This window comes from Nocardioides sp. GY 10127 (assembly GCF_004919085.1).
In the GTDB taxonomy this organism is placed as follows: Bacteria; Actinomycetota; Actinomycetes; order Propionibacteriales; family Nocardioidaceae; genus Nocardioides.
On record NZ_STGL01000001.1, the window covers coordinates 345,815 to 402,210 of the forward strand.

The 56,396-nt window shown below is 72.9% G+C and carries 54 protein-coding genes (2 of these 54 running past the window's edge); 24 read left to right on the forward strand and 30 right to left on the reverse strand.

Annotation, left to right across the window (positions count from 1 at the left end):
- Nucleotides 1-715, forward strand: partial view of a thiolase family protein gene (locus tag E8D37_RS01525; RefSeq protein WP_136567971.1) — the 3' portion only. The gene continues 503 nt to the left of window position 1, outside the view; the window shows 715 of its 1,218 coding nt (coding positions 504-1,218); the start codon falls outside the window, past its left edge; the stop codon is at nt 713-715.
- On the forward strand, nt 715-2,787 hold the full coding sequence (locus E8D37_RS01530; protein WP_136567972.1) for a 3-hydroxyacyl-CoA dehydrogenase NAD-binding domain-containing protein: 2,073 nt from the start codon (nt 715-717) through the stop codon (nt 2,785-2,787). The genes E8D37_RS01525 and E8D37_RS01530 overlap by 1 nt, the downstream gene beginning before the upstream one ends.
- Before the next feature lie 151 nt (nt 2,788-2,938).
- Here the strand turns inward: E8D37_RS01530 and dxs are convergent, their stop codons facing one another.
- Together dxs and E8D37_RS01540 are read right to left on the reverse strand one after the other, a co-directional pair.
- On the reverse strand, nt 2,939-4,876 hold the full coding sequence (gene dxs / locus E8D37_RS01535; protein WP_136567973.1) for a 1-deoxy-D-xylulose-5-phosphate synthase: 1,938 nt from the start codon (nt 4,874-4,876) through the stop codon (nt 2,939-2,941).
- A 141-nt stretch (nt 4,877-5,017) separates the two neighbouring features.
- The gene (locus tag E8D37_RS01540) at nt 5,018-5,458 is read right to left on the reverse strand and encodes an NUDIX domain-containing protein (protein WP_136567974.1); all 441 of its coding nucleotides are present in this window, start codon (nt 5,456-5,458) and stop codon (nt 5,018-5,020) included.
- 103 nt (nt 5,459-5,561) lie between these two features.
- Between E8D37_RS01540 and E8D37_RS01545 the strand changes: the two genes are divergently transcribed.
- Nucleotides 5,562-6,632 (forward strand): glycosyl hydrolase family 18 protein, encoded by a 1,071-nt coding sequence (locus E8D37_RS01545; protein ID WP_168929565.1) that lies wholly within the window; start codon nt 5,562-5,564, stop codon nt 6,630-6,632.
- 3 nt (nt 6,633-6,635) lie between these two features.
- On the opposite strand, the gene E8D37_RS01550 is transcribed toward E8D37_RS01545, so the two are convergent.
- The 3 genes from E8D37_RS01550 to E8D37_RS01560 are packed head-to-tail and all read right to left on the reverse strand — an operon-like array spanning nt 6,636 to nt 8,879.
- Entirely contained in the window at nt 6,636-7,007 is a 372-nt protein-coding gene (locus E8D37_RS01550) for a hypothetical protein (RefSeq protein WP_136567976.1), read from the reverse strand.
- 40 nt (nt 7,008-7,047) lie between these two features.
- Nucleotides 7,048-7,770 (reverse strand): hypothetical protein, encoded by a 723-nt coding sequence (locus E8D37_RS01555; protein ID WP_136567977.1) that lies wholly within the window; start codon nt 7,768-7,770, stop codon nt 7,048-7,050.
- Complete coding sequence (locus E8D37_RS01560; protein ID WP_168929566.1) at nt 7,767-8,879, reverse strand: histone deacetylase family protein; 1,113 nt, start codon at nt 8,877-8,879, stop codon at nt 7,767-7,769. Before E8D37_RS01560 ends, E8D37_RS01555 begins: the two co-directional genes overlap by 4 nt.
- Nucleotides 8,880-8,951: 72 nt before the next feature.
- Between E8D37_RS01560 and E8D37_RS01565 the strand changes: the two genes are divergently transcribed.
- Complete coding sequence (locus E8D37_RS01565; protein ID WP_136567979.1) at nt 8,952-10,037, forward strand: P1 family peptidase; 1,086 nt, start codon at nt 8,952-8,954, stop codon at nt 10,035-10,037.
- Entirely contained in the window at nt 10,030-12,135 is a 2,106-nt protein-coding gene (locus tag E8D37_RS01570; protein ID WP_136567980.1) for a CocE/NonD family hydrolase, read from the forward strand. Before E8D37_RS01565 ends, E8D37_RS01570 begins: the two co-directional genes overlap by 8 nt.
- Nucleotides 12,136-12,180: 45 nt before the next feature.
- Here E8D37_RS01570 and E8D37_RS01575 read toward each other — a convergent pair whose 3' ends face one another.
- Genes E8D37_RS01575 through E8D37_RS01595 form a run of 5 tightly spaced genes read right to left on the reverse strand, consistent with a single transcriptional unit; the run spans nt 12,181 to nt 18,146 of the window.
- Complete coding sequence (locus E8D37_RS01575; RefSeq protein WP_136567981.1) at nt 12,181-13,188, reverse strand: ABC transporter ATP-binding protein; 1,008 nt, start codon at nt 13,186-13,188, stop codon at nt 12,181-12,183.
- Nucleotides 13,185-14,240, reverse strand: coding sequence for an ABC transporter ATP-binding protein (locus E8D37_RS01580; protein WP_136567982.1), 1,056 nt, complete (start codon nt 14,238-14,240; stop codon nt 13,185-13,187). The genes E8D37_RS01575 and E8D37_RS01580 overlap by 4 nt, the downstream gene beginning before the upstream one ends.
- Nucleotides 14,237-15,142: an ABC transporter permease gene (locus tag E8D37_RS01585; RefSeq protein WP_136567983.1), complete on the reverse strand. Its 906-nt coding sequence runs from the start codon at nt 15,140-15,142 to the stop codon at nt 14,237-14,239. Before E8D37_RS01585 ends, E8D37_RS01580 begins: the two co-directional genes overlap by 4 nt.
- Nucleotides 15,139-16,176 (reverse strand): ABC transporter permease, encoded by a 1,038-nt coding sequence (locus tag E8D37_RS01590; RefSeq protein WP_136567984.1) that lies wholly within the window; start codon nt 16,174-16,176, stop codon nt 15,139-15,141. The genes E8D37_RS01585 and E8D37_RS01590 overlap by 4 nt, the downstream gene beginning before the upstream one ends.
- Nucleotides 16,173-18,146 carry an ABC transporter substrate-binding protein gene (locus tag E8D37_RS01595; RefSeq protein ID WP_168929567.1) on the reverse strand — a complete coding sequence of 658 codons (1,974 nt, stop codon included), beginning with the start codon at nt 18,144-18,146 and terminating at the stop codon, nt 16,173-16,175. Before E8D37_RS01595 ends, E8D37_RS01590 begins: the two co-directional genes overlap by 4 nt.
- Between E8D37_RS01595 and E8D37_RS01600 the strand changes: the two genes are divergently transcribed.
- Both E8D37_RS01600 and E8D37_RS01605 read left to right on the forward strand, forming a co-directional pair.
- Nucleotides 18,090-20,333, forward strand: coding sequence for a prolyl oligopeptidase family serine peptidase (locus E8D37_RS01600; RefSeq protein ID WP_168929568.1), 2,244 nt, complete (start codon nt 18,090-18,092; stop codon nt 20,331-20,333). The genes E8D37_RS01595 and E8D37_RS01600 overlap by 57 nt on opposite strands.
- On the forward strand, nt 20,330-21,715 hold the full coding sequence (locus tag E8D37_RS01605) for a M20/M25/M40 family metallo-hydrolase (protein WP_136567987.1): 1,386 nt from the start codon (nt 20,330-20,332) through the stop codon (nt 21,713-21,715). The genes E8D37_RS01600 and E8D37_RS01605 overlap by 4 nt, the downstream gene beginning before the upstream one ends.
- A gap of 23 nt (nt 21,716-21,738) precedes the next feature.
- Here the strand turns inward: E8D37_RS01605 and E8D37_RS01610 are convergent, their stop codons facing one another.
- Nucleotides 21,739-22,791 (reverse strand): alpha/beta hydrolase-fold protein, encoded by a 1,053-nt coding sequence (locus E8D37_RS01610; protein ID WP_136567988.1) that lies wholly within the window; start codon nt 22,789-22,791, stop codon nt 21,739-21,741.
- 299 nt (nt 22,792-23,090) lie between these two features.
- Here E8D37_RS01610 and E8D37_RS01615 point away from each other — a divergent pair, with 299 nt between their 5' ends.
- A complete protein-coding gene (locus tag E8D37_RS01615) occupies nt 23,091-24,695 on the forward strand; it encodes an alpha/beta hydrolase-fold protein (protein ID WP_136567989.1) in 1,605 nt (534 codons plus the stop codon).
- Nucleotides 24,696-24,830: 135 nt separating this feature from the next.
- Here the strand turns inward: E8D37_RS01615 and E8D37_RS01620 are convergent, their stop codons facing one another.
- Nucleotides 24,831-25,250 carry a secondary thiamine-phosphate synthase enzyme YjbQ gene (locus tag E8D37_RS01620; RefSeq protein WP_136567990.1) on the reverse strand — a complete coding sequence of 140 codons (420 nt, stop codon included), beginning with the start codon at nt 25,248-25,250 and terminating at the stop codon, nt 24,831-24,833.
- A gap of 135 nt (nt 25,251-25,385) precedes the next feature.
- Here E8D37_RS01620 and E8D37_RS01625 point away from each other — a divergent pair, with 135 nt between their 5' ends.
- The gene (locus E8D37_RS01625; RefSeq protein WP_168929569.1) at nt 25,386-26,210 is read left to right on the forward strand and encodes a GNAT family N-acetyltransferase; all 825 of its coding nucleotides are present in this window, start codon (nt 25,386-25,388) and stop codon (nt 26,208-26,210) included.
- Here E8D37_RS01625 and E8D37_RS01630 read toward each other — a convergent pair.
- From E8D37_RS01630 to E8D37_RS01665, 8 genes are all read right to left on the reverse strand, one after another.
- A complete protein-coding gene (locus E8D37_RS01630; protein WP_136567992.1) occupies nt 26,188-28,125 on the reverse strand; it encodes a M3 family metallopeptidase in 1,938 nt (645 codons plus the stop codon). The two genes, E8D37_RS01625 and E8D37_RS01630, sit on opposite strands and share 23 nt — an antisense overlap.
- A 77-nt stretch (nt 28,126-28,202) precedes the next feature.
- Complete coding sequence (locus E8D37_RS01635) at nt 28,203-28,820, reverse strand: DUF3105 domain-containing protein (protein WP_136567993.1); 618 nt, start codon at nt 28,818-28,820, stop codon at nt 28,203-28,205.
- A 7-nt stretch (nt 28,821-28,827) separates the two neighbouring features.
- Nucleotides 28,828-29,130, reverse strand: a complete 303-nt coding sequence (locus E8D37_RS01640; RefSeq protein ID WP_136567994.1) for an MTH1187 family thiamine-binding protein — start codon at nt 29,128-29,130, stop codon at nt 28,828-28,830.
- Nucleotides 29,131-29,184: 54 nt separating this feature from the next.
- Nucleotides 29,185-30,036 carry an MOSC N-terminal beta barrel domain-containing protein gene (locus tag E8D37_RS01645; protein ID WP_240770118.1) on the reverse strand — a complete coding sequence of 284 codons (852 nt, stop codon included), beginning with the start codon at nt 30,034-30,036 and terminating at the stop codon, nt 29,185-29,187.
- Nucleotides 30,037-30,094: 58 nt separating this feature from the next.
- Entirely contained in the window at nt 30,095-30,640 is a 546-nt protein-coding gene (locus E8D37_RS01650) for a SigE family RNA polymerase sigma factor (RefSeq protein WP_136567996.1), read from the reverse strand.
- Nucleotides 30,633-32,000 carry a hypothetical protein gene (locus tag E8D37_RS01655; RefSeq protein ID WP_136567997.1) on the reverse strand — a complete coding sequence of 456 codons (1,368 nt, stop codon included), beginning with the start codon at nt 31,998-32,000 and terminating at the stop codon, nt 30,633-30,635. Before E8D37_RS01655 ends, E8D37_RS01650 begins: the two co-directional genes overlap by 8 nt.
- Nucleotides 32,001-32,175: 175 nt before the next feature.
- On the reverse strand, nt 32,176-34,866 hold the full coding sequence (gene acnA, locus E8D37_RS01660) for an aconitate hydratase AcnA (protein WP_136567998.1): 2,691 nt from the start codon (nt 34,864-34,866) through the stop codon (nt 32,176-32,178).
- A 281-nt stretch (nt 34,867-35,147) separates the two neighbouring features.
- On the reverse strand, nt 35,148-35,984 hold the full coding sequence (locus tag E8D37_RS01665) for an oxidoreductase (protein WP_240770119.1): 837 nt from the start codon (nt 35,982-35,984) through the stop codon (nt 35,148-35,150).
- A gap of 402 nt (nt 35,985-36,386) precedes the next feature.
- Between E8D37_RS01665 and E8D37_RS01670 the strand changes: the two genes are divergently transcribed.
- The 6 genes from E8D37_RS01670 (at nt 36,387) to E8D37_RS19675 (ending at nt 41,872) form a co-directional block, all read left to right on the forward strand.
- Nucleotides 36,387-38,561: a glutamine synthetase III gene (locus tag E8D37_RS01670; RefSeq protein WP_136567999.1), complete on the forward strand. Its 2,175-nt coding sequence runs from the start codon at nt 36,387-36,389 to the stop codon at nt 38,559-38,561.
- A 272-nt stretch (nt 38,562-38,833) separates the two neighbouring features.
- The gene (locus E8D37_RS01675; RefSeq protein ID WP_168929570.1) at nt 38,834-39,475 is read left to right on the forward strand and encodes a bacterial transcriptional activator domain-containing protein; all 642 of its coding nucleotides are present in this window, start codon (nt 38,834-38,836) and stop codon (nt 39,473-39,475) included.
- Nucleotides 39,476-39,569: 94 nt separating this feature from the next.
- Nucleotides 39,570-40,889, forward strand: coding sequence for a hypothetical protein (locus tag E8D37_RS01680; RefSeq protein WP_136568001.1), 1,320 nt, complete (start codon nt 39,570-39,572; stop codon nt 40,887-40,889).
- A 46-nt stretch (nt 40,890-40,935) separates the two neighbouring features.
- Entirely contained in the window at nt 40,936-41,160 is a 225-nt protein-coding gene (locus E8D37_RS01685; RefSeq protein WP_136568002.1) for a hypothetical protein, read from the forward strand.
- A gap of 69 nt (nt 41,161-41,229) precedes the next feature.
- Complete coding sequence (locus E8D37_RS01690) at nt 41,230-41,721, forward strand: ankyrin repeat domain-containing protein (RefSeq protein WP_168929571.1); 492 nt, start codon at nt 41,230-41,232, stop codon at nt 41,719-41,721.
- Nucleotides 41,722-41,728: 7 nt separating this feature from the next.
- Entirely contained in the window at nt 41,729-41,872 is a 144-nt protein-coding gene (locus tag E8D37_RS19675) for a hypothetical protein (protein ID WP_168929572.1), read from the forward strand.
- 235 nt (nt 41,873-42,107) lie between these two features.
- On the opposite strand, the gene E8D37_RS01695 is transcribed toward E8D37_RS19675, so the two are convergent.
- Entirely contained in the window at nt 42,108-43,298 is a 1,191-nt protein-coding gene (locus E8D37_RS01695; protein WP_136568004.1) for a methyltransferase, read from the reverse strand.
- Nucleotides 43,299-43,369: 71 nt separating this feature from the next.
- Between E8D37_RS01695 and E8D37_RS01700 the strand changes: the two genes are divergently transcribed.
- Nucleotides 43,370-44,023 (forward strand): TrkA family potassium uptake protein, encoded by a 654-nt coding sequence (locus E8D37_RS01700; RefSeq protein ID WP_240770131.1) that lies wholly within the window; start codon nt 43,370-43,372, stop codon nt 44,021-44,023.
- A complete protein-coding gene (locus E8D37_RS01705) occupies nt 44,020-44,691 on the forward strand; it encodes a TrkA family potassium uptake protein (protein WP_136568006.1) in 672 nt (223 codons plus the stop codon). Before E8D37_RS01700 ends, E8D37_RS01705 begins: the two co-directional genes overlap by 4 nt.
- Nucleotides 44,692-44,748: 57 nt before the next feature.
- On the opposite strand, the gene E8D37_RS01710 is transcribed toward E8D37_RS01705, so the two are convergent.
- The 4 genes from E8D37_RS01710 to dut form a co-directional block, all read right to left on the reverse strand.
- Nucleotides 44,749-45,486, reverse strand: a complete 738-nt coding sequence (locus tag E8D37_RS01710) for a DUF3159 domain-containing protein (protein ID WP_240770120.1) — start codon at nt 45,484-45,486, stop codon at nt 44,749-44,751.
- On the reverse strand, nt 45,479-45,895 hold the full coding sequence (locus E8D37_RS01715) for an OB-fold nucleic acid binding domain-containing protein (protein ID WP_136568007.1): 417 nt from the start codon (nt 45,893-45,895) through the stop codon (nt 45,479-45,481). Before E8D37_RS01715 ends, E8D37_RS01710 begins: the two co-directional genes overlap by 8 nt.
- Before the next feature lie 9 nt (nt 45,896-45,904).
- A complete protein-coding gene (locus E8D37_RS01720) occupies nt 45,905-46,672 on the reverse strand; it encodes a DUF3710 domain-containing protein (protein ID WP_136568008.1) in 768 nt (255 codons plus the stop codon).
- A gap of 96 nt (nt 46,673-46,768) precedes the next feature.
- Complete coding sequence (dut, locus tag E8D37_RS01725; RefSeq protein ID WP_136568009.1) at nt 46,769-47,224, reverse strand: dUTP diphosphatase; 456 nt, start codon at nt 47,222-47,224, stop codon at nt 46,769-46,771.
- 77 nt (nt 47,225-47,301) lie between these two features.
- Here dut and E8D37_RS01730 point away from each other — a divergent pair, with 77 nt between their 5' ends.
- The gene (locus E8D37_RS01730) at nt 47,302-47,790 is read left to right on the forward strand and encodes a DUF3093 domain-containing protein (RefSeq protein WP_136568010.1); all 489 of its coding nucleotides are present in this window, start codon (nt 47,302-47,304) and stop codon (nt 47,788-47,790) included.
- Nucleotides 47,791-47,879: 89 nt separating this feature from the next.
- Entirely contained in the window at nt 47,880-48,167 is a 288-nt protein-coding gene (locus E8D37_RS01735) for a DUF4235 domain-containing protein (RefSeq protein WP_136568011.1), read from the forward strand.
- 81 nt (nt 48,168-48,248) lie between these two features.
- On the opposite strand, the gene E8D37_RS01740 is transcribed toward E8D37_RS01735, so the two are convergent.
- From E8D37_RS01740 to E8D37_RS01750, 3 genes are all read right to left on the reverse strand, one after another.
- Entirely contained in the window at nt 48,249-48,539 is a 291-nt protein-coding gene (locus E8D37_RS01740; protein WP_136568012.1) for a DUF4193 domain-containing protein, read from the reverse strand.
- A gap of 276 nt (nt 48,540-48,815) precedes the next feature.
- On the reverse strand, nt 48,816-49,670 hold the full coding sequence (locus E8D37_RS01745) for an inositol monophosphatase family protein (protein WP_240770121.1): 855 nt from the start codon (nt 49,668-49,670) through the stop codon (nt 48,816-48,818).
- Nucleotides 49,667-50,848: a ferrochelatase gene (locus tag E8D37_RS01750; RefSeq protein WP_136568013.1), complete on the reverse strand. Its 1,182-nt coding sequence runs from the start codon at nt 50,846-50,848 to the stop codon at nt 49,667-49,669. The genes E8D37_RS01745 and E8D37_RS01750 overlap by 4 nt, the downstream gene beginning before the upstream one ends.
- 151 nt (nt 50,849-50,999) lie before the next feature.
- Here E8D37_RS01750 and E8D37_RS01755 point away from each other — a divergent pair, with 151 nt between their 5' ends.
- From E8D37_RS01755 to E8D37_RS01765, 3 genes are all read left to right on the forward strand, one after another.
- Nucleotides 51,000-52,199 carry an MFS transporter gene (locus tag E8D37_RS01755; protein ID WP_240770132.1) on the forward strand — a complete coding sequence of 400 codons (1,200 nt, stop codon included), beginning with the start codon at nt 51,000-51,002 and terminating at the stop codon, nt 52,197-52,199.
- Nucleotides 52,200-52,360: 161 nt separating this feature from the next.
- A complete protein-coding gene (locus E8D37_RS01760; protein ID WP_136568015.1) occupies nt 52,361-52,915 on the forward strand; it encodes a SigE family RNA polymerase sigma factor in 555 nt (184 codons plus the stop codon).
- Nucleotides 52,912-53,565, forward strand: a complete 654-nt coding sequence (locus tag E8D37_RS01765; RefSeq protein ID WP_136568016.1) for a hypothetical protein — start codon at nt 52,912-52,914, stop codon at nt 53,563-53,565. The genes E8D37_RS01760 and E8D37_RS01765 overlap by 4 nt, the downstream gene beginning before the upstream one ends.
- A 27-nt stretch (nt 53,566-53,592) precedes the next feature.
- Here the strand turns inward: E8D37_RS01765 and E8D37_RS01770 are convergent, their stop codons facing one another.
- Nucleotides 53,593-54,345: a trimeric intracellular cation channel family protein gene (locus tag E8D37_RS01770; protein WP_346763575.1), complete on the reverse strand. Its 753-nt coding sequence runs from the start codon at nt 54,343-54,345 to the stop codon at nt 53,593-53,595.
- 120 nt (nt 54,346-54,465) lie between these two features.
- Between E8D37_RS01770 and sepH the strand changes: the two genes are divergently transcribed.
- Nucleotides 54,466-55,440: a septation protein SepH gene (gene sepH / locus E8D37_RS01775; protein ID WP_168929573.1), complete on the forward strand. Its 975-nt coding sequence runs from the start codon at nt 54,466-54,468 to the stop codon at nt 55,438-55,440.
- A 23-nt stretch (nt 55,441-55,463) separates the two neighbouring features.
- Here sepH and E8D37_RS01780 read toward each other — a convergent pair whose 3' ends face one another.
- A complete protein-coding gene (locus E8D37_RS01780; protein ID WP_136568018.1) occupies nt 55,464-56,300 on the reverse strand; it encodes a sulfurtransferase in 837 nt (278 codons plus the stop codon).
- 65 nt (nt 56,301-56,365) lie between these two features.
- On the opposite strand from E8D37_RS01780, the gene E8D37_RS01785 reads away from it, so the two are divergent.
- Nucleotides 56,366-56,396 carry the start of a thymidine kinase gene (locus E8D37_RS01785; RefSeq protein WP_136568019.1) on the forward strand. It continues 632 nt past the right edge of the window, so 31 of the gene's 663 nt are visible here — the first part of the coding sequence; it begins with the start codon at nt 56,366-56,368; its stop codon lies off the right edge, out of view.

The window sequence follows — 56,396 nt, forward strand, 5'->3', positions numbered from 1 at the left end:
GGAGCGCACGGACGCCTACGCCGTCCGCTCCCAGGAGAAGACGGCCAAGGCGTACGCCAACGAGCAGATCCAGCCCGACCTCGTGCCGGTGGCCACCCGCTCGGCCGAGCTCGGCTGGGGCCTGGCCACCACCGACGAGCCGATGCGACCCGGCACCACCCTGGAGGACCTGGCCGCCCTCAAGACCCCGTTCCGTCCGCACGGGCGCGTCTCCGCGGGCAACGCCGCCGGTATCAACGACGGTGCGACGGCCTGCCTGCTCGCCGACGAGGACACCGCGAACGAGCTGGGCCTCCCGGTGAAGATGCGCCTGGTGTCCTACTCGTTCATGGGGGTGGAGCCCGAGGTCATGGGCGCCGGTCCGATCCCCGCGACGGAGAAGGCGCTCAAGCAGGCCGGGCTCACCATCGACGACATCGACGCCTTCGAGATCAACGAGGCGTTCGCCGTCCAGGTGCTCGCCTTCCTGGAGCACTTCGGCATCGCCGACGACGACGAGCGGGTCAACCCGTACGGCGGCGCCATCGCGATGGGCCACCCGCTCGCCTCCTCCGGCGTGCGCCTCATGACGCAGCTGGCGCGCCGCTTCGAGGAGCGCCCCGACGTCCGCTACGGCCTCACCACCATGTGCATCGGCATCGGCATGGGCGGCACGGTCGTCTGGGAGAACCCCCACTGGTCCGGCAACGACGACAGCACCGGGAGCGACGCCTGATGGCCACCGACATGACCACCCTCCTCGAGAAGGCCCGCGCCCTGGCGCCCGAGAACGAGCGCGTCACGCGTGCCCACCTGCGCAAGGTGACCCTCCCCGGCGGCGCCGGCGTGATGGGCCTGATCACCCTCGACAACGGCGAGGACCACACCAAGCCCAACACCTTCGGTCTCGGCGGCCTCCTCAGCCTCAACGAGGCGATCGACGCCGCGCTCGCCGACGACGAGGTGACGAGCCTCGGCGTCACCGGCAAGCCGTTCATCCTCGCCGCGGGCGCCGATCTCACGAGCATCGCGGCGGGCGGGCCCGAGGGCATCCGCGTCGTCGCCGAGCTCGGCCACGCCGTCTTCCGCAAGCTGCAGGACGGCGGCAAGACCAGCTTCGGCTTCGTCAACGGCCTCGCCCTGGGCGGCGGCCTCGAGGTCGCGCTCCACTGCCACTACCGCACGGTGATGGACTCCGCGCCGGCCCTCGGCCTGCCCGAGGTCATGCTCGGGCTCATCCCCGGCTGGGGCGGCGGCTACCTCGTCCCGAACCTCGTGGGCGCCGATAAGGCGGTCACCGTCATGATCGAGAACCCCCTCAACAACGGCAAGACGCTCAAGGGCTACGAGGCGTTCCGCCTCGGCCTCGCCGACGCGATGTTCTCGGGCGCCGACTACCTCGAGCAGTCCCTGCTCTGGGCCGCCGGCGTGCTGAACGGCACCGAGACGGTCCAGCGGCCCGAGATCGACCGCGGTCAGGCGTGGGACGACGCCCTCGCTCGGGCCCGCGCCGTCGTGGCCGGACGCACCGGTGGGGCCAGCCCTGCGGCCCAGCGTGCCGTCGAGCTCATCGAGGGGGCCCGGACAGCCACCCGCGACGAGGGCTTCGCCGCCGAGGACACCTCGCTGGTGGACATGGCGATGACCCCGCAGCTCCTCGCCAGCCTCTACGCCTTCGACCTGGTCCAGAAGCGCGCCAAGCGTCCCGCCGGCGCCCCGGACCGGAGCCTGGCCCGCCCGGTCACCAAGGTCGGCATCGTCGGTGCCGGTCTCATGGCCAGCCAGCTCGCCCTCCTCTTCGTCCGTCGCCTCGAGGTCCCGGTCGTCCTCTCCGACCTAGACCAGGAGCGCGTCGACAAGGGCGTCGCCTACGTGCACGCCGAGCTCGACAAGCTGCTCGCCAAGGGACGCATCTCCGCGGACCGGGCCAACCGCCACAAGGCGCTGGTCTCGGGCGTGGTGGAGAAGGCGGACGCGTTCGCCGACGCCGACTTCGTCATCGAGGCCGTCTTCGAGGAGATGGGCGTCAAGAAGTCGGTCTTCGCCGACGTCGAGAAGGTGGTGAGCGAGACCTGCGTGCTCGCGACCAACACCTCGTCGCTGTCGATCACCGAGATGGCCGCCGACCTCGAGCACCCCGAGCGGGTTGTCGGCTTCCACTTCTTCAACCCCGTCGCGGTCATGCCGCTCCTCGAGATCGTCCAGGGCGAGCGCACGGACGACGCCACCCTCGCCACGGCCTTCGGCACCGGCAAGGCGCTGAAGAAGACCACGATCCTCGTCCAGGACTCCCCGTCCTTCATCGTCAACCGGCTCCTGGGCCGGTTCATGAGCGAGGTCTCCAAGGTCGTCGACGCGGGCACCCCGATCGAGGTCGTGGACGGCGCGTTCGGCGGCGTGGCCCCGATGCCGCCGTTCACGCTCATGGCCCTCGTCGGCCCGGCCATCGCCCTGCACAACACCGAGACGCTGGCCGGGGCCTTCCCGGACCGCTTCTACGTCTCGCCCGCGCTCGAGCGCGTCGTCGCGGCGCGCAAGCCGTCCTACTTCGGCCCCGACGGCACCCTCGACCCCGAGGTGGCCGCGATGCTGGAGACGCCGGCCGAGCCGGTCGTCCTCGAGGCCGACCAGGTGCGTCGCACCGTGCTCGAGGGCCTCGCCGAGGAGGCCCGGATCATGCTGGACGAGGGGGTGGTCGCCGCCGCGGAGGACCTCGACCTTGCCATGATCACCGGCGCGGGCTTCTCGTTCTGGAACGGTGGCCTGACCATGCTGCTGGAGCGCGAGCGGCTCGGGAAGTTCCACTGACCGCAGTCACCGTCAGCGACGCCGAGGGCCGGCGCACCACCACGGTGCGTCGGCCCGCGGCGTCTTCAGCAGACCGTGTCAGCCCATCGTGAGGGCACGGAGCAGGATGGGCTCCGCGTGAGACGGGCCCGGTAGAGAGGGGCCGGGGCCGTCAGCCCCGACGGTCCGGCTCCGCCTCGACGTCGCGGGAGCCGGGGAGCGCGTCGCCGTCGCTGGCGGAGACCGCCTCCACCGTGTCCCGGGCGATCTCCTGGGCCGTGAGCCCGATGCGTCCGAGGATCGCGTCGCGCTTCGCGTGGCCCAGGAACTCCTGCGGGATGCCGTGCAGCCGCACCGGCGTGGTGACGCGCGCGGCGTTGAGGGCCTGGAGCAGCGTGGCGCCCACGCCGCCCTGCACGCCGTTGTCCTCGATGCTCACGACGAGGCCGTGGGTGCGCGCCAGGTCCAGGAGCGCCGAGGGCACCGGCTTGACCCACCGGGGGTCCACGACGGTGACGCCGATCCCCTGGTCACGCAGGCGCTCGGCCACGTCCACCGCCGTGGTCGCCATGGACCCGACACCCACGAGCAGGACGTCGCGCGCACCCTCGCGCACGAGGACGTCGACCACCGCGCCGTCGGACCCGGCCACCGTGTCCACGGCCTCGAGGTCGGCCGGGGGCGCGCCCTTGGGGTAGCGCACGACCGTCGGCGCGTCGTCCACGTCGACGGCCTCGTCCAGCAGCTCGCGCAGCCGCGCGGCGTCGCGGGGGGCGGCGAGCCTCAGGCCCGGCACGCACTGGAGCATCGACATGTCCCACATGCCGTTGTGGCTGGCACCGTCGTCGCCGGTCACGCCGGAGCGGTCGAGCACGAACGTCACGCCGAGGCGGTGCAGGGCCACGTCCATGAGGACCTGGTCGAACGCCCGGTTGAGGAACGTGGCGTAGAGCGCCACCACGGGGTGCAGGCCGGCCATCGCCATGCCCGCCGCGGACGTCGCGGCGTGCTGCTCCGCGATCCCGACGTCGAACGTCCGCTCGGGGAAGCGCGCCTCGAACGCGTCCAGCCCGACCGGGTGCATCATCGCCGCGGTGATGCCGACGACGTCCTCGCGGCGCTCGCCGATCTCGACGATGGCCTCGGAGAAGTGGTCGGTCCAGATACGACCGCGCTTGCGCTCCTCGCCGGACTCGATGTCGAACGGCTGCGGGGAGTGGAACTGGTCGGCCTCGTGCCGCTCGGCGGCGTCGTAGCCGAAGCCCTTGCGGGTGATCGCGTGCACGATCACGGGGCCGTTGAAGCGCTTGGCCTGGGTGAGCGCCTGCTCCATCGCGGCGCGGTCGTGCCCGTCGACGGGCCCGACGTACTTCAGGCCGAGGTCCTCGAAGAGACCCTGCGGCGCGAGCGCGTCCTTGAGACCCTTCTTCATCGCGTGCAGCGCGTCGTAGGCGGTGGGGCCGACGCCGGGCACGGCGTTGAGGCGCTTCTTCACCATGTCGAGCATCTGCTCGTAGCGCGGGTTCGTCCGCAGCGTGGCCAGCGCGGTGGCCAGACCGCCCACGGTGGGCGTGTAGGAGCGCCCGTTGTCGTTGACCACGATCACGAGGCGGCTGTCCGGCGCCACGGCGATGTTGTTCAGCGCCTCCCAGGCCATCCCGCCGGTCAGCGCCCCGTCGCCGATGACGGCGACCACGTGCCTGTCCTCGCCACGCACGGCGTAGGCCTTCGCGAGGCCGTCGGCGTAGGAGAGCGCGGTGGAAGCGTGGGAGTTCTCGACGAGGTCGTGCTCGGACTCCTCACGGCTCGGGTAGCCGGAGAGCCCACCCTCCTGCCGCAGGTGGTCGAAGTCGTCGGCCCGGCCGGTGAGGATCTTGTGGACGTAGGACTGGTGCCCGGTGTCGAGGACGACCCGGTCGTGCGGGGAGTCGAAGACCCGGTGCAGGGCGATCGTGAGCTCCACGACCCCGAGGTTGGGGCCGAGGTGGCCGCCGACCTTGGAGGTCGAGCGCACCAGCAGGTCCCGGATCTCCCCGGCGAGGGTGTCGAGCTGGTCCTCGGTCAGTCCCCGCAGGTCACGCGGCTCCCTGACCGTCGCCAGGACTCCCATCCAGGCCTCCGTCCCTTCGTCCGTGTGCGACGCGTGACGCCGCCTTGCCGCCTGCCCCTCGACGCACGCGTGGCGCACGTCAGGGGTGGCACCCCGAGTCTAGGGGGACCCCCGCCCGGGTCCAGCACCCCCGGGAGCGCGTCACGCCCGCGCGGCGGCCTCGCGCGTCAGGCGGTCGTGCAGGTCGCTGCCGAGGAACCACGAGAACAGGACGCCGGCCGACCTGGTGAGCGGAAGCTCCGGCACCGTCGCCGGGTCGACGAGCACGATCTGCCGGCCCTCGTGGCACTCGACGTCGGCGTCGGTGAGGGCCGCGCCCGCGGCGAGCGTGGTCACGAGGCCGTGGCCGGCGTCGTGCTGCTCGACCTGCGTCAGCTCGTCCGGGGACAGCACGAGCCCCGTCTCCTCCTCGAGCTCACGCACCGCCGCCTCGAGCGGCGTCTCCCCCGGCTCCATGTGGCCGCCGGGCAGTCCCCAGCAGTCGGGGTCGATCCGCGGGTGCTCGTCGCGCTCCTGGAGGAGCAGCCACCCGCGCGGATCGACGAGCAGGACGGACGCGAAGGTGGGGTCGGAGACGGACACGCGCCGAGCCTACGAGCGACGCGATCACCCGGGGTCCAGGGAATCCCCACGGATTGCTCGCCGAATCCCTGCGGCGTCCCGCCCCTCGGCCGACCATGGTGGGGTGAACCGCCGACCCTCTCGCCCCTCGGCGCTCCTGCTCGCGGGGCTCCTCAGCGCTCTCCTGTGGGGCACCGTGGAGGCTCCGGGAGCATCGCTCGCGGCGGTCGGCGCACAACGTGACCGGGCGTCCGCGTCGCCGGCGGTCACGGGGTACGCGATCCCGAGCGTGCGCTCCCGCGTGGTGCGGCGTGACGCCGCGGCGCTCAGCACCGTCACGGTCGCCTCGATCGGGCTGACGGCCTCGGGCGACGGCCTGGCCACGCCCTCCAAGAGCGTCCGCGCGGGGCTCCGGCGGCTCCGGCGGACGGCGCACGCCGAGGGACTCAGCGCGCAGCTGATCCTCAGCAACTACCGCGAGCCGGTCGGCTTCGACGCCCGGGCCCAGCACCGCCTGCTGCACCACCCCGCTCACCGGGCGGCCGTGGCGTCGTCCGCGGCGCGGACGGTGAGGCGCGCGGGCTGGGACGGGCTGAACGTGGACCTGGAACGGGTCCGTGCCGCAGACGCGGCAGGGCTGGTCTCGCTGCTGCGGGAGCTGCGGGGCGCCCTCCCGTCCACCGCGGCCCTCACGGTGGACGTCTCGGCCAGGACGTCCCTGCGCTCCTACCGCGCCGCCGGCTACCGCCTGCGCCGGATCGCCGGGATCGTCGACGTCGTCCAGCTGATGGCCTACGACCAGCACGGCCCGACCTGGACGGGGCCTGGTCCCGTCGGTTCGTTGGTGTGGCAGAGAGCCGCACTGAGGGCGGCGCGCCGGGCCGTCCCGGCCCGCCGCCTGGACCTGGGGGTGGCCGGGTACGGCTACACCTGGCCGCCGGAGTCCTCCGGCCGCACCGGGACCAGCATCTCCCCGGCGAGCGCTCGACGACGGGTGGAGCGAGCGGGCGTCACGCCCCGGTGGCACCGCCGCGACGGCGAGTGGAGCGCGACGCTCCCGGGAGGCACGGTGCTGTGGTGGTCCGACGCCCGCTCGGTGGACGCGCGCCTGGCCCTGGCCGCGCGCCGCGGCCTGCACGGCGTCGCGCTGTGGCGTCTCGGGACGGCCGATCCCCTGGTCGGGAGACAGGCCTGAGCCTCACAGCCGAGCGACGTAGCGCCGCCCCCGGATCGCATCCTCGACCAGCCCGACCGCCCGCCTCAGCCCCGTCAGCCGGGCCTCCTCGGCCAGCCAGGCCTGCACGGCGTCCTCGACGACGTCGAGCTGGGCGACGTCGCGCAGGTCGGCCCGGGCCCGGCTCACCCCCCGCCTGCAGGCCTCGGCGGACGCCTCCACGTGCAGCGCGGCGAACCGGGCCAGGACCACCGGGTGTCCACGCAGCGCGGGGTAGCCGCGGTACTCCGGCGGACAGAGGTCGAGCAGCCACCCCACGGCCGTGCGCTCCCAGTCGGGGGCGTCGGGGGGACGGACCTGCCGGGGCCAGCCCGGCGGGGCGACGTGTCTGACCATGGCCAGAGGATACGCCCAGGTTCGAATCTGTGTTCGATTCTCAGGTGGGAGGCCCGGCCACACCGAGTCGTGCGTCGACGCCGCGCGCGGCCAGGGCCGACACCAGAGCGGCCGGCCCGTCCACCGGATTCCAGACGACGGGAGCCGGCCCCGCCGTCCCCGCCCCTTCCTCGTCCGCGACCCGTAGGACCTGCCCCTCCTCGAGACCGTGAGGCAGCGGGTCGCCCGGCCCGAGCACCACGTATCCCTGTCGACGCAGCCCCTCGCGCACCACCTCCACCGCCTCGGAGGTGCCCAGCACGACCGCCCGGATCGGGGACACGGACACGGCGCGCTTCGATCCCGCGGTCGTCGGTGCGAGCTCCACGCCGGACGGCGCAGTCGGCTCACCTCGCTCGTGCGGGACGACGCCCACCTGGACGTCGTCGCGGTAGATCTCGACGCCCGGGTCGGACGAGCGGACCTCCTCGTGCTCCACCCCGTGCGCCGTCAGCAGGTCCCGCAGGGCCAGCACGCGGCTCGCCATCGCCGGGGGCACCGGCTCGCGGAACCAGGTGACGGCGCCGACGGTGTTGCCGTCGGCGTAGAACGGCGGGTGCGGGAGGTGCTCCAGGAACCAGTCGTCGATCTCGAGGTACCGCTCGGTCTCGGCCGGGGTGAGCCGTCCCGCCCTCCGGAGGTGATCGACGGCCACGAAGATCCCCACCTCGACACCGAGGCGTCCGCGGTAGGTGGCCTGCACGCGCACGAAGGTCTCACTCACGCGCCCTCGTGCCCCTCGAGGTAGGCGCGCACCAGGCTGCCGAGGCTCGGCAGGTGGTACCCGCCCTCCTGCACGACGACGGTCGGGATGCCCAGCCCGCCGAGGATCTCCCCCGCCAGCCGGTACCCGTCGTGGGTGATCGCGAGGGGCGCCTCGGGGTCGTCGACGGCCGCGTCGAGGCCGAGCGAGACCACAAGCGCGTCCGCGCCCTCGGCGAAGGCTGCCAGCCGCACGATCTCCGCCAGCCAGCGCCCGTCCTCGGTGCCCTCGGGCACCGGGCGGTTCAGCGTCGCCCCCGTCCCCGAGCCCTCGCCGACCTCGCTCTCGTGCCCGAAGACGTGCGGGAACCAGCCCGCCGCCGGGTCGACGTGCACCGACCCGTACCGGACGTCGCCGCGGCGCCAGAACGCGGCCTGCGTCCCGTTGCCGTGGTGGGCGTCGATGTCGATGACAGAGACGGTGTGGCACCCGGCGTCCAGCAGCGCCTCCGCCGCCACGGCCGCGTTGTTGAGGTAGCACGACCCCCCGTAGCCGCCGGGTGTCGCGTGGTGGCCCGGCGGACGGCAGAGCGCGTAGGCGCCGCGCGCCCCCGCTGCCACGAGGTCGACCGCCGTGAGCGCGCAGTCCACCGCCGCGCGGACCGCCGCCCACGTGCCCGGTCCGACCAGCGTCATCGTGTCGTAGCAGCGTTCGCCGACCTGCGCGTGCAACGCCCGCGCCGGCGTCGGCGGCATCCCGGCGAGCAGGGCGGGCGTGGCGAAGAAGTAGGGGACGGCGCGGTCCTGACCCACCAGCGCCGCGTACGGTCCGGCGGCCCACCGGCGCTCGAGGTCCCGCAGCGCGAGCAGCAGCCCTGGCTCGTGGACGCGGCGGAGCACCCGGTCGTCGTGCGAGGTCGCCTCGACGAGCGCCCGCGGGCCGGGCCCCGCGCTCCCGGAGTCGCCTCCCGAGTCGCCCGTCAGAGCCTCCAGCAGGACGTCGACGCGCTCCGGGACCTCGACGGCCGGCGTCGGCGTCCCGACCCACACCTCGTGCCGCGGGTCGTGGAGCCGGGTGTCCGGCGACCAGACGACCCCGAACCGCTCGACGGCCTGCTCCTGGGTGCTCACGCCCCGATCCTGGCACCGTTCCCGTGCGCGGCGCACCGACGCGGCGGCGGTACGACGCGGCAGGATGTCGACATGTCCGCACGCCCGCGCCCCCGCGACCTGGGCCTCGCCCCCGGCACCCTGCCCAGTGGCCCCACGGCGTCCGTGCTCGACGTGCCCGGTGTCGGTCTGGGCCACGCGACCCTCGTCCGTGACGAGCCCGCGCCCCCGCTGGGCCGCGGCACCGCACGCACCGGGGTCACCTGCCTGCTCCTGGCCGAGGACGCCTACCGCCGCCCGGTACCGGCGGGCGGCGCCGTGCTCAACGGCGCCGGGGAGTGCACCGGATTCCTGAGCGCGGCCGAGTGGGGCGCGGCGGAGACCCCCGTCTACCTCACCTCCACCATGCAGCTCGGCCGCGTCTACGACGCCGCCTGCACGATCGCGCTGGAGGGCGACGCCGGGGTCGCGGACGACGTCGTGATCCCCGTCGTGGGCGAGTGCGACGACTCCTGGCTCAACGACTGCCGGCGGATGCAGGTCACCGAGGACGACGTGCGGGCAGCGCATGCCGCCGCGGTGGCCTCCGTCGGCGCGGCGGCTCCCCCGCCGACCGGCGCGGTCGGCGCCGGCACGGGCATGAGCTGCCTGGGCTTCAAGGGCGGGATCGGCACCGCGTCCCGCGTCCTGCCCGACGGGACGACCGTGGCCGTCCTCCTCCTCACCAACTTCGGCACCCGCGAGGAGCTGAGGGTCGACGGCGTCGCCGTCGGCCGGGCCTGGCCGTCCGCCGGGGGTCCCGGCACCACCGAGCCGGACCGGCCCGCCGGCTCCTGCCTCGGGCTCGTCGTCACCGATGCGCCCGTGGACGGCGCGGGGTGCGCGCGGCTGGCCCGACGCATCGGCCTCGGCCTGGCCCGGGTCGGCTCGGTCGCCCACCACGGCAGCGGCGAGATCTTCCTCGGCTTCTCCACCGGCCTACGGCTCGACCGCGACCAGCGTCCCGACGGACCCGCACGCTCGGGGCGTGACCTCGACCCCCTCTTCACCGCCGTCGTCGACGCCACCGAGGAGGCGGTCTACGACTCCCTGCTCTCCGCACCGACCACCGTGGGCCGCGACGGGCACGTGAGCGAGGGGCTCGACGCCGAGGTCCTCCAGGGACTGCTGCGTGGCTGACCAGGAGCCGGACCCCGTTTCCGTCTCGGCCTCCGAGCGGGAGGTCGAGGTCGTCGTCCGGGACGGCACCACGCTCCGCGCCACCCTCTACCTCCCCCAGCAGGACGCCGGCCCGCAGCCGTGCCTGCTCGAGGCGCTCCCCTACCGCAAGGACGACCTCACGTCGTCCTGGTCGTCGCAGTACCGCAGCCTGCGTGACCGCCACGGCTACGCGGTCTGCCGGCTCGACCTGCGGGGCACCGGCTCGTCGGAGGGCACCGCCGTCGACGAGTACCCCGCCACCGAGACCGACGACCTCGTCGACGTGCTCGTCTGGCTCGCCGCCCAGCCCTGGTGCACCGGGCGGGTCGGGATGTTCGGCACCTCCTACTCCGGCTTCAACGCCCTGCAGACGGCGTGCGCGGTGGCCGGCACCCCGGCGGAACCGGTCCTGGGGGCCGTCGTGGCCGTCCACGCCAGCGACGACCGGTGGACCGACGACGTCCACTGGCGCGGCGGGTCGCTCCGCCTGCTCGACCTGGTCGACTACTGCCACTACATGACCCCGACCGTCCTCCTCCCGCCCGTTCCCGCGCTGTGGGGCCCGGGCTGGCGCGAGGAGTGGGCGCGCCGTTGGGCAACCCACACGCCCTGGCTGCACACCTGGCTGAAGCACGCCCACCACGACGGCTACTGGCGGCACGGCTCGGTCCGCGCCCGGGCCGGCGCGACGGATGGCTACGAGCGCCTCCGGGTGCCCACGATGCTGGTCACGGGCTGGGCCGACGGGTACTCCAACACCGGCCTGCGGACGACCGCCGAGCTCGCCCGGCACGGCGTCCCGCACCGTCTCCTCGCCGGGCCCTGGGCCCACGCGGACCCCGCGACGGCCATGCCCGGCCCCCGGGTGGACCTCGACACGGAGATGGTGGCGTTCCTCGACCGCTGGCTACGCGGACCAGCCGGTCTCGGCCAGGGCGAGGACGTCGGCCACGCGGACGTCTTCGTGCGGTCCTCGACGCGCCCCGAGCCCGACCTCGACACCCACGAGGGGCACTGGCTGCGCCTGCCCTCGGTGCCTCCGACCCGTTCCTGGCGGCGCACGCTGCACCCGGCGGACGCCCCGCCCGCCACCCTGCCCGTCGACCCGTCCACCGGCACCGCCGCCTGGTTGGACTGCGCCGGTCACCTCCCGTTCGGGCTCCCGCTGGACCAGCGCCCGGACGACGCCCGCTCCCTGGTGCACGACCTGGACCCGCCCGAGGCACCCGTCGTGGGGCACCCTCGCGTCCGGCTGGTCGTGAGCGCCGACGCCCCACAGGCCCTGGTGTCGGTCAAGCTCGTCGACGTCTTCCCCGACGGCACCGGCGAGCTCGTCACCCGCGGGACCCGCGACCTGACCCTGGCCCACGACCTGCACGGCGAGCGGCGAGCGCTGGCCCCAGGGGTGCCGGTCGCGCTGGACCTCGAGCTGGACGCCGTGGCCCACCGGTTCGCCCCGGGGCAGCGCCTGCGGCTGAGCATCGCCGGCAGCGACTGGCCGAACACGGCCGCGCCCTCGGGGCCGGTCACGCTCACCGTCCACGAGGCCCACCTCGACCTGCCGCTGCTGGAGGGCACGCACCCCGCACCGTCTCTCGCCCCCGGCGCACTGCACTCCTCCGAGCGAAGCGCTGCCGACGGCCAGACCCACGACGAGGCGGACGAGGTGGACCCCCGCTGGGACGTCGTCGACGACGTCCTGCGGCGCACGACGACCGCCCGCACCCGGTACGGCGGCGGCGACTCCTCCGGCGCCGCGCCCCACGGCGCGACCTGGTCGGAGGACTACCGCGGCGAGGTCAGCGTGGACCGGCGCACCCACGCGCAGACCGCGCGGGCCGAGACGACCTACACGCTCTCCTGGCCGGGAGAGGACAGGCCGGGAGAGGACGGGCCGGGAAAGAACGGGCCAGTCCACGTCCGGGTCACCAGCACCCTCGAGGCGCACGTGGACGCAGCCGGGGTCCGTACCAAAATCAGCGCTCGGGCCGAGGAGGACGGTCGGGAGGTCGCCGCCAGGACCTGGACGTGGCCACCCGAGGCCGGGCCCATCTACGGCGAGGCAGACGCCGGCTGACCCCCGCCGACCCCCGCTGACCCCCGCCCGACCCGGGCGCAGCCCTCAGCCCGGCGGCGTCACGAGGTGGCAGGCGGCCCGGTGGGCGCCGTCCTCGGCGATCGGCAGCACGGGCAGGGCGGTCCCCCGGCAGGCTGCGGCCACGCCCGCCGCCTCGGCCCGGCCGTCCGCCAGCGCCGGGCAGCGCGGGTGGAACCGGCAGCCGGCGGGGACGTGCGTCGGGTCGGGCACCTCGCCTCGCAGCACCTGCGGCGCGAGCCCCTCCACCTCAGGGACGACCGAGAGCAGCGCCTGCGTGTAGGGGTGCTGCGGGTCGGTGAGCACCTGCTCGGTGGGGCCCTCCTCGACCACCCGGCCGAGGTACATGACGGCGGTGCGGTCGGCGACGTTCCAGGCCAGCCCCAGGTCGTGGGTGACGACGAGGACGCCGAGACCGAGCGTCTCGCGCAGCGACAGCAGCAGGGCGAGCACCTCGCCGCGGATGGAGGCGTCGAGCGCGGAGACCGGCTCGTCCGCCACCAGCAGCTGCGGCGACAGCGCGAGGGCGCCGGCGATGAGCACGCGCTGGCGCTGCCCGCCGGAGAGCTCGTGCGGGTAGCGCAGGAAGAGCGGCTCGGGCGGGCGGAGACCGGCCGCTGACAGCGCGTCGGCGACCTGCTGCTCCTCCCCGCGTCCATCCGCGCCCTGCGAGAGCCCGTGCAGCCGCAACCCCTCCGCGACGGAGTCGTACACGGTGTGCCGCGGGTTGAGGGCGCCTGCCGGGTCCTGGAGCACCATCTGCACGCGGCGGCGGAAAGGCGCGAGCGCCTTCGCCCTGGTGGGCAGGGGCGTCCCGTCCAGGAGGACCTGGCCCTCCGTGGGTCGCTGGACGCCCACGAGGGTGCGCGCCAGCGTGGTCTTGCCGCTGCCGGACTCCCCCACCAGCGCCACGATCTCGCCCGCGCGCACCCGGAGGTCGGCCCCGTCCAGGGCGCGGGCCTCCCCGGCGCGGGTCCGGAAGCGCACCGAGACCCCGCGGGCCTCCAGCACGGGTCCGTCGGGGTGGCTCGTCATGACTCCTCCAGTCGGACGCAGGCGGCGAGGCGTTCGCGCGGTCCAGCCGGGCCAGCGGGTCCAGCGGGGCCTGCGGCACTCGTGGGGCCGGAAGGAACCGCGAGGGGCAGCAGTGCCGGTTCCGCCTCGGCGCACGTGGGCGCGGCCCGGTGGCACCGGGGCGCGAAGGGGCACCCGGGCGGCAGGCTCCGCAGGTCGGGCGGGTCCCCGGGCAGGCCCGACGGGGCGAAGCGGGCCGCCGGGTCGCCGACCCGGGGGAAGGCCCCCGAGAGCGCGGCCGCGTAGGGGTGGCGGGCGTCGCCGAGAACGGCGGACGCCGGCCCCTGCTCGACGACCCGCCCGGCGTACATGACGGCCACCCGATCGCTCATCTGCCCCAGAACCGACAGGTCGTGGCTGATCAGCACCATGGCCACCCCGCTCCCGCGCACCAGCTCGGACAGCAGCGCGAGCACCTGGGCCTGGACCATCACGTCCAGCGCGGTCGTCGGCTCGTCCGCGACCACGAGGTCCGGGCGGCAGGCGAGCGCCATCGCGATCATCACCCGCTGCCGCTGCCCGCCGGAGAGCTGGTGCGGGTACGCCCGTGCGCGGGCGGCGGGCAGGCCGACCTGCTCGAGCAGCTCCGCGACCCGTCGCCGCCGCTCGGCCGGGGACGTGCCGGGCTCGTGCAGCGCGATGGGCTCCTCGATCTGGTGCCCCACGCGCTGCACGGGGTCGAGGGAGTGCAGCGCCCCCTGGAACACGATGGACGCCCCGGCCCACCGGACCGCGCGCAGCGCGCCCCAGCGCAGGGTCAGCACGTCCTCCCCGCTCACCAGGACGCGACCCGACACCCGCGCCGACGCCGGCTGGAGCCGCAGCACGGTGCTCGCGAGGCTGGACTTGCCGCACCCCGACTCCCCGGCCAGGCCGAGCACCTCGCCCGAGCGGACCTCCAGCGAGACCCCGCGCAGCGCGGGGACGTCCCCGTCGGCGGTGACGTAGGTGAGGTGCAGGTCCTCGACGGCCAGCACGGGGGCGCCGGGCTCCACCCGGGCCTCCGCGCTCATCGGCGGCCTCGCAGCCGCGGGTCCAGGACGCTCTCGAGCGCCTGGCCGACCAGCGTGAAGGCGAGGACCACGCCCACGACGCACAGCCCGGGTGGCAGCAGGTACCACCACGAGCCCGTGGTGATGGCGCCGACCGAGAAGGCGTCCTCGAGCATCGAGCCCCACGAGACGCGGGTGGGGTCCCCCAGGCCCAGGAACGACAGGGTCGTCTCGTTGAGGATCGCGATGGCCACGGTGAGGGTGGTGTTGGCGAACACCATCGGCACGACGTTCGGCAGGACGTGGCGACGCAGCAGGTGCAGGTGACCGGCACCGAGCACCCGCGACCGCTCCAGGTAGGCGCGCTCCTTGACTGACAGGGTCTGGGCCCGGATCAGCAGCGCCGTGCCCGGCCACGACGTGACGCCGATGACCGCGGAGATGACGAGCAGCGAGGGGTCGAACAGGCTGGCCAGGACGATGGCCAGCACCAGCTGGGGCAGCACGAGCACCCACTCGGTCACCCGGAACAGCACCTGCCCGAGCACGCCGCCGAAGTACCCGGAGACGAGGCCGACGAGCGTGCCGATCCCCATCGAGATGACCGTGGCCAGCAGGCCGACCATGAGCGAGACCTGCGAGCCCCAGATGAGCAGGGTCAGCACCGAGCGTCCGTTGTCGTCGGTCCCGAGCCAGTACTGCGCCGAGGGAGCCTCCAGGACCCCGCCCGTCGCCTTCGTGACGGAGAGCCCGTCGGAGTCCGCCAGGACGGGGGCGAGCAGCGCCACCAGGACGAACACCACCAGCACCCCCAGCCCCACGAGGCCGCTGCGGTGGGTGCGGAACTCCGACCACCCGCGCCGCCACGACTCCGCGCGCCGGCGTCGGGCGAGCGCGCCCGGGGTCAGCGTCGGGGCGCTCATGCGCGCACCCGCGGGTCCAGCAGTCCGTAGACCAGGTTCGCGACCAGGTTGAGGCCGATGACCGCGGTCGCGGAGACGAGGAACGTCCCCTGGAGCACCCAGTAGTCGGGCACCGAGAGCGCCTCGGTGGCCAGCAGCCCCAACCCGGGGATGGAGAAGACCGTCTCCACGGTGATCGCTCCCGTCACGATGAAGCCGATGTTGAGGGCCACGACCGTCGTCGTCGGCAGCAGGGCGTTGCGCACGGCGTGCCGGTTACGCACCTGCGCCTCCCGCAGGCCGGTCGCACGGGCGGTGGTGAGGTAGTCGGCCCCGATCTCGTCGAGCAGCGAGGAACGCATCACCATCGCGTAGTCGGCCAGGTAGGCGAGGGTCAGGGTCGCCACGGGCAGGACCAGGTGCCAGGCGGTGTCGAGGACGCCGGCGAACGACCAGACGTCGACGTCCACCGAGTGCAGCCCGCCCGTCGGGAAGAGGCCGGGCACGGGGCCGACCCCCACGGCGAGGACGACGATGAGGAGCAGCCCCAGCCACCACTCGGGCATCGAGTAGAGCGTGAGGGAGGAGCCGGTGGCGAAGCGGTCGAACCGGCTGCCGTGCCGCCACGCGCTGTGGACGCCCAGCCAGATCCCGATGACCGCGGCGAGCACCGTCGAGGTGCCGACCAGGAGCAGCGTGGGGCCGATGCGGTCCGCGATGAGCTCGGTCACCGGCACCCGGTACTTGAGCGAGATCCCCAGGTCCCCGTGCAGCGTCGTGCGCAGGTAGGTGACGAACTGCTGGAGCATCGGCTGGTCGAGCCCGTAGGCGGCGTTGAACGCGTCCAGCTGCTCCTGGGTGGTGAACCGGCCGCGGCCCAGGGTGCGTGCCGGGTCCCCCGGGAGCACCCGGAACAGGAAGAAGTTCAGCACCAGCAGGAACGCCAGGCTTCCCAGCGAGCCCGCCACCCGGGTGGCGGCGAACCGCAGGTACCCGCTCCCGCGCCGGACCGGTGCCCCGGCCGACGCGAGAGCGGGCTCGGAGACGACGCTCACTCGCGGTCCTCCGCGCCGGCGCGACGCCGGAGCAGGAGGACGGCGCCACCGGCGACGAGCAGCACCAGCACCACGCCCCCGCCGACCCAGGCCCCCGTGCCGAGCCCGGCGGCCCCGGACGCGCCCGAGGCCCCGGACGCCGCGGAGCCCGTGGGCTGGAGCGCGGCGGGGTCGTCCGCGCAGTCCGACGCCTCGGAGACCGGGCGCATGTTCAGGTAGTTGGCCACGCCGTAGCCGAAGAGCCAGACCCCCGTCTCCGCCGGCTGCGGCTCGAAGCAGGCGAACCGGTCGGTGCGCACGGCCTCGCCCACGGTGTTGTAGGCGGTCACCAGGTACGGGGCGTCCTCGAAGAGGATCTGCTGCATCTTCTGGACGATCGCGGCCCGCTCGTCGCGGTCCGTGGTGACGCGCTGCTGCTCGTAGAGCTTGTCGTACTCGGCGTCGCAGTACCAGGAGTCCGACCAGTTCCCCCGCTGGTCGCACGTCATGTAGCTGAGCATCGAGTCCGGGTCGGGCTCGACGTACCAGCCCCACTGGAAGGCGTCGAACTCACCGGAGAGGATCACGTCGGTGAGCTTGGAGGACTCCACGGCCTTCACCGTCGACTCGATCCCCAGGTCGGCGAGCCACTCCTTGAAGTAGGTCATCGTGTCGACGGACGTCTGGGAGTCGCTGCGCGCGTAGAGCCGCAGCGTGCCGATCGGGGACCCATCGGGCAAGGTACGCAGCCCGTCGTCGCCCATCGTGTAGCCCGCCTCGTCCAGGAGCGTCCCGGCCTCGTCGGGGTCGTAGGCGAGGTCGTCGGCGTCCGGCTCCCAGTGGAACGTCGTGTACGCCGGCGGGATGATCGTGGACCCGACCTGCCCGGCCCCCTGGTAGACCTTGTCGACCAGCTGCTGCCGGTCGATCCCGAGGCCGATGGCGTACCGGAAAGCGGGATCGAGGACCGCCGGGTTCGGGTCGCCGAGGGAGTCCCCCGTGTCGAGGTCGACGGAGCCCGCGTTGAAGGAGATCTCGTCGAAGCCGGGGCTGTCGGCGTTGTGGGCGGTGATGCCGTCCTCGTCGGAGAGCGCGTCGACCTGGAGCGCGGAGATCCCGGAGACGTAGTCGACCTCGCCCTTGATCAGCGCCTGCACGGCCGGGTCCTCGGACTTGTAGACCCGGTAGACGAGCTCGTCGACGTGCGGCGCGCCCTGCCAGTAGTCGGGGTTCGCCTCGAAGGTGTAGGTCGAACCGCCGGCGGTGCCGTCCACCAGCTCGAACGGACCGGACCCGACGACCGCCTGGCCGTCGGTGGGCTCGTTCGCGTAGCTGCGGATCTTCGAGGAGCTGACGTCGCTCCAGACGTGCTCGGGGAGGATCGGGATCGGCAGCAGCGGCATCACCGCGCTCGGCTTGGTGAACGTGAGGACCACCGTGTCGTCGTCGGGCGCGCTCACGTCGCTCACCCCGCGCAGGTAGGAGCCCCACGTCGCCTTCTCCACCGTGCCGTTCAGGATGCGGTCGAACGTGTAGACGACGTCCGCGCTGGTCAGCGGCTCACCGTCGTTCCAGGTCACCCCGTCGTCGAGGTGGAAGGTCCAGGTGAGGCCGTCCTCGGAGGAGTCCCAGGAGCTGGCGAGGCCCGGCGAGGGCGACATGTCGTCCTGGGTGTAGGTGACGAGCGAGTCGTACATCAGCGACCACATCTCGAACGACTCGGCCTCGATCCCCAGGAAGGGGTTGAAGGAGTCGACCTCGTTGAGGATGCCCGCCGTGAACCGGACGGTGTCGCCACTCGAGTCGGACGAGACCGTGCCCGCCTGGGCAGCGCCCGCCGCCCCGGGGAGGGCGGCGAGGACGAGCGCCGCGAACGCGGCGAGGACGGCACCGATCGCCGTCAGCCGTCGCGCGGACGGGCTAGGTTGCCCGTCGTGACCACCCCGCAGCCGCCGACCGCGCCCCGCGAGCCGCACGAGCACGTCGAGCACGGCACGGTGCGACCCGACGCCTACCACTGGATGAGCGGGCGTGGCGACGCCGCCGACCCGCGCTTCCTGGACTACCTGCGCGCTGAGCGCGCCTTCCACGACGATGCGGTCGGGCATCTGGTCCCCCTGAGCTCGTCACTGCTGGCCGAGATGGTCGCCCGTCTCCCGGAGACGGACACCACGGCGCCGTGGCGCCGTTCGGGTTCTTGGTACTACAGCCGCGTCCTGCCGGGAAGTGACTACCCGCAACTCGTCCGCAGAATCCACGCGATCGAAACCGGATCGAAACAGGATTCAGTCGAGCACCACAGAATTGACGACGGAATCCGTCTCGGGCCGAACGTCAATCCGGAGATGGCCCCGGAGATGGCACCGGAGGTCGGCTCGGCCGACGGGGCGGCGCCCGAGGAGGTCGTCCTGGACGTCGCGGCGCTGGCCGAGGGCGTCGACTACCTCGAGCTCGGGGTCACCCTGGTCAGCCCCGACGAACGGCTGCTCGCCTACTCCGTCGACACCGACGGCGACGAGGTCTACGAGCTCCGCTTCCGGGACCTGACGACCGGCGAGGACCTCGACGAGGTCGTGCCGCGCAGCTACTACGGCGGCGCCTGGTCGGCCGACTCCCGCTGGTTCTTCTACACCGTCCACGACGACGCGTACCGGCCGCACCAGGTGTGGCGCCACCGACTCGGCACCCCCGTGGACGAGGACGTCCTCGTGCTCACCGAGCCCGACCAGCGCTTCGAGCTGCACCTGCGCGCGAGCCGCAGCGGGCGCGCCGTCCTGGTGCTGGCGGAGAGCCGCGACACGGGCGAGTCGTGGTTCCTGGACGCCGAGGACCCGACCGCGCCGCCACGCAGCATCGGCGGCCGCCGCCGCGGGGTCGTCTACCGCGCCGAGCACGTCCCGGACGGCACCCCGCACGGCCACCTCCTGGTCGTGACCGACGACGACGCGCCCGAGCTGCGGCTGGTGCGGGCACCCGTGCCGCCGGCGACCGGGCAGGACCACACGTCCTGGACCCTGGCTCGACCGGAGGACCCGAGCGAGCGCCTGGAACGGGTCGACGCGTTCGCCGGCCACCTGGTGCTCTCGCTGCGCAGCGAGCAGGGCCACGTCCTGCGGGTGCTCGCCGCCGAGGGCCCCCACGCCGACCTGACGGCGCCGGGAACCCTGCTGACCAGCGCGTTCGACGGTGGCTACCTGCGCCTGGGGCGCAACCCGTGGTTCGACGAGCCCGCCCCACTGGTCGTCGACCAGTCGCGCACCCAGCCGCCGGTCGCCTCGCGCGTCTCCCTCGCCTCCGGCGACCTCACGGAGGTGCACCGCGAGGCCGCGCCCGGCCACGACCCGCAGGACTACGTCACCGAGCGGCGCACGTTCACCGGGAACGACGGCGTGCCGGTGCCCGCCACCCTCGTGCGCCACCGGGACACGCCCCTGGACGGTTCCGCTCCCTGCCACCTGTGGGCCTACGGCGCCTACGAGTACACCTTCGAGGCGGAGTGGGACGCCTCCCTGCCGGCCCTCCTGGACCGGGGCGTCGTCCACGTCCACGCCCACGTGCGCGGCGGCGGCGAGGGCGGCCGGCGGTGGTGGCAGGACGGGCACCTGGCCCACAAGCAGCACACGTTCGACGACCTGCTCACCGTCGCCGACGGCCTCGCGGGCGACCTCCCGGGCACGACGCCGCTGGTGGACGGCGCCCGCCTCGCCACCAGGGGCCTCTCCGCCGGCGGCCTGCTCCAGGGCGCGGTCCTCAGCCGGCGTCCTGAGCGCTGGAGGGCCGTGGTGGCCGAGGTGCCCTTCGTGGACGTGGTCACGACCATGCTGGACGCGTCGATCCCGCTCACCGTCAACGAGTGGGACGAGTGGGGGGACCCGCACCTGCCGGACCAGCACGCATGGATGCTGGCGTACTCCCCTTACGACAACCTGCCGCCCGCGGGTCACCGGCCGGACCTGCTGGTCACCGGCGCCCTGCACGACCCGCGCGTGATGGTGCACGAGCCGGCGAAATGGGTGGCCGCCCTGCGCCACACCGACCCGGCGTGGTCGCCCCGCTGCCTGTTCCGCGTCGAGGTCGGCGCCGGGTCGCACGCCGGCCCCTCCGGGCGCGAGGGGGCGCTGGCCTACGAGGCGGACGTCCACGCGTGGGTGCTCGACCGCCTGGGGGTGACGGCATGACCGGGCCGCTCCCCCCTGCCTCGGACCAGCACCTGGCCGCGGAGGTCCTCGCCCTGGCGCGGGCGCTGATCCGCGTCGACACCTCCAACGCGCCGGAAGCCGCCCTGGGACGCCCTCCGGGCCAGGAGACGCCGGCCGCGGAGCTGCTGGCCGCCGCGCTCGAGGGCACGGGCGTCGAGGTGCAGCTCGTGGCACGCGAGGACGCCCGGGCCAACCTGGTGGCCAGGCTCCCCGGCAGCGACCCCGACGCACCGTCCCTGGCCTTCGTCGGGCACAGCGACGTCGTCCCCGCCGATGCCCGGGACTGGACGCACCCGCCCTTCGAGGCGGTAGTGGACGACGACGGCTGGCTGTGGGGCCGCGGCGCCGTCGACATGAAGAACGAGGTGGCGGCCCGGACGGTGGCGCTGGCGGAGCTCGCGCGCACGGGCTTCCGCCCGCGGGGCGACCTGTGGCTGGTCGTCGTGGCGGACGAGGAGGACGGCACCGCCGAGGTCGGCATGCGCTGGCTGCTCGAGCAGCGGCCCGACGTGCGGCCGACGTGGGCCGTCAACGAGGGGGGCGGCCTCCGCCTTAACCTCACCGACGGCCGCACGGTGCTCACCGTGAGCACCGGGGAGAAGGGCACCTACCCGGTCCGCGTCGTCGCCCGCGGCGAGGCCGGGCACGCCTCGATGCCCAGCGTGGGGCGCAACGCCGTGGTCATCCTCGGCGAGCTCCTCACGCGCGTGGGCCAGGGCATGCCCGAGCCCCTCGGGCACCCGGCCCTGGACACGCTCCTCGCCCAGCTCAACGGCGCTCCGGTCGGGCCGGGGCCCGCGGGCCTCGAGGCCGCGGTGCGCAAGGCGTCCCTGCTCCACCCCGCCCTGGCCGTGGACCTCGCCGCGCTCGTCGGCACCACGATGGCCCCCACGCTCCTGGCCGGCTCGACCAAGCGCAACGTCATGCCGGCCCGGGCCAGCGTGGAGCTGGACTGCCGGCTCCTGCCCGGGACCACCGAGGCGGACGTCGAGGCCGCCGTCCGTCGCCGCCTCGGCGACGACCTGCCCTACGACCTGGAGTGGCCCGAGTCCCTGGTGCCGGGCAGCGTGTCGCCCTGGGAGGGCGACCACGCCACGCCGCTGAGCTCAGCGATGGCCGAGGTCCTCGCCGCGCGGGGCGAGACCGCGGAGCTGTTGCCCGTCCTCACCACGGGCTTCACCGACTCCGTGTACCTGCGGGCGGCGGGCGACGTGGTCGCCTACGGTTTCACCCCGCTCGTGGCGACGCCCGCGGAGGTCGTCTCGGCCGGCTTCCACAACGCCGACGAACGGGTCCACGTGGACGACCTGCTGCACGGCGTCCGGTTCCACCTGGACCTGGCCCGGCGCCTGCTCGGCTGAGCGGACGCCGGGCACGAGCACCGTCAGGAGGTCTGGCTGAACAGCCAGTCGCGCAGGGCCTCGATCTTGTAGGCGGCCTCGAAGGAGGCCATGTGCTCGCTGCTGGTGTCGCCGCCGTCGGCCTCGGCCGCACTGATCACGGTGCCGGCGTCGAAGGTCGCGATGTTGATCGCCAGGCCCTCGTCGTACATGGACTCGATCGCGGCGTCCTGGTCGTCCTGGGAGTCGGTCGCGTCGAGCGTGGTGGTGGCGTAGGAGATCCCGGCGTCGTCGAGCATCGACTCGACGTCCGCCTGCCCACCGGAGGCGTTCTCGTCGCCGCCGGCGGCGATGTAGGTGAAGGTGGACGTCTCGAGGCCCGTGAGGTCGCTGGTCTGCCACTGACCGGAGACGAAGAGCTCGGCGGTGAAGAGGTCGGGGTCCTGACCGGTGAGGTAGAGGAACGTCATGCAGCCCATGGACTGGCCGGTGGCGTACACCTGCGAGGAGTCGACGCTGTAGTCCTCCTGGACCTGCGCCACCAGGCGCTTCATCGTGTCCACGTAGCTGGTGGTGGTGTAGCTGTCGTGGTCGTCGATGGTGACGGAGGGGAACTCAGGGACGACAACGATCGAGGCGTGCTTGTCCTGCTCGGTCGAGCTGGCCCAGATGAGGGCGCCGTACTGGTTCAGGGGCGCCGTCACGTCCTGGCCGACCAGGCTGGAGTCGGCGATGTAGAAGACGACGGGGTAGGTCTGCGACTCGTCGTACCCGTCGGGCAGGAAGAGGTTGTAGGGCAGCTCGTTGCCGTTCTCGGGGTCCGTGAAGCTCTCCTGCGTGAACGCGTCGGCCACCTCGTCGATGAGCGCCTGCGCGTCGTCGCTGACGGCGCCCGTGCCACCGCCGCCCATCGCACCGCCGGGGCCACCACTCATGTCGGGGGAGCCGGAGCTGCTGGCGCTGCCGGCACTGCTGGACGAGCCGGTGGAGTCGTCGCTGCTGCAGGCCGCCAGGCCGAGCAGGAGGACGCCGGAGGTGCCGGCGAGGAAGGATCGGCGGCCGAGGAGGGAACCGGTGGGTCGCTTCGTGTTGTTCACGACGCGAACGTTCAAGCAGACGACTGGGCGAATCCTCCAGGGCTTCTGTGCGTCGACTGTGCGCTGGGCAAAGAGTCCGGCCAGGGGGCTACGACGCCTTTCATTCTGCTCAGCGCTAGGCAGATTGGTCGCCCCTGGCAACTATTTGTGCTTCAACTCTTGTAGTCAAGAATTTGTTGTGACTAGCATCACCGCACCGGTCGGACCCACTCGGAAACTTGGAGTTCTCGCAGGTCAGCGTGCCTCCTCCGCCGGTTCTCGAGCGCGCCCACGGGCGCCTCTCGTCACCAGGAGCTGTCATGTCACTTGTTCAATCCCTGTCCACGAGGAGGGTCGCGGTCACCGCTGCCTGCCTCCTCGGTGCGGCGGCCGCCGTCTCCCCGCTCGTCACGACGACGAGCGCGGACGCCGCAGCCTCGTCCACGTCCGCCAAGACCACCCACACGCTGGCGCCGACCGTGCGCCACACCGGCAAGGGCCCGACCGGCTACGTGGTCACGTTCCGGGTCAAGGCCCCCGACGCGGAGAACGTGAAGATCAAGGGGACCTGGACGTTCGCCAGCGACCTGTCGACGAGCACCGACCAGACCAACTCCTCGCCCATCAGCGCGGCCACCTGGACCGCCGGCGACTTCCCGCTCCAGTCCCCCAACGGCCCCGGCGAGGCCTGGGCCGTGGCCGACATGACGCTCAACCCCGGCAACGGCGTGTGGCGCTACACCGTGCCGCTCCCGTCCGGGACGTTCGACTACCAGTTCTACGTGGACTGCACCGCCGAGGGGACCTCCACCAGCGGCTGCACGTCCGAGCCCGACCCGGCCAACCCGGCCTACAACACCGACGGTGACACCGTGCTGGGCCACGCGGCGGTGTTCAGCCAGGTCTACGTGCCCTCCGACTCGCGCTTCGGGACGGAGGACCGCTCCTGGGAGGCCGACGCCGCCGTCTCGAAGCAGGGCTCCCTCGCTGAGGTCGAGATCCCCACCTCCACGGACAACATCGCCAGCGGGATCGACTCCACCGCGATCTACACGCCCAAGGGCTACGACCCCGACCGGGCCAAGCCCTACCCGGTGCTCGTGCTCAGCCACGGCGGCGGCGAGACCGAGATCGCCTGGCCGACCCGAGGCCGGATCCAGCAGATCCTCGACAACCTGATCGCGTCGAAGCAGGTCCAGAAGATGGTCGTCGTCATGCCGACGGGCACCAGCCCCAGCGGCGACTACGACTCGGAGATCCTCGACACCGTCCTGCCCTACGTGGCCGACCGCTACAACATCTCCACGGACTCCTCAGGGATGGCCTTCGCGGGCACCTCCGCGTACGGCACCGCGGCCAACAACTTCCTCTTCACCGACACCACCGCGTTCGGCTACGTCGGCGCCTGGTCCCCCGCCAACGGGGCTCCCGCCGTCACGGTCACCGGTCAGGGCACGACCCCGGTCGACGACGCCTACTACAACCCCGAGCTCCTCGACGTCCTCGGCATCCACGTCGCCATCGGCGCCCAGGAGACCGGTGGCAACGCGCCCATGATGACGGCGCAGGCCGAGCGGATCGGCCTGGTCACCGCCGGCGTCCCCTTCACCTGGTTCACCGAGGGCGGCGGCCACACCTGGGCCTTCTGGAAGGACACCCTGCGCGACTTCCTGCTCCGGGTCGCCTTCCGCACCACGACGACCTCGGTCACGGCGGGCGACTCCTCGCAGACCGCGTCGGTCGCGTCCGCCACCACGGAGACCAAGGCGCCCACGGGCACCGTCCAGTTCTACGTCGACGGCAGCCCCGTCGGGAACGCCAAGCCGCTCGTCGACGGCACCGCCACGCTGAACCGGGCCGTCAGCGGCACGCTCACCGCCACCTACAGCGGCGACACGCTCTACAACACGAGCACGTCGAAGTGACCGCACCTCCGGCCGGCACGCGCCGGCCGGAGGCCCCCTGAGAGCCGCCCGGGACCCGCGCTTCGCGGGGCCCGGGCGGTTCGCGCGTGGCAGGGGCACGATGGGCGTCGGGCCCGACTCGTCAGGCGGGGGACCTCAGGCCGAGGCCAGGAACGAGAACCGGACCTGCCGGTCCGGGTTGTCGAGGTTGAGGTCGACCAGGCAGATGCTCTGCCAGGTCCCGAGCGCCAGCCGCCCGCCGATCACCGGCACGCTCGCGTAGGGCGGGACGAGCGCCGGCATGACGTGGGAGCGACCGTGGCCCCGCGAGCCGTGCCGGTGCAGCCACCGGTCGTCGGCGGGCAGCAGGTCGGCCAGGGCGGCGAGGAGGTCGTCGTCGCTGCCGGCCCCGGTCTCGAGGATCGCGATGCCCGCGGTCGCGTGCGGGACGAAGACGTGGAGCAGACCGTCCTCCCTGCCGCTGCCGACGCCGGACACGAACGACGCCGCCTGTCGCGTCAGGTCGAGGACCCGTTCGTCGGACCCGGTGCGCACGTCGATGAGGGTGGACTCCATGCCGTCATGCTCCCAGCCCTCCGGGAGCGCCGCGGCACCCCGGCGGGCGGGCCGGTACGGACCGTTCGGGCAAAATCCGTGCCCGCGGGGCGAACCAGCCGACACCTGACGTCGACGGCCAGGTATTTTTCGGCCATGGAGATCCTCTCCCCCGCCTGGGCCACCGACCTGGCCATGCTCCGGCTCGCCGGCAGCGAGATCGAGGCGCACCCGACGTTCGTCGTCGTGCGCACCCCAGAGCTGCCCACCTGGCGCTGGGGCAACTTCGTGCTCCTGCGCCGGGTCCCGCTGCGTCGGGACCTGGGTCATGCAGTGGAGCTCTTCCACCGCGAGCTGCCGGGCTTCGGCCACGTGGCGCTCGGGTTCGACGACCCCGAGGGGGACGCGGGCTCCCTGTCGGGCCTGGCCCACGCGAAGTTCTCGACGACCGCCGACCTCGTGCTCGTCGCGCAGGGCCTGCTCCCCCACGCGCCGACGTCCAACGCCCGGGTCGAGCGGATCGAGAGCGACGACGCGTGGGCGCACAAGGTCGCCCTCGACCTGGCCTGCGACGGCGGGGACGGCAGCCAGGTGCACGAGACCCTGGCGACCCGGCGCGCCGGGGTCCAGCGGCGCGTGAGCGAGGCCGGCAACGCCGCCTGGTTCGGCGCCTGGGAGGGCAACCGGATGCTCGCCAGCACCGGCGTCGTCCGCACGGACGACGGACGGGCCCGGCTGCGCCGCGCCGCCATCCACCCCGAGGCCCGCGGCCGTGGGCTCGGCGCCCTCCTGGTGGAGGCGGCCGCCGCCCACGCCGCCGCCGAGTACGCCGCCGACACGCTCGTGACGGTGTGCGACCCGCACGACGCCATCACCCGGCTCTACCGCCGGCTCGGGTTCACCCTCGCCGGCCACCAGCTCCAGGCCGAGCGGACGGCGCCGCTGGGCACTCCCCGCGTCAGCTCTCCAGCCACGCGGTGAACGCGCGGTTGTCGTAGGGCCGGCCGAGGAAGCGCTCCACGAGCACGGCGGCGTCGTCGCTGCCGCCCGCGGCCAGCACCGTGTCGCGGTAGCGCCGCGCCACGTCGGGGGCGAAGAGGTCCTCGGTGTCGAAGGCCGAGAACAGGTCCTTGGCGATGACGAGGCTCCACATGTACGTGTAGTACGCCGAGGTGTACCCGCCCAGGTGGCCGAAGCCGCAGTGGAAGTGCGTGTCCGGGAGCTGCGCCCAGGTCGCGTACTCCGCGGACAGCTCGGCCACCCGCGCGGTGAGGTCCGCGGGGCGCTCCTGGTGCAGCCAGTAGGAGATGGCCGCGTAGAACATCTGGGTGCGCGCGTAGTAGCCCTTGCCGAACTCCTCGGCCTCGCGCATCCGGTCCACCAGGTCGGCCGGGATCGGCTCGCCGGCGGCGTCGGTCGCGAAGGTGGCGAGGACGCCGTGGTCCCAGGCCCACTCCTCCAGCATCTGCGACGGGGCCTCCACGAAGTCCCACTCGGTCGCCACGCCGGAGAACCGCACCCACGCGTGCCGACCGGCGAGCGTGTGGTGCAGCAGGTGGCCGAACTCGTGGAAGAGCGTGACGACCTCGGAGTGCTCCATCAGGCCGCGGCCGAAGTTGCACACCAGCACGCCCTCGGGGAGCTGGCGACCCGCGACGCCCGGAACGAGGTCGAACTGGGCGGCGTGGTTGTACTTGCCCGGGCGCGGGTGCAGGTCCAGGTGGATGCGCCCGAGGATCTCGCCGGTGTCGTCGAGCGTGACGTCGTAGACGGCCACCTCGTCGTGCCAGCTGGGGGCGTCCGGGACCGCGGTGTAGGTGAGGCCGAACAGCCGCCCGGTCACGTCGAGCAGGCCCTGCCGGACCCGCGTGAAGTCGAAGTAGGTCCGCGTCTGCTGCGCGTCGACCTCGAACCGCTCGCGACGCACCACCTCGCCGTAGTGCCGGGCGTCGGCCACGTCGAGCCGCTCGAGGCCGGGGTGGTCCTGACGGGCCCGCTCGGTGAGCAGCGCCGCGTCCCTGGCCGCGGAGTCGGTGGCGTCGGCGGCGATCTTGGAGACGAAGGCGGCGATGGCGTCGCCCGAGCCGATCATCTTGACCTCGGCGTCGAAGTCCGGCCAACCGGAGTAGCCCAGGGTGCGGGCCTCCTCCTCGCGCACCGCGAGCAGGTCGGCGAGCACCGCGTCGTTGGCGGGCCAGCCGAGGTTGAGGAACGTCGTCATCACCGCGCGCCGGGCCTCGCGGTCGGTGGAGAACGCGAGGAACGGGTGGGTGTCGGGGTACCCGGTGGTGATCTCGACCGTCCCGTCCTCGGCCACGGGGTGGGCCTCGACGTAGTCCGCCGGGAGGCCGTCGAGGGCGGCTGCGGGGACGCGGGTGGAGGTCGCCCCGTCGCGGATGTTGCGGGAGAAGGCCTGGCTCAGGTCGTTCTCCCGCTCCGACAGGCCACGCAGCACCTCGCGCGTCCCCTCGTCGCGGTCGACGCCGGAGCGGCGGAACGCGCGCAGGGCGTCGGCGAGCACACGGTCGGCCCCCTCCCCCAGGACGTCGTCCAGCGACCGCCCCTCGAGAGCAGCGAGCCGGGCGTACACGTCCGTGTCGAGCATCAGGCGCGTGCGGAACCCGTGCAGCTCGGTCTCGAGCTTCTCGGCCTCGTCGCGCACGCCGGCGTCGGGGTGCACCTGCGAGAGCAGGCCGCAGCTGTTCGAGGCGTTGGCCAGGACGACACCGAGGTCGTTCCACGTCGTCAGCGCCGCGGGGTCACCCGCCTCGTGCGCGCGCAGCCGGTCCACGAGCCCTTCCGCCTGCGGGAGCGCGGCACGGGAGCGGGCGTCGAGGAAGGCCAGCCAGTCGGCGGGGTCGGCGGAGGTGGGCAGCGTCAGGGGGGCGAGCGTCACCCCTCCACCCTAGGGGGCGGCACCGACGGCCGTCAGCCGCCCGGAGGGCACCTCGACCGAACGACAGTCGGGCACGGTCACGCCGCCAGCGAGCCGTCCTCGTACAGGTCGCCCGTGCCGTCCGCGTCGTGCAGCCCACCCGCGCACGACGCGAAGGGCTCCGGCGCGGTCTCGCCGTGCCCGAACGCCTCGAGGAAGAGCGGGAGCCTGGTGTCGTCGACGCCGGTCAGGTCGAGCTGGCGGCCCCACACCGTGGCCACGACCGGGGCGCCCTGCCCCGGCCACGGCGACAGGATGCCGTTGTCGGGCAGGAAGCCGGCCAGGGTGGCCACCTCGTCGTCCTCGACGACGGCGGGGTCGTAGGTGAGCAGCACCGTCCCGTGCTCGAGGTCGTGGACGACGTTCTCGGCCCTCACCTGGGTGTCGTAGACGCCGCAGTCCAGCCAGACGGGGTCGTGCTGCCCGCCGACGGGCGGGGACTCCTCGTAGGTCACGTTGCCCTCGACGTGGTCGCGGGGCAGGTCCTCGTAGACCCGGACGGCGGCCAGCCCGGTCACCTGCGCGCCGGACCGGAGCCCCGGCAGCACGGCGGCGCCCACGACGAGCGCGGCCCCGCCGGCCACGAGCCCGGCCAGCACGAGCCGTCGCCGGGTGGCACCCGACCTGACGGGCTCCTCCTCGGGCGACGTCGACACGGTGCGCTCAGTCCTCGGCCAGCAGCTGCTCGACGCGCTCGACCTTCGCGGTCAGCTGCCCGTCCCAGCCGGGCCGGACGTCGGCCTTCATCACGAGCGAGACGCGCGGCGATCGGGCGGCCACGACGTCCACGCACTCCTTGACGACGGCCATGACCTCGTCCCACTCCCCCTCGATCGTGGTGAACATCGAGGTGGTCTCGTGGGGCAGCCCCGAGGTGCGGACCACCTTGACGGCGGCCGCCACGGCCTCGGAGACGGAGCCGTCCTCGGCGCCGACGGTGGGGGCGATGCTGAAGGCGAGGAGCATGGGGCCAACCTAGCCCTCACGCCGGCGTGCGGGCGCGGAGGACGCTCGACGCGCTCAGCCGGCGGAGCGCACCGGCCCGTGGCCGGGCTCGACGGCCTCGAGCACCTCGACGGGGTCGCCGACCCGCACGCGCACCCCGGGGGTGTCGGGCACGAGGTTGACCCCGAACCAGGTGGCGCCGTCGAAGCGGCGGATGCGGGCGAGCGTGGCCGTCGGCTCCTTGCTGCGCTCGCCCGTCTCCGGGTCGACCGTCGTCATGACGCAGCGCGCGCAGCCCTTGACCGCGCGGAAGACGGCCTCACCGATGCGCACGACGCGCCAGTCGTCCTCGGCCCAGGGCTCGGCGCCCTCGACGACGACGTTGGGCCGGAACCGGGTCATGGTGAGCCGCAGCGCCGCGTCGCCGGCACGCTCCCGGTGCGCCTGCTGGACCGCCGCCAGCGACGACGTCGAGGCCAGCAGCAGCGGGTAGCCGTCCGCGAAGGACACCCGGTCGTCCTCGCGGCTGTAGGCCGGGTTCGTGGGACGTCGCGTGGGGTCGTCGAGGTGGACCAGCCGGACGGGGCGGCCGAGCGCGGCCGACAGCCACGCGTCCGCCTCGGGGCCCGCGGCTGCCGCCGAGAGGCGGGACGACCAGACCTGCACGCGCAGCTGGAGGGCGGGGTCGGGCTCGGCGACCTCGAGCGGCTCCAGGTCCGCGCCGGAGAGCCGGATGCCGTGGGGCATCGGCTCCGCGTTGACCAGCAGCATGCGGTTGACCTCGCGGGCGGTGACGAAGCCGCCCTCGGGGTCGACGACCATCCAGCGCCGGTCGCCGGCGAGCCCCCACGGCTCGACGAGGGCCTCGTGGACGCGGTGGCCCTTGAGCGACTTCACGGGGTACCGACGGATCTCTGCCAGACGCACGAGCCGCAGCCTAGGGCCGCCGCCCGTCCGCCCACGAGCCGACGGGCTCGCCGCGGACTCAGCGCGACGAGACGTCCGCCACGGGCCGTCCCGTCTCCTCCGTGCCCCGCTCCTCGACGAGGCCGCCCAGTTGGTCCCGCAGGCGCGCCATCGCCTCTCGGCCGTGCTTCTTCACGGTGCCCAGGCCCAACCCGAGCACGTGGGCGGTCTCGGCCTCCGTCAGACCGTCGAAGTAGCGCAGGACGACGATCGTCCTCTGCCGCGGCGACAGCTCCCCGAGCGCCTGCCGCAAGACCTCGCGGTCGGTGACGTCCCGGTCGTGCTGCGCCGAGGCGAGGTCGTCGGGGACACGGTCGGTGTGCACTTCGCGCCACCGGCGCCGACGCCAGCGCGACACGGACTCGCGCGACAGCACGGTGCGCACGTATGGCTCGGGGTCCTCGGCGATCCGGTGCCACCGCGGCACGACCTTGATCAGGGCGGTCTGGACGAGGTCCTCCGCGTCGTGGGGGTCGCCGGTGAGCAGGTAGGCGGTCCGGAGCAGGGCAGGACGTCGGGCTGAGACCCAGTCGTCGAAGCCCGCGCGCGCCGGGACCTCAGCCACGGCGCTCACCCAGGCCCCGGCCGGGCGCGGTCACGCGGGTGCGTCGTAGACCCCAGCCCAGCACGGCCACGCTCGCGAGCAGCGCGACGACCCCACCGACGACCAGCCACGGCAGCGGGACCACGCCGACAGGCGGCTGAGCCTGGATCGTGGGGGCATGCGCGTACCCCGTCGCGAGCCCGATCAGCTCGGGGGTGCCGTACGTCGCCCGCGGCCAGCCCACCACCTGGGTCGTCTCCCCGCTGCGGAGGTCGAGGCGCCACACGGCGTAACCGGTCAGCTCGACGCGTGGTCCGAACGTGGTCGCCGAGGGACCCCAGTAGGTCAGTGAGGTTTCGTCGACGGCCAGCGGCTGCCGCATGCGCGCCACCTGGCGGTAGCGAGTCGTCCTGTCCTCCGAGGCCACCGAAGGCCAGCCCGGGCTGGTCCTCCGCCACTCGTGGGCGACCCGACAGCCGTTCCCGACGGCGTAGGCGCCGCTGATGCCGTGCGGCGGACGCACCGTCGTCCTCGCGCCCGACGCGAGGTCCAGGCAGGTGTTCCGGCTGGTGTCGAGGAGGAACCCGGCACCGGCGGCCGTCAGCCTGAACCCGTCCACGACGCTGGCGGCCCCGGTGGCGGGTGTCCACACGACGGTTCCCGGGGCGTGGGCGCTCGTGCTCTGCGACATCTCGTCGTCGCCCTCGCCTCCGAGCCAGGCGCCGTAGTCGAACGCCACCCGGTCGTCGTCCACCCACGTGAGTGCACGCGGGTCGAGGCCGTGGGCGGACTCGATCGGGTACCGCTGCGTGGCCGCGGACACCACGTCGTAGACGCCGACACCGATGATCGGCTCCCCGGTGTTCGGGTTGGCCGTGGGATCACCGGTGACCCAGAACGCGACGTGCACCCCGTCCGGGGAGAGCGCGTACCCACCCGCAGCGTCGTCGGGCAGATCGAGGAAGCGGTACTCCCCCGCGGTGGACACCGCGACGACTCCCGGCGTCGTCCGGCCGAGGAAGGCGCCGATCCCGGTGGCACGTTCACCTTCCATCAGGACGGCCACGGGGTCCCAGGGCTTGCCCCCGGTCCCGGGCAGGTACGGGCTGACCTCGCTCACGACGGACGGCAGCCCCCCATCGAGGCTGCCCGAGGCGGGCGCCATGCTGCCCGTCGTCCTGCCGAGGGCCCCGATGCCGGCCACGGAGCCGAGCCCGACCACGAGGACGACGAGGGCTGCCGCGGCCCACGCCCGCCGTGCCCGATGAGCCCGGGTGGCGCGGGCGAAGAGGGTCGGGTCCGGCGACCCGTGCGGAGCCTGGCCCGCGAGATCCTCCAGCGCGCGTGTGAGCCGAGGCTGCTCCTGAGCGGGGGCGGTCATGCGGTGCTCGTCATGCTGGCATCACTCCGAGAGTGCCGAGAGAGGGTGGTCACTCTTCCTCACGTCACGACGGCCCTGCGCGGAGGGGGGCTGACCGGAGATTTCTCGGGTGATCCGAACAGGCCGACGGCCCGCCGTCCGGATGGACGACGGGCCGTCGGTGAGGAGCTGGTGCTCAGCCCTTCTTGAGCAGGCTGCGGAGCACGTACTGCATGATGCCGCCGTTGCGGTAGTAGTTCGCCTCGCCGGGGGTGTCGATGCGGACGACCGCGTCGAACTCGACGTCGGCGGCGCCGCCGGTGGCCTTGACCTTGACGGTCTTCGGCGTGGTGCCCTCGTTGAGCTCGGTGATGCCCGAGATCGAGAAGGTCTCCTCGCCCGTGAGCCCCAGGGACTCGGCGGACTCGCCGGCCGGGAACTGCAGCGGGACGACGCCCATGCCGATGAGGTTCGAGCGGTGGATGCGCTCGTAGGACTCGGCGATGACGGCCTTGACGCCCAGGAGCGCGGTGCCCTTGGCGGCCCAGTCGCGGCTGGAGCCGGAGCCGTACTCCTTGCCCGCCAGGACGACGAGCGGGGTGCCGGCGGCGGCGTAGTTGACCGAGGCGTCGTAGACGGTGGTGACCGGAGCGTCCTCGAAGGTGAAGTCGCGGGTGAAGCCACCCTCGGTGCCCGGCGCCACCTGGTTGCGCAGGCGGATGTTCGCGAACGTGCCGCGGATCATGACCTCGTGGTTGCCACGGCGCGAGCCGTAGGAGTTGAAGTCACGCTGCTCGACGCCGTTCTGGGACAGGTACAGGCCCGCGGGCGAGTCCTTCTTGATGGCGCCGGCCGGCGAGATGTGGTCGGTGGTGACCGAGTCGCCGAGCTTGAGCAGGACGCGGGCGCCCTCGATGTCGGTGACCGGGGCCGGCTCGTCGGGCATGCCGTCGAAGTAGGGCGCCTTGCGGACGTAGGTGCTGCTCTCGTCCCAGGTGAAGGTGTTGCCCTCCGGCGTCGGCAGCGAGCGCCAGCGCTCGTCGCCCTTGAAGACGTCGGCGTAGGACTCCGCGAACATGTCCGAGTTGATGGCGCCCCGGATGGTCTCCTCGACCTCGGCCGGCGAGGGCCAGATGTCCTTGAGGTAGACCGGGTTGCCCTCGGTGTCGGTGCCGAGCGAGTCGTTGAACAGGTCGACCTTCATGTTGCCGGCGAGCGCGTAGGCGACGACCAGCGGCGGGGAGGCCAGGTAGTTCATCTTGATGTCGGGGCTGATGCGGCCCTCGAAGTTGCGGTTGCCCGAGAGGACCGACACGACAGCCATGTCGTTCTCGTTGACGGCCGCGGAGACCTCGGGGATGAGCGGGCCCGAGTTGCCGATGCAGGTGACGCAGCCGTAGCCGACGAGGTTGAACCCGAGCTTGTCGAGGTAGGGGGTCAGGCCCGCCTTCTCGTAGTAGTCGGAGACGACCTGGGAGCCGGGGGCGAGCGTGGTCTTGACCCACGGCTTGCGGGTCAGGCCCTTCTCCACGGCCTTCTTGGCCAGGAGCGCCGCGCCGATCATGACGCTCGGGTTCGAGGTGTTGGTGCAGGAGGTGATCGAGGCGATCGTCACCGCACCGTTCTCGAGCTCGAAGGAGGTGCCGTCCTCGAGGACGACGCCGACCTTGGCGTCCACGTTCTCGGTGTAGGTCTTGACGTCCTCGGCGAAGTTGCCGGAGGCGGAGGTGACCTCGATGCGGTCCTGCGGACGCTTCGGGCCGGCGATCGACGGGACCACGGTGGCCAGGTCCAGCTCGAGCTTCTCCGAGTAGCGGGGCTCGGCCTCGGGGTCGAGCCAGAGGCCCTGCTCCTTGGCGTAGGTCTCGACGAGCGCGACCTGCTCCTCCGAGCGACCGGTGAGCCGCAGGTAGTTGGTGGTCTCGCCGTCGATCGGGAACACCGCGATGGTGGAGCCGAACTCGGGGCTCATGTTGCCGATGGTGGCGCGGTTGGCCAGCGGCAGCGCGGCCACACCGGGGCCGTAGAACTCGACGAACTTGCCGACGACGCCGTGCTTGCGGACCATCTCGGTGATCGTGAGCACGAGGTCGGTGGCGGTCGAGCCCTCGGGCAGCGAGCCGGAGAGCTTGAAGCCCACCACGCGCGGGATCAGCATGGAGACCGGCTGGCCGAGCATCGCGGCCTCGGCCTCGATGCCGCCGACGCCCCAGCCGACCACGCCGATGCCGTTGACCATCGTGGTGTGGGAGTCGGTGCCGACGCAGGTGTCGGGGTAGGCCAGCAGCTCGCCGTCCACCTCACGGGTGAAGATCGTGCGGGCGAGGTGCTCGATGTTCACCTGGTGCACGATGCCGGTGCCCGGGGGGACGACCTTGAAGTCGTCGAACGCGCCCTGGCCCCAGCGCAGGAACTGGTAGCGCTCCTTGTTGCGCTGGTACTCGATCTCCACGTTGCGCTCGAACGCCTCGGGGGTGCCGAACACGTCGGCCATGACGGAGTGGTCGATGACCATCTCGGCCGGGGCCAGCGGGTTGATCTTGGTGGCGTCACCGCCGAGCTCCGCCATGGCCTCGCGCATGGTGGCGAGGTCGACGACGCAGGGGACACCGGTGAAGTCCTGCATGATCACGCGGGCGGGCGTGAACTGGATCTCCTTGTCGGGCTGGGCCGACGGGTCCCAGCCGGCGAGCGCCTTGATGTCGTCCGCGGTGATGTCGGCGCCGTCCTCCGTGCGGAGGAGGTTCTCCAGCAGGACCTTCAGGCTGAACGGGAGGCTGTCGACGTCGAGCCCGTCGCCCTTGACCGCGTCGAGGCGGAAGATCTCGTAGGACTTGCCGTCCACGTCCAGGGTGCTCTTCGCACCGAAGCTGTCCTGACTTGCCACAGGCCCTCATCTCCTCTGCCGCGCCGTCGCGACGCGATGATCCATCGGTGGGGATAACTGCTGGGTTACCGCGTGCCATCTTGCCGCCGCCGGTCCCGCCCGTGAAAGGAAGGCTCCCCTAAGTCGGAGCGCTCGCCCCTCACCAGGGCCGGACGGCTGGGGCGGCAGGTCCTCGGCCCCAAACTCTCTTGATGTCAAGATACATGACGTCAAGGAAGATTGCGAGCGCTTCTCCCCCGGCGCGCCGCCGCTGCCCGGCCCCTGCGGGTCACCACTCCAGGTCACCCCTGGGCGAGCACCGCGTTGTCCTGCCACGCCTCCCAGTCGGCCAGGCGCTTCTCGTAGTCGGCCTTGGCGATCGAGAGCGGGGACGTGCCGAGGAACGCCCGCAGCGGCGGCTCGTCCGCGTCGACCAGGGCCAGGACCGCGCGCGCCGAGGCCGTGGGGTCGCCCCGGTGTGCGGCCACCTGGGCCCGCATCTCGTCGACCCGCGCGTGCAGCGCCTCGTACTCGTCCATGCGCTCGGAGTGCCGGGCGGACGACCCGCTCCAGTCCGTCTCGAAGCCGCCCGGCTCGATGAGGGTCGTCCTGATCCCGAACGGCGCCACCTCCTGGGCCATGGCCTGCGTCCACCCCTCCAACGCCCACTTCGAGGCGTGGTAGGCGCTCCAGATCGGGAAGGCGGAGATGCCGCCGATGGACGTCACCTGCAGGACGTGCCCCGAGCCCTGCGCCCGCAGGTGAGGCAGGGCCGCCTGGGTGACGGCGACCGCGCCGAAGAAGTTCGTCTCCATCTGCGCGCGCAGCTCGGCCTCGGTCACCTCCTCGGCGAACCCGAAGTGGCCGTAGCCGGCGTTGTTGACCACCACGTCCAGCCGACCGAAGTGGGCGTGTGCGCGGTCGACGGCGGCGGTGGCTGCCGCGGCATCCGTGACGTCCAGCGTGAGCGGGAGGACGGCGTCCCCGAACCGCTCGAGGAGGTCGTCCAGCGTGGAGGCGTCCCGGGCAGTGGCGGCCACCCTGTCCCCGCGCTCGAGAGCGGCGATCGTCCAGGCGCGCCCGAAGCCGCGGGACGCGCCGGTGAGGAACCAGGTTTTGTGCATGTCGTCGTGGGTCATGTCCTCGACGCTAGGACCTGGAGCGCACTCCAGCTCAAGCCCGTGGGGGTGGGACCCGGGGAACGGCGAGGTCCTTCTTCAGCGCCGGCCGCCACGTCGTGGCGCGCCTGCGTGGTCGCGTGGCCTGGCGCACAGGTCGTGTCTAGACGCCTTGCAGAAGGCGGGGCGTGACCGTCCGGCGCATCGCAAATGTCACGCCGCTGCAAATCGGCTGACACATGACCGGCGCTAGGTTCGGCCCGCCGGATCGGCTCCGGTGACAGTCCGGCGCGCGGTGCGCCGGTGGGTGGCTCCGTCGTCGGCGGAGAAGAGCTGGGAACGCCCCGGACACCTGTTGAACCGTCGACGAACCGGGCGGCTTCACGCCGCACCTGTCGTCCACTAGGGAGAATGTGAGAGCCCATGACCACCAGCGACGCACGCATCGACTCGATCAGCGAAGTCCTCAGCCGCGAGCCTGTCGAGACCTCCGAGATCCGGCCGCTGAGCGAGATCTGGGCCTGTGACGTCTTCAACCTCGCCACGATGGAGGAGGCGCTCTCCAAGAACGCCTTCAAGGCCATGAAGAAGACGGTCCAGACGGGCGAGCCGCTCGACCCGGCGACCGCGGACGTCGTCGCGGCCGCCATGAAGGACTGGGCGATCAGCAAGGGCGCGAAGTTCTTCTCCCACGTCTTCTACCCGCTGACCAACATCACCGCCGAGAAGCACGACGGCTTCATCGTCACCAACTCCGACGGCAACGCCATCACCGAGTTCACGGGCAGCCTGCTGATCAAGGGCGAGCCGGACGGTTCGTCCTTCCCCAACGGCAGCCTGCGCATGACGAACGCGGCCCGCGGCTACACCGCGTGGGACCCGACCAGCCCGGCCTACATCATGCAGACCGCGAACGGCGCGACGCTGATGATCCCCAGCGTCTTCATGTCCTGGACCGGCGAGTCCCTCGACAAGAAGATCCCGCTGCTGCGCTCCAACGCCGCCATGGACAAGGCCGGTCGCAAGGTCCTGGCCCTCATGGGCGAGACCGACATCGCCCCGCTCAACTCCAGCTGCGGGGCCGAGCAGGAGTACTTCCTCGTCGACCGTCAGTTCGCGACCGCACGCCCCGACCTCCTGCTCGCGGGCCGCACCCTCTTCGGCGCTCCCCCGGCCAAGGGCCAGGAGTTCGACGACCACTACTTCGGCGCCATCCCCGAGCGGGTGCAGGTCTACATGCAGGACGTCGAGGACACGCTCTACCGCCTCGGCATCCCTGCCAAGACCCACCACAACGAGGTCGCCCCTGGCCAGTTCGAGATCGCGCCCTACTACGAGGCCGCGAACGTCGCCTCGGACCACCAGCAGCTGCTGATGACCGTCCTCAAGGCCACCGCGCTCAAGCACGGCTTCGTCTGCCTGCTGCACGAGAAGCCCTTCGCCGGCATCAACGGTTCCGGCAAGCACGTGAACTGGTCGGTCGGCAACGCGACGCAGGGCAACCTCCTCGACCCCGGCTCCACCCCGGAGGAGAACCTCCAGTTCCTGGTGTTCTGCGGCGCCGTCATCCGCGGCGTGCACCTCTTCGGCCCCCTGCTGCGGGCCGTCATCGCCACGGCCTCCAACGACCACCGCCTCGGCGCGAACGAGGCGCCGCCCGCCATCCTGTCGGTCTACCTCGGCGACCAGCTCGAGGCCGTGTACGACGACATCGCCTCGGGCAAGGTCGCGTCGTCGAGCGACGGCGGCCTGATGGACCTCGGCCTGGCGCAGATCCTGCCGTTCGAGCGGGACCCGGGCGACCGCAACCGCACGTCGCCGCTGGCCTTCACCGGCAACCGCTTCGAGTTCCGGGCCGTGGGCTCCTCCCAGTCGGTGTCGGGCCCGTTGGTGGCGCTCAACACCGTCCTGGCCGACTCCCTGGAGTGGATCGCCGGGCGGCTCGAGGCCGAGCTCAGCGGTGGCTCCGAGCTCCCGGTGGCCGTCGCGACGGTCCTCAAGGAGGTCATGGAGCTGCACGGCGCGGCCGTGTTCGGCGGCGACGGCTACTCCAGCGAGTGGCACGAGGCCGCCGTGAAGGAGCGCGGCCTGCGCAACCTGCCGACCAGCGCGGACGCCCTCCCGGTCTTCACCGAGCCGGCGGTGGTCGAGCTGTTCGAGTCCACCGGCGTCCTGTCGCCGGTGGAGCTCCACAGCCGCTACGACGTGTACGCCGAGCAGTACATCAACAGCGTCCTCGTCGAGGCGAAGCTCGTCGTCGACCTGGGCAAGACGGTCATCTACCCGGCCGCTCTCAGCTACCTCGCCGACCTCACCTCCACCTACACGGCGGTCGGCGGCCTCGGCACCACGCTCGACACGTCCGTGGCGACGACCATCGCCGAGCACTGCAACGGGCTGCTGGCGACCGTCACCGAGCTCAGCGCGGAGCTGGAGAAGGAGGACTTCGACGACGTGGTGGCCCACATGACGCACATCGCCACGACCGTGCGCGGCCTGATGGACCAGGCCCGCGTCCACGCCGACGCGCTCGAGTGCGAGGTCGCCGACTCCGCCTGGCCGCTGCCGAAGTACCGGGAGATGCTCTTCATCAAGTGACGCCACCTGAGGACGGGCCCCGCAGCGTCACCTGAGCACGGGGGCTCGTTCTCCAGGCCGGCGTGAATGCGGCCCCTGGCTCTGCGAGACGTCTGACGACGACTTTCGGGGCCAGGGGCCGTCCCTTCCCTGTTCCGCACCAAGACCGACGAGCGGGACCGACCCGGCGCAGCCAGACGTTTCAACTGCGAGCGTCGGACAGGTGGCCGATCACGTTCCTTGCGTTCCACCCTGACGGCGTTACCGCCAATGTCGTTGCAGACATCTTCAACGTGAGTGCTTCGCGCATCCGTCCGGACGCCGTGGCGATTCGAGATTGGCTGGGGACCAACCCGCGGACCGGTGACCTCCACCTTCCGAAGCAGACGCCGACGAACCGCGCCGACGGCTACCGGGTCACGGACCTTCTGGTCGACGCGGACCTATTCCGCAGGCTTCGTGCCCGCGGTCAGGCACGCGGGGAATCCGGGATGGAAGACCTCACCCAAGCCCTCCGCTTGGTAGCCGGTAAGCCGTTCGACAGCCTCAGAGCGAACGGCTGGAACTGGCTCCTCGTCGACGAACTCACCTATGAAGCACTCCCTTGCGCGATCGTCGACACCGCGCACCTGGTCGTGCTCGACGCCCTCAGGCGAGGCGATGCCGAGCAAGCGCGCACGGCGGCCGAGACCGCCTGCAAGGCGTCGCCCTATGACGAAGTGAGCCGTCTCGACCTCGCGAAGGCATTGGCGGCCGGCGGGCACACCGACGCTGCGGCGAAGCTCTTGAGCGAGGACGTCTTCAACGGCCGCGACGACGCTCAGGCACCCATCGACCTTCCGAAGCGAACGAAGGACGTGACCGCGAAGAACGGATGGGGACGTCGGGGCGGCGCCACGCGCGGACGTACGCCGACCCGCCCGCAGGCGTCGTAGTCGGCCGGAGCGCGCTGCCACTCTTGATCCCCTGGACTCGTCGTGATGTGTCGCAGGGTCTCGATATCGTGGGACCACTCACCGAGGGAGACCAATGAGCGACACCGACGGCACGATCGTGCCCGTATGGACCCTGTCCACCACCGAGGGTTCAACCGTGCCCGCATTTGCCGACGAGGGAACTCTGACTTCCGAGCGCCTGGGCGAACTCCGCTCGGCCCTCGCCGCGTTTGCGTCAGCGCCCCTGGTCACGCTCGAAGCGCATCCACTCCCGGCGAAGCGCGATCGCTCCCTTGTGGGTCTCCCGCTTGACGGCATGAGCCCCTTGGCCAAGGAACTCTCCCGCCTCGTCACGACCACGTCGAAGACTCCGGCTGTTCAGCAGGCGACGCAGTCCGGCGAAGTGCTCTACCGGATGCACGTGCCCGCGAAGGTGGCCGCTCAGTACGGCAAGGGACTCGTGAAGCCGATGACCTCCAAGGCTGTCGACGGCGGCGTGTACGGCGACCTGGTCGCTGGTGCTGGCAAGAGCGCGATCGCGGCCAAGGCAACCTTCGTTCCCGTTGAGGCCGCCTCGGCCGGCGCGACCGGAACCGCAGTCGGAGCCGCTGCGGGCACAGCTGCGGCAGGAACAGCGATGACGGTGGCCGCACCCTTGGTCCTCATGGCCGTGGCCGTCGGTACAAGTGCCTATGCCGACCAGCAACGCCAGAAGGCAATCGAGAACATCACCGGGCTCCTGGAGAAGTTGCACGACGACAAGCTCGAAGCCGAGCGGAGCGAGCTCGACGGCTGTCGCGACGCGATCGACAAGGCAACCACCCTGCTGCTCGACCGCGGCAAGGTCGGCTCATCCCTGGGCTTGGACTCGGCAGTCCATGCGATCAGCACCGCCACCCAGCGCGCCGAGACGCGCGTGAAGAAGTGGCAGGCCGCCCTGGACACCGTCCGCGAGGACGACCACGTCGACGTTGCCAAGCTCGAAGAGGCGTTTCCGGGAGTAGCCGGAGAGGGCGGCGAGTTCCGTGCCCACCTGGAAATGGCCGCTCTCGCGATCGCGCTCAAGCGTCGGGTGATCGTCCTCCAGGGCGTCGAAGCGGGACAGAGTGACCAGGACAACCCGTTCGAGAACTTCGTGCGGAGCCTGCGCGACGACCAGCAGCGGATCAATGAACTTGAAGAGCGCATTGGAGGCGTCCTTCGGCAGCTGTCAGCGCTTGAGTTGCGCTCGCCCAAGCGCCTGATCGACAAGGTGATGACGCGCAAGCAGGTCGACACCCTGCTCGAAGTGTCGTATCGCCTCCGCGCCCTCGCCCCTGCCGACTCCGCGGTCCGGACTGGATCCGACGTCGTGATCGAGATCGAGAAGCACAAGGACGGAACCCTCTTGGTGCTGCCTGCGCGCGCTTCCTGACAATCGCACGCGGCCGTGACAATCAGGGGAAATTCTCATCCTCAGCATGCTGATCAACATCCGCGGCTCGCATCCCATACTACGAGCCGCAGCACCCTGGAGCGGCTCTCCAGGAGGCCCCTTCATGGCATGGTTCAGTCGTCGCGACCAGCAAGAGGCCGTCCCGGTGCGCGAGCTGTCCGAGTTAGACAAGTCGCTCTTCCGCGCGAGTTCTGCGACCGAACTGGAGTCGCTGATCAGCAGGGGAGCCAACGTTAATGCCGACGACTAGGGCCGCTGGAGTCCCCTCCACTACTGGGTCATCAGCCTTAGTGAGCCGCCCACGTCTCCCCCGGAAATGGTGAGCGTTCCCCTCCGCAACGGGGCGAACCCAAACCTCCGTGACGGCGGTGGGGAAACACCTCTTGATCGAGCGGCCGACTGGGGCTATCGAAGCCCCGCCATCGTCGAGGCGGCCGCCCTCCATATTTCTCACGGCGCCCAAGTCGATGCCCGAGGTTCCAATGGCGGAACGGCCCTCCACTGGGCCGCGAACATGGGATCAGCGGAGATGGTTCAACTGCTGCTTCGTTCCGGCGCGGAGGTCGACGCTTGGACGAACGTCTCTAAGGGGAAGGTCGAACCGAACTTCCTCGGCAAGATCCCGCACCAAGAACTGCCGCTCCTAGGAGAAGCAGTCCAGGTTCTCACGCCCGAACCGGACGCCTTCTTCCAGTACTCGATCGCTGAGATCGAGGACGAGTACATCACCGAAGAGGAACTGCACAGCCACATCGCTCGGATGGCTGAGCGGCCGCCTGGCGACCGAGATCGACGAGGTATTCGACGCTGAAGCAGCCATGCACCACCTCGGCCATACCTCCAAGACCATTACCGAGCGCCACTACATCAACCGCAAGCTCGTCGTCCCCGACTACCGGGAGGCCACCGAGCGCCTTGCCCCGGGGTGCGACCCGGCCGACGGGCCTGCACGCGGAATCTGAGAGCCTCAGCAACCAGTAACGGCTCCTCGACGTCCCCATGGTCCGTAGATGTCTTCCACGGCCTCTAAGGGCCGTTCTGAGCGTCATGGCACGTGTCATGGCAGGTTCGTGCGCCCGGCGTACGAGCAGGGCTGAAGGGGGACTCGGCTTTTGCAAACCGAGCCCAAGGTGAGCCTTGAGAGCCACTTTCGGAGACTCAGCCACTCGAGAGCGAGACACTGCACCCCAGGTGAGATCAGCTTTTCTCCAGCAGCGCGACACATTCCACGTGATGCGTCATCGGGAACAGGTCGAACGCCCGCAGGGCGACGAGCCGGTACCCGTGCTCGGCGAACAGCGCGACGTCCCGGGCCAGGGCGGCGGGGTCGCAGGCGACGTGGGCAACGGCGCGAGGGGTCCGCGCCACCACCTGCTCCACGACGGCCCGCTTCGCGCCCTCCCGCGGCGGGTCCAGGACGACGAGGTCGACGTGGCCGGCGGCGAACCGGCCGGCCAGGACGGTTGCGACGTCACCTGCCTGCACGTGGACGGACGCGGGGCTGTCAGCCAGGTTCCGCACCGAGTGCGAGGACGCTCCGGGGTGACCCTCCACGAGGGAGACCGAGCCCTGCTCCCCCACCGCCTCGCCGAGGAAGCGGCCGAACAGGCCGACGCCGGCGTAGAGGTCGAGCACCGACTCCCCCGGCTGCGGCGCGAGGGCCTCCAGCACCGCTGAGACGAGCGTGTCGGGCGCGGCCGGGTGCACCTGCCAGAAGCCGTCCTCGGCCACGGAGAAGGCCGTGCCGTCCACGACATGGTCGGAGCCCGCGTGGGCGTCGATCAGGCAGTCGTCGACCTCGACGACCTCGTGGCTGCGGTGCTTGCGCATCCCGGTGCGCCCCTCGCCGAGGTCCACGTAGCGCTGGCGGGTGCGCCACCGCAGGCCGTCGTCCGGGCGCCCCGGCACGGGGACGGCCTCCACCTGGACGGTCGCCGCCACGCCGTCCTCGAGGCCTGCGATCCGCCGCAGCTGCTCGCGCACCACCGCCGTCTTCCAGGCCCGCTGGGCCGGCAGGGACACGTGCTGGAGGTCGCACCCGCCGCACCCGCCGGGCCCCGCCACGGCGCACGGGGGCTCGACGCGGTCGCTGGAGGGCTCGAGCACCTCCACGGCGTCCGCCCGCCAGAACCTGTCGCCGTCGGCGCCCTCGGTGACCTCCGCCACCACCCGCTCGCCCGGCAGGGCGTGCCGCACGAACAGCACCGGACCCTCCTCGGGCCGCAGGACACAGAACCCGCCGTGGGCCACCGGACCGACGACGCCCTCGATCCTGGTGCCGACGCGGGACGCCCCGCGGGCCTTGCGGGCGCGGTTCGGGCGCCCCCCGGACGTCCGGGCACCGGGTCGTCCTCGCCCTCGCGGGCTGCCGTTCTCACGCTGGGCCACGGACCAGAAGGCTACGCGGGTCCACCCACGCGCCGTGGTGCGGATACCGTGGTCCCGTGCACGTCGTGATCATGGGCTGCGGCCGCGTCGGGTCCACGCTGGCCCGCTCCCTCGAGGACCGTAACCACACCGTCTCGATCATCGACAGCGACCCCGACGCCTTCCGGCGCCTCGGCCCCGGCTTCAACGGCGACAAGGTCGCCGGCGTCGGGTTCGACCAGCAGGTCCTCGAGAAGGCCGGCATCCGTCGCGCGGACGCCTTCGCGGCCGTCTCCAGCGGCGACAACTCCAACATCATCGCCGCGCGCGTGGCCCGCGAGACCTTCGGCATCCAGACGGTCTGCGCCCGCATCTACGACCCGGGCCGCGCCGAGGTCTACCAGCGGCTCGGCATCACCACGGTTGCCACGGTGAAGTGGACGTCGGACCAGGTGCTCCGGCGCATCCTCCCGGCCGGCGCCGAGCCCGACTTCCGCGACCCGTCCGGCAAGGTGCGCGTCGACCACATCCTCGTCCCGCAGGTCTGGATCGGCAGCCGCACGATCCTGCTCCAGGCCCGCAGCCGCTCCCGCATCGCGTGGATCGACCGGCTCGGCGAGGGCATGCTGCCGACGCGCGAGACCGTCCTGCAGGAGGGCGACGTGCTGCACCTGGTCATCCAGGAGGAGCTCGCCGCGCACACGTTCGCCGTGCTGTCCGCAGGCCCCGAGGAGGAGCAGCAGTGAGAGTCGCCATCGCCGGCGCCGGCGCCGTCGGCCGGTCCATCGCCCGGGAGCTCATCGGCAACGGCCACGAGGTCCTGCTCATCGACAAGAACGCCTCGTCGATCAAGCCCGAGCGCGTCCCGGACGCCGAGTGGCTGCTCGCCGACGTCTGCGAGCTCTCCTCCATGGAGGAGGCCCGCCTCGACCGCTGCGACGTGATGATCTGCGCCACCGGTGACGACAAGGCCAACCTCGTCGCCTCGCTGCTCGCCAAGACGGAGTTCGGCGTGCCGCGCACGGTGGGCCGCGTGAACCACCCCAACAACGAGTGGCTCTTCAGCGAGGCGTGGGGCGTCGACGTGAACGTCTCGACGCCGCGCATCATGTCGGCGCTCGTGGAGGAGGCCGTCGCAGTCGGCGACCTCGTCCGGCTCTTCACCTTCCGCCAGGGCAACGCCAACCTCGTCGAGATGACGCTGCCCGAGGACTCCCCCTTCGTGGGCCGCTCGCCGCGCGAGTTCCCGCTGCCGGAGAACTGCGCGCTCACCACGATCCTGCGCCAGGGCCGCGTCATCACCCCCGACCCCGACGAGCCGGTGCTGGCCGGCGACGAGCTGCTGCTCGTCGTCCCCGCCGACAGGGAGGACGAGGTCGAGCACCTGCTCGCCCCGTCGATCCACCCGGGCTGAGCTGGGCCGGCCCGAGCACCGAGCCGCGCACGCCCGAGGGCGGGCCGGCAGCGCCGCTCAGGCGGCGGCCGGCTCCACGGGCGTGCGGTTGCGGCCGAGGACCCAGAGCATGGCCGCCAGGGCGGCGAGCTGGAGCGGCCACCCCAGGGCGATCTTGAGGATCCCGAGCACGGCGACCGCCGCCCCCGCATCGAGGACGCCGTACGTCCCGGCCAGCCAGATGGGCAGCTGCACGACGACGCGGAGCATGCAGGGCGCGGCGAGCAGCCAGGTGAGGCGCGAGCACAGCGCGACGACCTGACGGTCCTGCCGCCACTCGGTCGGCTCGCCGGTCACCGAGCCCACCATGAATCCGACCAGCGGCCAGCGGACCAGGTTCGAGGCGGCCAGCCCGACCGCGTAGACCCCGTTGTAGAGCAGCCCGGGCAGGAAGTAGGCCAGGGCCTGGGCGTCCTGGTCCCCGCCGCGGCTGGCCGCGATGTGGACGAACAGCCAGCCGATCCCGATGCCCACGAGCGCGTTGAGCACGAACTGCACCGAGGAGCGCTGGGCGAGCCGCACGACCAGCAGCAGCACGGCCGCGGCGATGGACACCGTCAGCGCGAGGCGCAGGTCCTTCACCACCAGCCACGTGAGCGTGAAGAGCAGGGTCGGGACGGCGGCCTCGACCATGCCCCGACGTCCGCCGAGGGCCTTCGCCAGCTGGGCCCGCACGACCGCCTCCACCGTGTCGGGGGTCGCGTGGGCGCCGGCGGGCGCGGGGGAACCGGCAGGGGCGGCGTGCGGGTCAGTCACCGTCGGTGGGCACCATCTCGTAGCGGGGGTGGTACAGGACGCGTCGGTCGTCGCGGCGGGTGATGCGGCCCTCGACCACGAGGCACACGCCGGGGGCGAGCCCGGTGATCCCGGAGCGTCCGAGCCACACCAGCGTGATGGCGCCGGTCTCGTCGCAGAGGTCGGCCTCCAGGGCCGGTCCGCCGCCCACCGACACCGGGCGGACCTCACGCACCGTGCCCCGGACCCGCACGAGGTCGCGATCGGGCGCCCCGGCGATCGAGGAGACCCCGACCCGCACCACGGGCATGGGCATGGTGTCCGGGGAGGTCGGGACCTGCCCCGGCTCCAGCTTCAGGGTCGGCGATGCGGCCTTCTCGGGCGTCGGCTTCTTGCTCCGGCCACCACGCCAGCCTCGGATCTCGGGCACCGCAGGATCCTAGCCCTCGGTCGGGGGCTCGGGCTTCTTGCCGACATTGCGCACGCGAGGGTGGCTGTGGGTGTGCTGGTGGGGCGCCGGGGCCCCCGCGGCGACGGGCCGCTGGCCGGTCGGCCGGGCGTTCTCCGGCAGCACCAGCGGGAGCGCCTCGCCCACGGGCATGGCACCCGCGCCGCGGCGCACCGCCACGGTGGACAGGATGGCCTCCCAGCGCGCGGCCGCCTCCGGCGTCCGGGCTGCCCCGCCGATGAACGTGGCGCGCAGCAGCCAGCGGGAGCCGTTCACCCCGATGATCCGGGACGGCTGCACGGCCTCGCGGCCGTCGGGCATCGTCCGGCGCACCTCGCATTGGAGCTCGGGCCCGAACCGGCCCTCCCGCTCCTCGACGGTGCCGCCGCGACGCTGCATGTCCGCCGCGATCTGCGGCCGGACCTCCGACCACAGGTCGCCGTTGCGGGGAGCCGCGAAGGCGCGGAGCTCGAGCGCGCCGTCGGGGCCGGCCAGGATGACGGCCTGGACCTCGCCGGACGCCTCGTCGACCTGGAGCCGCAGCTCCGTGCCTGACACGGGCAGGACGAGCAGGGAGCCCAGGTCCACGCGCGTGACGTTGGCGGGCGGCTCGGGCATGTCGTCCACGTCGAACGGGCCACGCTGCTGCTCGGGCCGGGCGTCGCCGTCCGCCCCGCCGTCGGCGGCCTCAGCGGCCTCGACGGCCCCCGTGGCCTCGTCGGTCTGAGGCTCGGCGGCCTGCTTGCGGCGGAATCTCACCTGGTGCTCCTCGGGCTCTTCCTCGGGCGCGGACGTGCGGACGATACGTGGACGTGCGTGATCACGCAGGTTCTTCGCGCACCCTCGGCCTTTCCCTCAGGCGCCGACGAACCCACCGGTGGAACCGTAGCCCCCGTCACCCCGCACGGAGTCAGGGAGGTTGTCGACGTCCACGAAGAGGGCCTGCTCGACGCGCTGGATCACCAGCTGGGCGACCCGGTCCCCGCGTCGCAGCTCGATCGGCTCGGTGCGGTCGAGGTTCACCAGGAGCACCTTCACCTCGCCCCGGTAGCCGGCGTCGACCGTGCCCGGCGTGTTCACGATGGACAGCCCGTGCCGCGCCGCGAGCCCCGACCGGGGGTGGATGAGGGCCACGAACCCCTCCGGCAGGGCGATCGCCAGGCCGGTCGGCACGAGCGCACGCTCTCCCGGCTCCAGGCGGACGTCGACCGTGGTCGTGAGGTCCGCGCCAGCGTCGCCGGGGTGCGCGTAGGAGGGCAGGGGGACGTCGGGGTCGAGTCGGACGACCTGGACCTGGAGCTGATCGGGCACCCGCCGAGCCTAGTGGTCGGGGCGGACAGGGCACCCGGAGCACGGGTCCCGGCGGCCCGGGTGGAAGACTGACCCCCGTGACCAGCACCCCGTCCTACAGCGAGCGCCTCTCGGTGCCCCTGCGCTGGTGGGTGCAGGCCACGATGATGATCGCCACCATCTGGCTCGCCGTCGCCGTCGCCGCCCCGCTCTGGGCGGCCTGGCTCGTGGCCCTGGTCTGCCTGGCGGTCATCGGCCTCCTGTTCGTCGGCTACGGCGCCGCGCGCATCGAGGTCGTCGACGGGCACCTGCGGGCGGGTCCCGCCCGGCTCCCGCTCGCCTACGTCGGCGCCGTGGACGCCCTCGACCCGACGCGGACCCGCATGGTCGCCGGCCGCGAGGCCGACCACCGCGCCTACCTGCTGCTGCGGCCGTACCGCAAGCGCGCGGTGCGCGTCGAGGTCACGGACCCGCGCGACCCGGCCCCGTACTGGCTCCTCAGCTCCCGGCGTCCCGACGAGCTCGCCCGGGCCCTCTCCGCCGCCGTCGCGGACTCCGCGGCCGCCGCGCCGCGCACCGACGCCTGACCCCCACGCACAGGCTGCACCGGCGCCCGGCGACCGACCCACCCGCCGGGGGCGTCCGCACGGGTCCACGCCTCGATAGGGTGCTGCTCATGGCGAAGGGATCGAAGGCTTACTCGACGGCCGCGACGGTGTCCGCGGTCGGTGCCGCGTTCGTGGCACGCAAGGTTCTCACCAGCACGTGGCAGGCGGCCACGCGGCGCAAGCCGCCGGCCAACCCCGCCGACCCCGACGTCGAGATGTGGGAGGCGGTCCTGTGGGCGGTGTCCACCGGCGCGGTGGTGGCGGTGGCCCGGATGCTCGCGCAGCGCCGGGTGGCGGAGTACTACCGCAAGTCCACCGGGGAGCTCCCGCCCGGCCTGGAGCCGGACGGCCAGTAGCCCCGGCTCCTCCAGGAGGAGACACGAAGGGCCCGACACCGCGAGTGCGGTGTCGGGCCCTTCGTGCGTTGCGGACCGCGCTCAGGCGCAGTCGATGCAGATCATCTTCTTGGCGTCCGCGAGAGCGGAGCGGTGGTGCACCAGGAAGCAGCTCATGCAGGTGAACTCGTCCTCCTGCTTCGGCTTCACCTCGACGGCCAGCTCCTCGTGCGAGAGGTCGGCCCCGGGGAGCTCGAAGGACTCGGCGGCCTCCGCCTCGTCCTCGTCGACCTTGCCGGAGTTCTTGTCGTGGCGGCGCGCCTTGAGCTCTTCGATGCTCTCCTCGGAGGAATCCTCCTCGTTCTTGCGCGGTGCGTCGTAATCTGTCGCCATCGGCCTACTCCCTTCCTTGGAACCGGGTCCCCCGGTCCGGAGGGGCGGCATGACGCGCCCTCCTGCCCTGTCGGCGCCACAGTGTGCACCATGAGGTCCCTGTGACCAACACCGGTCTGGTGTGCCCCCGCTCAACGGGGAGTGCCCGCACCGTATTCCGTGCTGGTCAGGCTGTCCTCACCGGCCACGTGTGATCTGTCCCACGCGGGGCCCATCGGCAGGGACCGGACCGGCCTGAGCCACGTCTGCGCAGGTCACGCAGCCTGCTGCGGTCCGCTAGACGCGTGTGAGCCCGGCCTCGTCGATCGCTGCCCGCAGCGTGTCGAACGTCGCCTCCGGCGCACACAGGACGAGGGTGCGACCGCCGACGCCGGTCAGCTGCTCCGCCCGGGCACCGGCGGCCCGGGCCACCAGCAGCGCCGCCGCGTAGTCCCAGTGGTTGACGGCCTCCTCGACGTAGGCGTCGACCCGGCCGGTGGCCACGGCGCAGAGGTCCAGCGCACAGGAGCCCATCCGCCGGATGTCGCGCACCTGCGGCAGCAGCTTCACCATCGCCTCCGCCTGGAGCCGGCGCAGGTCCCGGTCGTAGCTGAAGCCCGTGGCCAGCAGCACCTGCCCCAGCGGCACAGCGGCGCGGACGCCGACCGGGCGGCCGTCGCTGGTGCCCCGGGGCCCGTCGCTGGTGAGCAGGGCCGCGTGCTCAACGTCCTTGGCGACGTCCAGGACGACCCCGGCGACCGTGAGCCAGCCCTCGGGCGTCTCGACCTCGGCGGCGACGCTCACGGCGTACTGCCCGAGGTCGTAGAGGAAGTTCACGGTGCCGTCGATGGGGTCGAGCACCCAGCGCACGCCGGAGGTTCCGGCCTCGTCGTCGCCCTCCTCCCCCATGATCGCGTCGTCGGGACGTCGCGCGCGCAGGAGCGTGCGCAGCAGCTCCTCGGTCGCCCGGTCCGCCTCGGTGACCACGTCGACGTCGCTGGACTTGGTCGCGGCCACCTCGACGTGGCCCGCCCGCTTGGTGCGGACCAGCTCGCCGGCCGCAGCCGCCACCTCGTGCGCCACCTCCAGCAGGACACCCGGCAGCGCGGCGTCGACCGACGACGGCAGCACCAGGGGGTCGGGGCCGGTCACGCCGGAGCGTCCGTCGTGGTCTCCAGGGGGTCGCTGCCGCACAGCGCGGGACGCAGGTTCCGCGGGTTCGCGCAGCAGCCCTTCGGGCACACGTCCCAGCTGGGGCCGAACGAGCCGACGGCGGCCCGCGCGACGTCCTCGCCGCGCTCGACAGCCGCGCGCTCGGTGAGCAGGTCCCGCACCATCGCCACGAAACGTCCGTCGGTGCCCGCCGTGGCGGAGCGCCGGGCGGGCAGACCCAGCCGCTCGGCGGTGGCCATGGCCTCGGTGTCGAGGTCGTAGATGACCTCCATGTGGTCGGAGACGAACCCGACGGGGATCATCACCACCGCCGGCGCGCCCGCCTCCGACAGCGCCTCGAGGTGGTCGTTCACGTCGGGCTCCAGCCACGGGATGTGCGGGGCCCCGGAACGGGAGCAGTAGACCAGCGCGTGCTCGTGCTGGACGCCGGTCTCGGCGGCCACCCGCGAGACCACCTCGGCCATCACCGACCGGTGCTGGGCGACGTAGGCGCCACCGCCCTCGTAGTCGACCTCGGGGTTGCCGCTCTGCGCGTTCATCGACTCGGGGATCGAGTGCGTGACGAAGGCCAGGTGCGCCCCCGCGCGGACCTCCTCGGGCAGGTCCGCGAGCGAGGCGAGGACCCCGTCGACGACCGGCTCCACGAAGCCCGGGTGGTTGAAGTAGTGGCGCAGCTTGTCCAGGCGCAGCGGGGCGCCGTCCAGCCCGCCGATGCCCTCCAGCGCGTCCCAGAGGTTCTCGCGGTACTGCCGGCAGCTCGACCACGAGCTGTAGGCCGACGTGGCGACCGCGGCCACGCGGGTCACGCCGTCGGCCGCCATCTGCGCGAAGGTCTCCCCGAGGTAGGGGTCCCAGTTGCGGTTGCCCCAGTAGACCGGCAGGTCGATGCCGGCCTCGAGCAGGTCGGCGCGCAGCTCGGCCAGCAGCGCTCGGCACTGGTCGTTGATGGGCGACTTCCCGCCGAAGAGGAAGTAGTGCTCGCCCACCTGCTCCAGGCGCTCGCGCGGGATGCCGCGGCCACGCGTGACGTTCTCGAGGAACGGCACGACGTCCTCGGGCTTCTCCGGCCCGCCGAACGAGACGAGCAGCAGGGCGTCGTAGGGGCTGACGTCGACGGGCGCGGGGGCGGTGCCCGGCTCGGGCGCGGGGGTCTGCATGGCACTCATCGTAGGAAGCGGCTCCTCACCCCAGCGGGGCGACCCGGTCGCACCCCGGGGCGCGCCCCGGGCGAGGGGTCCAGCCCTCGGTGACAGGGATGGCGACGGGGATTCCGCGCCCGCCTGAGAGTTCTCCTAGCCTCGACCCGTGATGAGGACCTACGGCGCCGTGCTGGCCACGCCGGGCGCGCTGGGGTTCACCGCCGCGGGGCTGGTCGGCAGGCTGCCGATCTCGATGACCGGGCTGGGCATCGTCCTGCTGGTCCAGTCCTCGTCGGGCTCCTACGGGCTGGCCGGCTCCGTCTCGGCCGCGTTCATGGTCGCCAACGCCGTCCTCGCCATCGCCCAGGGCCGGCTGCTGGACCGGCTCGGGCAGGGCCGCGTGGTCACCGTCGCCTCCGTCGTCTTCGGGGTGAGCCTGGCCCTCCTGGTGGTCTCGGTGCAGGCCGACTGGCCGCTGGTCTGGGTCTACCTCCTCGCGGCCTGCGCCGGTGGCGCGCAGCCGCAGGTCGGCTCCTGCGTCCGCGCACGCTGGTCCCACGTCCTCCAGCGCCCGGCCGACGTGCAGACCGCGTTCGCCCTCGAGGCCGTGCTCGACGAGCTGGTCTTCATGACCGGACCGATCGTCGTCACGCTGCTCGCGACCGGGGTCAGCCCGGCCGCCGGCCTCGTCTCCGCCGTCGTGGTGGGCACGGTCGGGGGGCTGGCCTTCGCCGCCCAGCGCGGCACGGAGCCGCCCGCCCACAGCGCCCGCCGGCACGAGAGCCCCGGGCCGCGCCCGCGCATGCCCTGGGCCACCGTGCTGCCGCTCGCCGTGGTCTGCTCCGCCCTCGGGGTGCTGTTCGGCGCGGCGGAGGTCGTGACCGTCGCGTTCGCCGCCGAGAAGGGGCACGCGGCCGTCTCGGGCGCCCTGCTGGCGCTCTACGCCCTCGGCAGCCTCCTCTCGGGCCTGGTCACGGGCACCATCGCCTGGCGGTCGGGCCCCGCCACCCGCATCCGCTGGGGCGCTGCCGGCATGACCGTCGCGCTGGTGCCCCTCGTCTGGACCCCGAACATCGCGCTGCTCGGCCTGTTCCTGCTCGTCGCCGGCGCGGCGATCTCCCCCACGATGATCGGCGCCATGTCGCTCACCGAGGCCACGGTCCCGCGGGAGCGGCTGACCGAGGGCATGGCGGTCATGCAGACCGGCCTGGTCGCCGGCGTCGCGCCGGGTGCCACCCTCGCCGGTCTCGTCGTCGACCACGCCCACTCCTCTCTGGGCTACCTCGTGCCCATCGCCGCCGGCGCCGTGGCGGCCCTCGCCGCGCAGGCGATCCCGCGGCGGCGGCGCGGGGCCTCGGCCGAGGCCTGAAGTCTGCGGCCTGAAGTCTGCGGGCCGAAGTCTGCGGGCTGCGGGTGCCGACACCCTCACGGCGCGGCGTCCAGGATCTCCTGCCCCCACGTCCGAACCTTTGACGTGCCCGACCGCGTCGTAGGGGCAGGGCCGGAGGGACCGGCCGTCGAGGAGGACACGTGGCACGCGAACCTCAGGGCCGGAGGGCGGAGTTCACGGCCTTCGCCGAGGCCCGCCAGCAGGCGCTGCTCAGAGCGGCGTACCTCATGGTCGGCGAGCAGTCGCTGGCCCAGGACCTGGTGCAGGAGGCGCTGACGAAGACCTACGTCGCCTGGCCGCGGCTGCGCCGCACCGAGGCGGCCGAGGCCTACACGAGGCGGGCCATCACCACCACGGCGATCAGCTGGTTCCGCCGCAGGTCGTGGTCGGGCGAGCGGGCCACCGACGTCCTGCCCGAGGCGGACGGCGCCGCCCTGCGGGACCACGCGGACGACGTGGCGCGACGCGACTGGCTGTGGGCCGGCCTGCAGCAGCTGCCGCCGAGGCAGCGCGTGGCGGTCGTCCTGCGCTACTACGAGGACCTCACCGAGGCGCAGACCGCCGAGGCGATGGGCTGCGCCGTCGGCACGGTCAAGAGCCAGGTCAGCGCGGGCCTGCGGCGCCTGCGCGAGCACCTGGGGCCCGACGCCGACCTCCTCCCCCACCCCGACGACCTGACGGGAGCCTCCCGATGACCGACGACCTGCGCAGCCTCCTGCACCAGCGCTCCGAGGAGATGTCACCCCTCGGCGTGGACCTGGTCGCCGTCACGCGAGAGGGCGGACGGCGCGTGCGACGGCGCCGCGTCGCGACCGCCGTCGGCGGGGTCGCGGCCGTCGCGGTGGCCGCAGTCGCCGTGGCCTCGCTGCACGGGGCCGCGCCCCGGGCCGTGGAGCCGGCGGGCCCGGTCCCGAGCGCGAGCACGAGCCCGGGCACCACCGCCTCGGCGGCGCCCGGGCTCCTCACCTTCAGCGACGACGACGGGCTGGTCACATCGCCGGAGCAGGTGCCCCGGAAGCTCGGCTCCACCTCCCAGTCCTTCCAGGACTTCGTGACCGGGCAGATCGAGCAGCTGATCGCGACGTCCACCTGCGCCGACGGGCAGCCCCGCGTCGACGTCGAGGTGTTCCGCAGCGACGGCTGGGCCCTGGGCGGCGTCGGGGACTGCGGCGGCTACCTGGCCGTGTGGCGCGAGACCGACGGCACCTGGTCGGAGGTGCTCGGCGGTCAGGACGTCTGGGCCTGCGCAGACCTCGAGGCGCTCGGAGCCCCCAGCGACGTCGTCGGCACGCGCTGCTGGGACGAGGACGGCACCGGCGACGTGATCCGGTACCGCCACGACTGACGGCCCGGCTCCACAGCCGGGCGGACGTCAGACGCTGGCGGGCCCCTTCGGCACGGGGGCCTGCCAGTGCAGCCACACGGCGAGCAGGCGCCACACCAGCGCCACCGCCGCCCCCGCGAGGCTGACCACGAGCAGGGGCAGGTCCACCGGGAACCAGGAGGCGGTGCCCAGCACGACCACCACGGCCCCCGCGAGCGCCGGGAAGGCGTAGAGCTCGCCGCGGAAGACCACGGGGACGCGTCCGGCCAGGACGTCGCGCATCATCCCACCGCCCACGGCCGTGGTCATCCCCAGCAGCGCGGAGGGGAACGGGCCGAGCCCGGCCTCGAGTGCCTTGAGCGCCCCCGCCACGCAGAACAGCGCCATGCCCGCCGCGTCCAGCACGAGGACGACCCGCTCCATCCGCCCGAACGTCGGGTGGAACCAGAACACCGCCGCGCCGCCGAGCACGGGCGCCAGCAGGTAGCGCCAGTCGGCCAGCGCGGCCGGCGGCACGTCCCCGATGAGGACGTCGCGCACGAGACCGCCGCCCAGGCCGGTGACGCCGGCCAGCACGAGCACCCCGAAGAGGTCGAGCTCCTTGCGGACGCCCACCAGCCCACCCGCGGCCGCGAACACGACGATGCCGAGCAGGTCGAGGACGACGAGCAGCGAGCCGGGGTCGACCAGCGGCGTGGCCACCTCGGGCGTCACGGTCTGCCCCACGCGTCCCAGGAGCACCAGAGGGGTGAGAAGACTCACCGGCGAGCCCGTGACGAGGGCGGGGAGCAGGGTGGACACGGGACGGCAGGCTACCGACGTCCCGGCTTCCCGACCTGCTCTGACGTAGCCTTGGCCCACCGGAGACCCGGGAGCCGACCGAGAGGGTCGGTGGCGTGCGCAGGAGGAGGTGGCCCGGACGTGGTGCACCTGACCCTCGCGGGGATCAGCGGGGACGGGAAGCAGCTCGTCCTGGTCAGCGACGCCGGCGTGAGGTTCACCCTCGACAACGACTCCCACCTCCGCGCCGTCCTGCGCGGCGAGCAAGCATCCCAAGGCCGGTTGGAGATCACCATGGACAGCGCCCTTCGCCCCCGCGAGATCCAGGCCCGGATCCGCGCCGGCGAGACCCCCGAGGCGGTCGCCGAGGCGGCGCGGACCAGCGTGGAGAAGATCCTCCCCTACGCCGGCCCCGTCCTGGCCGAGCGCGAGCACATGGCCCAGCGCGCCCAGGGCTCCTCCGTCCGTGGTCGCACCGGCGAGGGCCCGCGCATCCTCGGCCGCGCCGTCACCGAGCACCTCTCCGACGTCGGCATCACCACCGAGGTCGTCTCCTGGGACTCCTGGCGCCGCGAGGACGGCCGCTGGGTGCTCGTCGGCGAGTTCGCCACCCCGTCCCGCACGGGCATGGCCCGCTTCACCTTCGACCCGCCCGGCAACTTCGTCGTGATGGACAACGAGGAGGCCCGCTGGCTGGTCGGCGAGCCGCAGCCGGAGCCCGAGCCGGCGCGCGACGACCTCCAGCAGGCCCGCGAGCGCCGCCTGGCCGCGACCCGCGTCGACGACGAGGACGCGCTCACCTTCGTGGCGCCCGTCGAGGCCTACCTGGACGTCCCGGTGGACGCCCCCGCCGAGCCCGCCGTCACCCAGGCACCCGCCGCCCCGGCTCCGGCCGCGAAGGCACCTGCCGAGCCGTCGACCGTCACGGCTCCGGCGGCCGCCGAGACCGCCATGGAGCCCGCCGACAAGCCCAGCCCCGCTCCCGCAGCCGAGGTCGAGGAGCCCACGGCCGAGGACGAGCCCGCGAAGCCGACCCGCCGGCCGGTGCGGAAGTCCCGCGGCCGCGCGTCCGTCCCGAGCTGGGACGAGATCATGTTCGGCGGGTCCCAGGAGTAGGACCCCCGCGCGCTCGGCGCGGCTCAGCCGCGCTCGACGGGCCTCCTGGGGTCGCTGACCCAGTCGCTCCAGCTGCCGGGGTACAGCGCGGCGTTCACGCCGGCCACCGCCAGTGCCAGGACGTCGTGGGCGGCGGTCACGCCGCTGCCGCAGTACACCGCCACGTCGGCGCCGGGGACCGCGCCGAGCGCCGCGTAGCGCGCGGCCAGCCGCTCGGCGTCCAGGAAGCGGCCGTCCTCGCCGAGGTTGCCGCTCGTCGGCGCGTTGAGGGCCCCGGGGACGTGCCCGGCGACCGGGTCCACCGGCTCCACCTCGCCCCGGTAGCGCTCGGCCGCCCGCGCGTCGAGCAGGACGTCCGCCTCCTGCGCGGTGCTCGCGTCGACCGTCGGCAGCCTGCCCGGCGTCAGCTCGACGTCCCCGGCAAGGACGCTGGTGGGGCCGAGCTCCACGGCACCGCCCTCCTCGCGCCAGGCGCTCCAGCCGCCGTCCAGCACGGCCACGTCGTCGACGCCGTGGTGCCGCAGCAGCCACCAGCAGCGAGCGGCCGCGTGCCCGGACCAGTCGTCGTAGGCGACGACCGGGACCCCGGCGCGCACCCCCGCCGCGCGCAGCGCCTCCTGGAGCACCCCCTGGTCGGGCAGCGGATGCCGCCCTCCGGAGCCGCCCGGGCCGGAGTGCGGCGGCGCGGCCAGTGCTGTGTCGAGGTCGAGGTAGGCAGCGCCCGGGACGTGGCCCTGCTCGTGCTCGTCCGGCCCTCCGGGTCCGCCCAGCCGGTAGCGGACGTCCAGCACCGTGACCGGCGTCCCCTCCTCCAGCAGCGTGCGCAGGGCCTGGGCGGTGACGAGCGGACCGAACGGCATGCGGCCATCATGCCGCGCCGGGCCCGCCCACCGTCGCCGGAGCGTCCGTGAGAGGATCACGCCCCGTGGCCGAGCTCCAGTTCTTCACCGGCACGA

What these genes read in the sequence shown, in the direction of transcription:
- E8D37_RS01530 (WP_136567972.1), top strand. Translation starts at nt 715, where the DNA reads ATGGCCACCGACATGACCACCCTCCTCGAGAAGGCCCGCGCCCTGGCG.
- E8D37_RS01750 (WP_136568013.1), bottom strand. Translation starts at nt 50,848, where the DNA reads ATGCAGACCCCCGCGCCCGAGCCGGGCACCGCCCCCGCGCCCGTCGAC.
- E8D37_RS01755 (WP_240770132.1), top strand. Translation starts at nt 51,000, where the DNA reads ATGAGGACCTACGGCGCCGTGCTGGCCACGCCGGGCGCGCTGGGGTTC.
- E8D37_RS01575 (WP_136567981.1), bottom strand. Translation starts at nt 13,188, where the DNA reads ATGACGAGCCACCCCGACGGACCCGTGCTGGAGGCCCGCGGGGTCTCG.
- E8D37_RS01765 (WP_136568016.1), top strand. Translation starts at nt 52,912, where the DNA reads ATGACCGACGACCTGCGCAGCCTCCTGCACCAGCGCTCCGAGGAGATG.
- E8D37_RS01740 (WP_136568012.1), bottom strand. Translation starts at nt 48,539, where the DNA reads ATGGCGACAGATTACGACGCACCGCGCAAGAACGAGGAGGATTCCTCC.
- E8D37_RS01615 (WP_136567989.1), top strand. Translation starts at nt 23,091, where the DNA reads ATGTCACTTGTTCAATCCCTGTCCACGAGGAGGGTCGCGGTCACCGCT.
- E8D37_RS01640 (WP_136567994.1), bottom strand. Translation starts at nt 29,130, where the DNA reads ATGCTCCTCGCCTTCAGCATCGCCCCCACCGTCGGCGCCGAGGACGGC.
- E8D37_RS01685 (WP_136568002.1), top strand. Translation starts at nt 40,936, where the DNA reads ATGCTGATCAACATCCGCGGCTCGCATCCCATACTACGAGCCGCAGCA.
- E8D37_RS01620 (WP_136567990.1), bottom strand. Translation starts at nt 25,250, where the DNA reads ATGGAGTCCACCCTCATCGACGTGCGCACCGGGTCCGACGAACGGGTC.
- E8D37_RS01680 (WP_136568001.1), top strand. Translation starts at nt 39,570, where the DNA reads ATGAGCGACACCGACGGCACGATCGTGCCCGTATGGACCCTGTCCACC.
- E8D37_RS01550 (WP_136567976.1), bottom strand. Translation starts at nt 7,007, where the DNA reads ATGGTCAGACACGTCGCCCCGCCGGGCTGGCCCCGGCAGGTCCGTCCC.
- E8D37_RS01605 (WP_136567987.1), top strand. Translation starts at nt 20,330, where the DNA reads ATGACCGGGCCGCTCCCCCCTGCCTCGGACCAGCACCTGGCCGCGGAG.
- E8D37_RS01700 (WP_240770131.1), top strand. Translation starts at nt 43,370, where the DNA reads ATGGGCTGCGGCCGCGTCGGGTCCACGCTGGCCCGCTCCCTCGAGGAC.
- E8D37_RS01580 (WP_136567982.1), bottom strand. Translation starts at nt 14,240, where the DNA reads ATGAGCGCGGAGGCCCGGGTGGAGCCCGGCGCCCCCGTGCTGGCCGTC.
- E8D37_RS01655 (WP_136567997.1), bottom strand. Translation starts at nt 32,000, where the DNA reads ATGACCGCCCCCGCTCAGGAGCAGCCTCGGCTCACACGCGCGCTGGAG.
- E8D37_RS19675 (WP_168929572.1), top strand. Translation starts at nt 41,729, where the DNA reads ATGCACCACCTCGGCCATACCTCCAAGACCATTACCGAGCGCCACTAC.
- E8D37_RS01585 (WP_136567983.1), bottom strand. Translation starts at nt 15,142, where the DNA reads ATGAGCGCCCCGACGCTGACCCCGGGCGCGCTCGCCCGACGCCGGCGC.
- E8D37_RS01625 (WP_168929569.1), top strand. Translation starts at nt 25,386, where the DNA reads ATGGAGATCCTCTCCCCCGCCTGGGCCACCGACCTGGCCATGCTCCGG.
- E8D37_RS01670 (WP_136567999.1), top strand. Translation starts at nt 36,387, where the DNA reads ATGACCACCAGCGACGCACGCATCGACTCGATCAGCGAAGTCCTCAGC.
- E8D37_RS01780 (WP_136568018.1), bottom strand. Translation starts at nt 56,300, where the DNA reads ATGCCGTTCGGTCCGCTCGTCACCGCCCAGGCCCTGCGCACGCTGCTG.
- E8D37_RS01735 (WP_136568011.1), top strand. Translation starts at nt 47,880, where the DNA reads ATGGCGAAGGGATCGAAGGCTTACTCGACGGCCGCGACGGTGTCCGCG.
- dxs (WP_136567973.1), bottom strand. Translation starts at nt 4,876, where the DNA reads ATGGGAGTCCTGGCGACGGTCAGGGAGCCGCGTGACCTGCGGGGACTG.
- E8D37_RS01565 (WP_136567979.1), top strand. Translation starts at nt 8,952, where the DNA reads ATGTCCGCACGCCCGCGCCCCCGCGACCTGGGCCTCGCCCCCGGCACC.
- E8D37_RS01665 (WP_240770119.1), bottom strand. Translation starts at nt 35,984, where the DNA reads ATGACCCACGACGACATGCACAAAACCTGGTTCCTCACCGGCGCGTCC.